Source organism: Streptococcus sp. CF8_St5-11, assembly GCF_024295625.1.
In the GTDB taxonomy this organism is placed as follows: domain Bacteria; phylum Bacillota; class Bacilli; order Lactobacillales; family Streptococcaceae; genus Streptococcus.
The window spans coordinates 692,056-749,726 of the sequence record NZ_JANCOJ010000001.1; the positions used below are offsets into that span (position 1 = coordinate 692,056).

Consider the following 57,671-nt stretch of genomic DNA (forward strand, 5'->3'; position numbering starts at 1 on the left):
ACCAAGGATTCTGATTGGCTTGCCGATACCGATACTTGAGCCAACAAGTCTGATTGGCTGGCAGAAACTGATTCTTGTACCAGCGACTCTGATTGACTGGCTGAAATCGACCCTTGAACTAGCGAATCGGATTGACTCGCTGAAACGGAGTCCTGAATCAACGATTCGGACTGACTAGTAGAAACGGAGTCCTGAATCAACGATTCGGACTGACTAGTAGAAACGGACGCTTGAACCAAAGACTCGGATTGACTAGTTGAGATCGACTCTTGGATTAGCGATTCTGATTCACTTGCTGAAACGGATGCTTGGGCCAAGGAGTCGGATTGAATTGCCGAAACGGATTCTTGTACTAACGAGTCTGATTGACTAGCTGAAATCGACTCTTGAACTAGCGATTCTGATTGGCTGGTCAATACAGATGCTTGAACCAACGAATCCGATTGGCTAGCAGATACTGAGGCTTGAACCTGCGACTCTGATTGACTGGCCGATACAGACTCCTGAACCAATGATTCCGATTCACTCGCAGAAACTGACTCTCGCACCAACGATTCTGATTGACTCAATGATGTTGATTGCAAATCAGTCGATACTTGCGATTCCGACTGACTCATTGAATCAGAACGAGAAAAGGACATAGATTCTGTAATTTGAGACTTAGATTCGATATCAGAAGTAGATTGCGATTGACTTTCGGAAACTGACTCTTGAACTAGCGAATCGGATTGACTCGCGGAAACTGATGCTTGAATCAGCGAGTCTGACTGACTGACAGATACGGATTCCTGAACCAATGACTCGGACTGACTTGCGGAAACCGACGCTTGAACCAAGGAATCAGATTGACTAGCTGATACGGATTCTTTGAGCAACGAATCGGATTGGCTAGCCGATACAGATGCCTGAACCAGCGAGTCTGATTGACTCGCAGAAACGGACGCTTGTACCAAGGATTCTGATTGGCTAGACGATATAGATGCCTGAACCAACGAGTCGGATTGACTCGCGGAAACTGATTCTTGAATCAGCGAGTCTGACTGACTGGCAGATACGGATTCCTGAACCAATGACTCGGACTGACTGGTTGAAACAGACGATTGAGCCAAAGAATCTGATTGGCTTGCTGAGATCGATTCTTGAGCCAATGAATTCGATTCACTTGCCGAAACTGACTCTTGAACTAGTGAATCTGATTGACTCGCAGAAACTGACGATTGAACCAACGAGTCTGATTGACTGACGGAGACTGAGGCTTTAACCAGTGACTCTGATTGGCTGGCGGAGACTGAGGCTCGAACCAAGGAATCTGATTGACTTGCTGATACCGATGCCTGAACCAAAGACTCTGATTCACTAGCGGAAACTGATTCTTGTACTAACGAGTCTGACTGACTTGCAGAAACTGATTCTTGAACCTGCGAATCGGATTGGCTCGCAGAAACGGACTCTCGAATCAACGAGGCTGATTGACTGACGGAGACTGAGGCTTTAACCAGTGACTCTGATTGGCTGGCTGAAACCGAATCTTGAACTTGCGACTCGGATTGACTCGTAGAAACTGATGCTTGTACCAACGAGGCTGATTGGCTAGCCGATACGGATTCCTGAACCAATGACTCTGACTGACTCAACGAAACGGATTCTGACAGCTTTTTGCTCATCGAAATAGATTGTGACAAGGAAATCAGTTGAGAAACCACTTCCTCCGATCCAACCGCCGATGTTGACTGCGATTGAGACACAGAAATTGATCTAGATGCTAAATTAGATAAGGATACCGACTGACTCAACGAAACAGATTTCGAGGCTTTTTCAGACTCACTCTTAGATGCTGATGCTGCTTTTGATTGTGAGTCTGATTGACTGGCGGATACAGATTCTTTAATCAGCGACTCTGAATGGCTGGCCGATACAGATGCCTGAACCAGCGAGTCTGATTGACTGGCGGATACAGATTCTTTAATCAAGGACTCTGACTGACTTGCGGAAACCGATTCCTGAAGCAACGATTCAGACTGACTGGCAGATACGGATTCTTGAACCAAGGAATCGGATTGACTAGCTGATACAGATTCTTGAATCAAGGAATCGGATTGACTAGCAGAAACGGACGATTGAACCAACGACTCCGACTGGCTGGCTGAAACTGATGCCTGAACCAACGAGTCTGATTGACTGACGGATACTGATTCTTTAACCAGCGACTCTGATTGACTAGCTGAGACTGATGCCTGAATCAATGACTCTGACCGACTTGCAGAAATCGAGGCTTGAACCAAGGATTCTGATTGACTTGCTGAAACCGAGGCTTGAACCAAGGATTCTGATTGACTTGCGGATACAGATTCTTTAATCAAGGACTCGGACTGGCTGGCCGATACAGATGCTTGAACCTGCGAGTCTGACTGACTGGCTGAAACGGATTCCTGAACCAACGACTCTGATTGACTGGCGGAAACCGACTCTTGAACTAGCGACTCCGATTGACTTGCTGAAACCGACTCTTGAACTAGCGACTCCGATTGACTTGCTGAAACGGAGGCTTGAACCAAGGAATCCGATTGACTCGCTGAAACTGACTCTTGAATCAACGACTCTGACTGACTTGTGGAGATCGATTCTTGAACCAACGAGTTGGATTCACTTGTCGAGACAGATTGTGACAAGGAAATCGAATCTGAAACTAGGGATGCCGACGTTGAAGTCGAGAAACTTTGAGACTGTGATGCAGATTCTGACGACGTCATTTTCCGATAATAATAGTTCACGCTCGTCAGTGGATTTGAAACCACCATTTTTTGAATGGTTTGTTTAAAGTTAGAAAAGCCTTCTGCTCCTTGAGGTGTCGCATCTTTCCCAACAATCATAGTCTGATTGTTACCGAGAAAAGCTGATTTTGGAAGCTCTGTGAATGGTTTTGGAACCGTGTATTCTTTCCCTGTATTTTCATCAGTATAGGTGACAGTTTCCTTAGCCGAAAACCATCCGGTAATCTCTAACTCAAAATGACGATCATCCACCCGTTTTGGCGTAACATTCAAGAAATAATCTTTGTTCTTACTTTCAACTTTATTCGTTCCACCTAAATCAGAAAGGGCATCTGAAACATCTTGTTTAAACTCTTTTTCATAAACAAGGGTATACTTATCAAATACCGCCTCATTCCCGACATCGAGATTCGAAACGTTATAGACTTTGGAAGGATCCAGAACGTAGTAACGAAGGATGTAGTCACCGTTTTGACTGGTTGTAACAACTTCACTTCTTATAAAATGCTCACGCGCATTTCCATATAATTCCACTCGGCGTGTGCCAACCGTACTATTGTCAAAGATCCCAGTTGTTGCTTTTTGAGCCGAGTTCACTACCGGAACCTTGACATATCCTGCAATATCACGAGCATTGGAGGCCGTATAATGCTGACCTTCAATCCCGTATTGGGTATACTCTGCTAAGACTTCTTCCTTCCCAGTTGGCGTGTATTCTCCATCGACCCATTTGCCTGCTGGATCTACCACTTTGTAGAAAGTCGACTGGTGCCCCCACATAGATGGAACCTTGATTTCAGCTCTCGAAGTCAATAGTTCCCCTTGTTTCGAAGGGTTCATTACATCATATACATCACGTACAAGGAAACTTGTCTCAGGACTAGCGTAGGTACCTAGATAAACATTCCCAGGTTTCCCATCATCAGCCTTACTATAGGCAAACATATTCCCCAAAGGAGCTTTCTTAATCAACACTTCGTTAGGTAGTTGGAACTGCGTGCCCCCAATGACATTTGCAGAGAAGGTTTGAGAGAAAATCTCAGAACCATCTGATTTTTTTACAATACGGAAATATACATCATTTCCCACATGGGTATTCGGATCGGTATCGGTACGATTGACAGACAAGGTCGCATAATAGCCGAGTGATTCTCCTGTTTTATTAACAAAATCCCAAATCCCAAAGGTATAGCGAGTCGCATCCGTATCCTTCTTATAAGCAGCAATTTCTTCAGGTGTTTGGTTAACATAGCGCTTATCGATATGAGGATCTTTGGCAACATCTGTAGCTGTTAGAGGGGCATCTTCAACACTAGCACCGTTGCGATCATCCATGTTTGGTGTAATCTCTAGATCTTTGCTACTACTCTTAGCCACCTCAGCAATGGGAGCCAACTGAGCAGAGATCGCAGGTTTCCCATCTACATTTGTATTTCCCACAAAACCTGCAGCTGTCAAGGTCGTCATCATCTCATCGACAGCTTTCTCCAAGCGATCGCGCTGGTCAGCATAAGCTTGAGCGCTGGCATTGGTGTGGATCAAGTTATTGCTTGCAGTCACTTCGGCCTGCACTTTGTTAATGACCGCTTGAACCACTGCTCGGCGATCGGTGTCCGTCATTTTAGATGCGTAATTCCCTGCAATTTCTTGAAGCAATTCAGCTTCAGAGGTATTTTGCTCCAAAACAGTGGCTTCTTCTAAACTAGTCGGCTCCTCAACAACCACCTCTGACTCTAAAGCTTGAGCAGACTCGCTAACTGCCGTTGATAATGCAGTTGATCCAACTTCGCTCAAGGACAAAGAAGCGGATTCACTGATTGAAGCAGATGCACTCACAGATGTAGAAAGGCTGGTTGATCCTGAAACAGAGCTGGATTCTGAAGACTGGGTAGAGGTATTTCCTAAGACCACACTATCTACTTCTGCCAAGGTCTCCTGTTTTGTCTCGGAAACCGTTGGTGCAAGTGATGTTGCATCCTCCGCCTTAGCAGTCGTAGCAAGTACAGCACCACCAAATACAGTCCCTACCGTAATCAAACCTTTTAAGAAGGCTTGGTTATGCTTTTGACTTTCTATTTGATCTTGCTGTACGTTGGCAATGATGGTCTCCTCCACTTGCCCACGCACCACGCGAAAGAGGCCTAGAGCAGCCGTTGATGCCCGAAGCCAATTTTTTCCTGATTTAATTAATTTGAAGCGTACGACACGATCTGTTTCACGAAAGTTTCCTTTTGAACGCTTAAATTGCATGATATTCCCCTTACATTGTAGTCATTATTAATTATACAGGAATACTACGTAGATTCAAGTAATTTGCTACAAAAAACTTCTATATTATTGTTTAATTTTCAAATTTTTTTGTAACACATTAAAAATACTTCATTCTACTAGTAAAAAAGTGAATCTCCTATGAGATTCACTCGAAAAAAATGATATTTCCAACTAGATCAGTTACCCTTCTTTTTACGTCGGGTAAGTCCAGCAATTCCAGCTAACCCTGTAACTAGCCCAAGAAGAGCTGATGTTACAGATCCTGATTCGCCAGTATTCGGAAGCACCACAGATTGGCTGTGTTTTTGTGATCCACTTGCTGATTCTGATGCAGACAATGACTCTGAATGAGAAATTAATTGGCTCATTGAGTTAGAGTATGAACCGCTAGCTGATGTTACAGATCCTGATTCGCCAGTATTCGGAAGCACCACAGATTGGCTGTGTTTTTGTGATCCACTTGCTGATTCTGATGCAGACAATGACTCTGAATGAGAAATTAATTGGCTCATTGAGTTAGAGTATGAACCGCTAGCAGATGTTGCTCCTGATTGTGATTGACTCACTGAAACTGAAGTACTTACTGATGTTGAAGTTGATTCAGGGACAGAGGTACTCAATGATGCTGACTCAGATGCAGAGACTGATGTCGAAACTGAAAGCGAGGTAGAGACTGACTGGCTTTCTGATACTGAACTGCTCAACGATGCTGACAATGATTCGGAGGTCGAGATTGATTCAGATGTTGAGACTGATTCTGAGGTAGACGCTGACACAGACGTTGATACTGATTCCGACGCTGATACTGACTCTGAGGTTGAAACTGACTCAGATGTAGATGCCGACTCTGAAGTAGAAACTGATTCAGACGTTGAAACTGACTCTGACGTTGATGCTGATTCTGATTTTGACGCTGACTCGGACGCAGAGGCTGATTCTGAGGTTGAGACTGATTCGGACGTCGAAACAGATCCTGAGGTTGAAATCGACTCTGATGCAGACACTGATTCGGAGGCTGATTCTGATGTTGAAACTGACTCAGACGCCGATACTGATTCAGATGTTGAAACTGACTCTGAGGCTGACAATGATTCGGATGTTGATTCAGACTCGGATGTCGAAACTGATTCTGAAGTTGAAACCGACTCAGACGTCGATGCCGACTCGGATGCCGAGACTGATTCAGAGGTTGATGCTGATTCAGATACAGAAACCGATTCGGACGTAGACAATGATTCAGACGTTGATGCTGACTCAGATACTGACGCTGACTCAGATGTAGATGCCGACTCATATGTAGATACTGACTCTGATGTCGAGACTGACTCGGAAATCGACACCGATTCAGAGGTAGACACTGATTCTGATGCAGATATCGATTCAGAGGTTGAGACTGATTCTGATGTAGATACAAACTCAGACGTCGATACCGATTCAGAGGCTGAAACTGACTCAGTGGTTGACGCTGACTCAGATGCAGATGCTGATTCTGATGTTGATGCTGACTCGGATGTTGATGCCGATTCAGAGGTTGAGACCGACTCGGATGCAGAAACTGATTCGGATGTTGACACCGATTCAGATGTTGAAACTGACTCTGACGCGGACAATGACTCGGATGTCGATACTGATTCTGATGTCGACGCTGACTCAGATGCAGACACTGATTCAGATGTTGAAACTGATTCAGATATTAATACTGACTCGGATGTTGAAACTGATTCGGACGTCGATACTGACTCAGACGCCGATACCGATTCAGAGGTTGAGACTGATTCAGAAGCAGATGCTGATTCTGACGTCGAAACTGATTCGGATGATGACAATGATTTGGAAGTAGACACTAATTCAGACGCAGAAGCTGATTCGGATGTTGATACTGATTCAGACGCTGATACCGACTCAGACGTTGAGACTGATTCGGATGCCGATACTGACTCGGACGCTGAGACCGATTCAGAAGTTGACGCTGACTCAGACGTTGAAACTGATTCTGATGTAGACGCAGATTCGGACGTTGAAACTGAATCAGACGCTGAGACTGATTCAGAGGTTGATGCTGACTCAGATGTAGATACTGATTCAGAGGCTGATGCTGACTCAGACGCTGACAATGACTCTGATGCAGACACTGATTCGGATGTCGATGCTGATTCAGATGCAGACACTGATTCAGATGTAGATACAGATTCTGAGGCTGATACTGATTCAGAAATAGACACCGATTCAGATACAGAAACCGATTCGGACGTTGACACTGATTCAGACGCTGAGACCGACTCAGACGTTGAGACTGATTCGGACGTTGACACTGATTCAGATACAGAAACCGATTCGAACGCAGATACTGATTCAGAGACTGAAACTGACTCAGACGCAGAAGCTGATTCAGATGCAGAGGCTGACGCTGATTCAGATGTAGAAACCGACTCAGACGTCGATACCGATTCAGAGACTGAAACTGACTCTGATGTCGAGACTGATTCGGACATTGACACTGATTCCGACTCTGAAACTGACTCAGACGCTGACGCTGACTCAGACGTTGAAATCGACTCGGATGTAGATGCCGACTCGGATGTCGAAACTGACACTGAAGTAGAGACTGATTCCGATGTTGACGCTGACTCAGACGCTGACAATGACTCAGATGTCGAGATTGATTCAGACGTTGATACTGACTCGGATGTTGAGACTGACTCAGACACTGAGACTGACTCTGATATTGATGCCGATTCTGATGTTGAGACTGATTCGGACGTAGAGACGGACTCAGACATCGATACTGACTCTGACTCTGATTCAGACGCAGACTCTGATTCAGACGTTGAGACTGTTTCGGATACTGACTCGGATACCGATTCAGATGCAGATTCTGATTCGGATGCAGACACTGACTCTGATGTTGAGACTGATTCAGAAATGAATGCCGATTCGGATAGCGATACCGATTCTGACACTCGTTCACTCTCCGAAACTGAGGTAGAGACTGTTACAGACTCACTAGTGCTGGCTGATACCGAAGCTGATACAAGAGTACTCTTTGAAGCAAGCTCTAATGCACGAACAGATTCGAATCGACTTGTCGAAATAGACTCTGAATTCGATACAGATTGACTATATTCTGTTGAGTCCATCGTTACCGCAACCAAATTACTTGCATCCGAATAAACCGGATGATCACCGTAGAAGATGAGAGCTTTTGCATTCACTCCACCTGACTGCAAGGGCACTGTAGGCACTACCATCACCTGACCAGAAGCATCGGCTACTGCTCTTCCAACTTCTTCGTCATTGTTATACAAAACGACTGTCGACCCAGGATTGGCACCTGTCACTGTTACAGGTGTCTGGGTATTCGCTTTCTCCAATAGTCGCGTCGTAACTGTAGGTACTGGAAGGTGCTTGACAGGGACAGTCACATCATTTGAAGTGTTATCTTTATAAGTAATAGTCACTACACCTGACGCTGAGACAGAATACTCCTTGAAGTCCTTCGAGCTCACAATTTGGGGATTAGAGGTCTTGAACGCTTCCCAGATCCTATCTTTCTCAACCTCTACTAGATTGCTAGTATCGTTGACATAGAGCTCGGTCGCTACATCTCTAATCGGGTTACGAATGCCGTCATTTTGGGGTAAAACTTTAATTCGGAAAGAGCGATCAATAAACTGATTGTTCGAATTGGTAAAACGAACTGTAATCGTATAAGTCTTTCCGGGTTCTACGACCTCATTTCCTCCAACTTTCCCTTCGATCAACATAGGTGCGAACGGAGATTTCAGAGTCGCATTGGGAACTAAAACGCCTTCAACGCGCTCACTATTTGGAGCATATCCCATATAGGTCAAGATGACCCCACCACTTCGCTCTCTTACAATGTACTGTAGCTTAACAGGGTCTGAATTGTAAGCTGTAATCAAATAATTATTCGCAGGTCCACTCATGAAAAACGGCGCACGAAAACGATTCTCTGCATCTAACGAATCGCCCGTGCGCGGATCTCGTTGACCCGAAGTAGCACGGAGCACCGCATTGGCTAAGCGATTCCGAGCACTCTTTGCTTGGCTTTCAACAGCTTCAATTTGAATCGCTGGATTGGACAAACCGCTTCGAATCGCTTCTAAAGACAAATCTCCACTCTCAATCGCAGCTTCCGTTCCAGGTATCTCCAAAGCCTGCGCACGATAGGTGTATAAATCCAAAGCCAAAGCTTGCAGACGTTTTACGTCTTCCTCTGAGCGAGTGGTTTGATTCTTGTTTACTTTCTCACTGATTTCAGGATCCTGTTCAGAAGCTAACAGACTGTCTACATGACTAACTGAACCACTTGTAACATAGGATTCGCTCAAAGAAACCGACTGTGATAAAGAACTGCTTTTTGAAACAGACTGACGACCTGACTCCGTATGTGATAGGGATTCACTGACAGACCGGTTCATTGATCCAGAATCTGTAGCAGATGTCGTCCCCAAAACAAAACTGTCCTGACCAACCACACCTGTTGTTGGAATGATTTCAGATTCGAGAAACGAACTCACCTCATTTTCCTCTGCCAACACAGGTGTAGCAATTGTAGTTGCTCCAGCAAGAGCCCCCAACACAAGGATCCCTTTAGAAATCGGAGCAGGAACTGGATCAGCAAAAGTTTCGAAAGGTCTCACGATTTTATCAGTCGCATCACCACGAGAGATACGAAAAAACCCTAGTTGCGAGATAGATGCCCGCATCCAAGTTTTTCCTGACTTGATTAATTTAAATCGTGTGATTCGTTCCGTTTCACGAAACTCACCCTTCGAACGTTTAAAAAACATTTCCTCTCCTCAAAAATAAGATATCGAGTTATTATACACTAATTTTCCCCAAAAAGTAACTAATTAAGACTAGTTTTTAACATAAAATACAGCACACAAAAAGAGAACCCGGAGGTTCTCTTTTTGGATCCTTTTTCATTTCCCACATACCTGAAATGACCGAATCAAATTAGGACAGAAGATTATTTTTCATCTTCTTTTTTGCGGCTTCCAAGTGCTGCAACCCCTGCAACCCCTGCAACTGCTCCAAGAAGAGCTGAAGCTACAGATCCTGTTTCACCAGTATTTGGAAGTTGTTCAAGAGCTGGAGCTGGTTTAGCTGGTTGCTCAGGAACTGGGTTCACTGGTGTATTAGGTGTTGGATCTACCGGAGTATTTGGTGTTGGAGTTGGTGGCACTGGAGTATTTGGTGTTGGAGTTGGTGGCACTGGAGTGTTTGGTGTTGGAGTTGGTGGCACTGGAGTGTTTGGTGTTGGAACGTTTGGAGTCTTCACAAGTTTGTAAACATAAGTAACGTTCTTATCACCTTCGATAACTTTACCAGTTGTTGGGTCAGTTGTTGTTAAGTGACCTTCACCGTCAACGTTACCTACTGGGTAGTTACCTTGTGGTACCAATTCATAGACTTTACCATCTGCAGTTGTGATTGTCTTAGGACGGTTATCCACAACTGTATCGTAGTCTTTACCTACTGGTTGGTCTTTTTCATCCACTACTGAAGTCTTGATAGTGTTACCATTTTCATCTACATAGTGAACGTATACATTACCCTTAGGTTGTACAGGTTCTTCGACAAGTTTGTAGATGTAAGTAACGTCTTTACGTCCTTCAACCACTTTACCAGTTGTTGGGTCTGTTGATTCAAGGTGACCTTGAGTATCTACTTTACCAACTGTGTAGTTTCCGACTGGTACGATTTCGTAAGTTTTACCTTCGAATCTAATGTACTGTGGACGGTTGTCTTCAACAGTGTTGTAGTCTTTACCTACTGGTTGGTCTAACTCATCTGTTACTGATTCTTTAATGGTGTTACCTTCAGTATCTTTGTAGTGTACGTATACGCTACCCTTAGGTTGAGTTGGTTCTTCCTTCACTTCTTTGTAAACGTAAGTGATGATTGAACGTGGTTTATCAACTTTACCTTTAATTGGATCAGATGATTCTAAGTGTCCATCGCCATCAACTTTACCTACTGGGTAGTCACCTTTCGGTACGATCTTGTAAGTCTTACCGTCTGGAGTCTTGATAGTATTAGGTTTTTCACCTTCCTCAGTTGTGTTATATGGTGTGTCATATGGTGAGTTTGGTGTGTCTTGACGAGGTTTTTGAATTTCTTTACCATTTTCGTCTACGTAAGTGATGATGACGTCACCTTCTTTAGGTTTCGTTGGATCTTCTTTCAATTTGTAGACGTAAGTGACGTTCGTATCATCTTCAGCAACTTTACCAGTTGTAGCATCTGATGACTTAAGGTGACCTTGTTCGTCGACTTGACCTACTGGGTAGTTACCAGCTGGTACCAATTCGTATGTCTTACCTTGGAACTCGATCGTGCTTGGACGGTTGTCTACTACTGTATCGTAGTCCTTATCAACTGGTTGATCTTTTTCGTCAGTTACTGATTCTTTGATCTTGTTACCATTGACGTCAACATAGTGAACGTATACGTTACCCTTCACTTCTTCATAAACGTAAGTGATAGTTGATTTAGGTTTATCAACTTTACCTTTAATTGGATCAGATGATTCCAAGTGTCCATCGCCATCAACTTTACCTACTGGGTAATCACCTTTTGGTACGATCTTGTATGTCTTACCATCTGGAGTCTTGATTGTGTTAGGTTTTTCACCTTCCTCAGTTGTGTTATATGGAGTATCATATGGTGAGTTTGGTGTATCTTGACGAGGATCTTTAATCACTTTACCTTTTGTATCTACATAAGTGATGATTACTTCACCTTGTTTAGGTGTTTCACTTTCAGAATTTGATGAAGAGTTAGATGCTGATTGTGATACAGATGTAGAAAGTGATGTTGAAGCCGATGTACTCAATGATGCTGATTGGCTCGCAGATACTGATGCTGATTCAGATGCTGATGTGCTCAATGACGCTGATTGGCTTGCTGATACTGATGCTGATTCAGACGCTGATGTGCTCAATGACGCTGATTGACTAGCTGATACAGAAGCTGATGCTGAAGCCGATGTGCTCAATGATGCTGATTGGCTTGCTGATACTGATGCTGACTCAGACGCTGATGTACTCAATGATGCTGATTGGCTTGCTGATACAGAAGCTGATGCTGATGCCGATGTGCTCAATGATGCTGATTGACTTGCTGATACGCTTGCTGACTCAGATGCTGATGCGCTCAATGACGCTGATACTGATTCAGATGCTGATGCAGATTCAGATGCTGACACTGAAGCCGATGTGCTCAATGACGCTGATTGGCTTGCTGATACAGAAGCTGATGCTGATGCCGATGTGCTCAATGATGCTGATTGGCTCGCAGATACTGATGCTGATTCAGAAGCTGATGTGCTCAATGACGCTGATTGGCTTGCTGATACTGATGCTGATGCTGAAGCCGATGTGCTCAATGACGCTGATTGGCTTGCTGATACGCTTGCTGACTCAGATGCTGATGCGCTCAATGATGCTGACGCTGACTCAGATGCTGAAACAGATTCAGACGTTGATGTTGATGCTGATTCTGATGCTGACTCAGACGCTGATGTTGATTCAGAAACTGATTGGCTTGTTGAAGCTGATTGTGATTCTGAAATAGATTGCGATGCAGATTCAGATGCAGAAGCTGATTCGCTCAATGATGCTGATTGGCTCGCAGATACTGATGCTGATGCTGACGCTGATGTGCTCAATGATGCTGATTGGCTCGCAGATACTGATGCTGATTCAGATGCCGATGTGCTCAATGATGCTGATTGACTTGCTGATACAGAAGCTGATGCTGATGCCGATGTGCTCAATGATGCTGATTGACTAGCTGATACAGAAGCTGATGCTGAAGCCGATGTGCTCAATGAGGCTGATTGACTTGCTGATACGCTTGCTGATGCTGAAGCCGATGTGCTCAATGAGGCTGATTGGCTTGCTGAAGTTGATGCTGATGCTGAAGCCGATGTACTCAATGAGGCTGATTGACTTGCTGATACGCTTGCTGATTCTTGCGCTGATGTGCTCAACGATGCTGACTCAGATGCCGATACTGACGCTGATTCTGATGCTGATTGGCTTGCTGATTCTTGCGCCGACGTGCTCAACGACGATGACTCAGATGCTGATACCGATGCTGATTCCTGTACTGATTCAGACAATGATGTAGAAGCTTGTTCTGATACAGACTGTGAGTTAGATACAACTTCTGATAATGATTGTGAAGCTGAAGCTGATTCTGATGCTGAATTTGAACCTGAATCTGATTGTGATTCCACTTTCAACTTATAGATATAAGTAACATTCTTCTCACCTGAAGCCACTTTACCAGTTGTATCATCATCACCTGTCCAGTGACCTTGGCTGTCAACTTGACCTACTGGGTAATTACCAGCTTCTACAAGTTCGTAAGTTTTACCTTCAAATTTAATTTCTTTAGGACGATTATCTACTACAGTATCATAATCCTTCTCAAGTGGTTGATCTTGCTCATCAATAACAGATCCCATGATCGTATTTCCGTTAATATCTTTATAATGAACGAAGACACTTCCAACTTCTTCATAAACGTAAGTAATGGTAGATTTTGGTTTGTCAACTTTACCAGTAATAGGATCTGAAGATTTCAAATGACCATTTTCATCAACACCTCCTACTGGGTAATCACCTTTAGGTACAATCTTATATGTCTTACCATCAGTAGTCTTGATGATATTTGGTTTTTCACCTTTTTCTGTTGTATCATATGGTGTATCATATGGTGATTTAGGTGTATCTTGACGAGATTTTTGGATTTCGTTACCTTTCGTATCTACATAAGTGATAACAACTTCACCTTCTTTTGGTGTTTCTTTCAATTTGTAGATATAGGTTACATTCTGATCTTGTTTAGCAACTGAACCTTTAATTGGGTCTGAAGTTGTAAGGTGACCATCTGAGTCAACTTGACCAACAGTATATGTACCTGCCGGTACCAACTCGTAAGTTTTACCATTGTACTCAATTGTATCTGGACGGTTATCTACTACTGTGTCATATGCTTTGTTGATAGGTTGTTTATCTTCATCTGTTACTGAAGCTTTAATCGTTGTTCCTTCAGTATCTTTATAGTGAACGTAAACACTTCCTTTTTCGTCTGACTTAACAAAGTAATAATTTACATCAGTCGATGGTTTAATCGCAGTTGGAATTGAGTAGTTGTTAGAGAATGATACATACCCCTTCAAATTAGAATATGCTTTACCATTTGGTGCTGTAGGATCATTCGAAACAGATCCTTCTGCTTGAATTTCTGGATTTTTACCAGCAATGACATTAAATTGATTATTAGCTGATGATGCTGCTGTAAGAGAACGATCAGGTGCTCCTTTAAATGGACGTGGATAAGTATGCATTGTTCCATCCATTTGTTTATAGGTATCTGTCTCTGTAGTAGAGAACCAACCTGAGATAATTAATGCACGACTTCCAGCAGTTTCATTAACTTCAATATAGTAGTCACCATTTTTGCTGTTTACTCTTGTAACTTTTGTTTCGTCAGCTTCCCAAATTGAGTTAGCTTTATTTACTTTACTTGTATAAACAAGTGTGTACTTAGATACATCTTCAGTACCAATATCTGATGCTGTAAAATTGTTAACTTGTGATGGGTCAAGAGCGTAGAATTTTGTAACAGTTGAACCTTCCGTATCAACGATTTCAGAAATACGTTTCACGTAGTAGTGGTTTGCTCCACCTTGAAGTTCGACCAATTTTTGGCCAACAACACCTTTACCAAGGACACCCGATGTTTTTTGAGTTGTGTCTGTTGTTGCTGGAACTTGTTCATACCCCTCAATATTACGGTTTCCTGAAGCTGTGAATTTTTGACCAGCAAGACCTGTTTGCGTATAGCTTGCAAGATCTGTTTCATTTCCAGTTGGTGTATAAGTTTGTCCTTTTGTGTACTTGCTGCTATCAACAAGTTTATAGTGTGTTGTTTGATCAGCTTTTGCATAAGGAACAGAAGTTTGAATGTTCGGCTTATCTTCACCCTGGTTACCAGGATAGTTGATATCACGAATTTGCAGAGTTTCATATACATGCTGAGGGTTAACCAATGAGAAGGTCACATTCCCTGGATCTGTTCCGTTAGAAGCCGCATAGGTTAAGGTATTTGTTACATCAGAATTGTTGTTTGTGATGTAGCTTGGAAGAGAGATATTGCTTTCTCCAGCATGAATAGTACGAGTGTAAGCTTCTGTACCATCAGACTTCTTCACAATACGCAAGTAAACATCTGGGTTAGCTGAGAGACTACCAGTGATGGCTGAACGGTCTACTGAAAGAGTAGCGTAGTAATCAAAGTTTGTTTTGGCACCAGTTGAATGGTCTGTCTTAAGGAATTGCCATACACCAAAAGTCAAACGTTCAGCATTTGGATCCAAAGCATAACCAGCTTCGTTGAATTCAGGATCTTCAATCGTTGCACCATTTGCATTTGTAATAACTGGTGTAGTATTTACGCTACCAGTAGTGCTTGTTGAGATTGGAGCCAACTGAGCTGAAATTGCTGGAGCACCGTTTACTGTTGTGTTTCCAGTAAATCCTGCTGCAGTCAAGGTTGCCATCATGTCATCTACTGACTTGCTCAAACGTTCGCGTTGGTCTGCGTATGATTGAGCGGATGCATTAGCATTGATCAAGCTGTTGCTTGCTGTCAATTCTGTTTGAACTTTAGCGATGGCAGCATTAAGTGCTGCTTTCTTTTCTGGAGCTGAAACAGTTGCTGAGTAGTCTCCTGCAATCTTGTTCAACAATGCTGCTTCTGAAGTGTTTTGTTCCAAAACAACTTTATCTTCAGATTTCGCTACTGTTGTAGTAGCTTCTACACTTGCTTCAGAGCCAGCTGCTACAGTTGATTCGCTTGAAGCTGCTGAAAGTTCTGCTGAACCTTGTTCGCTCAATGAAGCTGAGTGAGATACAGATACGCTTGTAGAGGTTGAAGCACTTGCAGATGCAGAAGCGCTAGCTGATTCTGTTGTTGACTCAGTTGTTGATTCAGACTGAGATTCAGTTGTTGAAGTTGTACCAAGTACTGTACTTCCTTGTTCTACAAGAGCCTCACTTGAAAGCTCAGATGCAGTCGCAACATCTGATCCTGTCTCATCTGCTTTTGCAGTGTTCGCTACTGTAGCTGCACCAAGAACAGCACCAGCTGCTACGATCCCTTTGAGCAAGCCACGGCTTGTCATTTCTTTCACTGATACTGCGTCTTCACGCACTTCAGCTACAACAGTCTCTTCGACTTGACCACGAATGACTTTCAAAAGACCAAAGTTAGAAGTCGCAGCACGCAACCAGTTTTTACCTGATTTGATCAATTTGAAACGGGTCACACGATCCGTTTCACGGAATTCACCGTTCGAACGTTTAAAAAACATTTCTGTCTCCTTATTACATTTTTTATTTCCCTAACATTATAGACTAATCTGTCGATTTTTGGAAGCAATTATCCTTAATTATTGCTATTTTTTTATAATTTTTGTTTTAGATAGTAATAAAATCGTTTTCAGTAGGATCAATTTGTCAAACCGGGGCAATTTTTTGAAAAAATCCTATAATACTTTTACTTTAGAGGTGAAACAAAAAGCCCCTTTTAATAGGGACTTTTCTGATAATTATCTGATTTTTTCCAACATATTTTCAATATGCTGAATAGATTTTTCACGTCCAAGCAAGTAGATAGTATCTGGCAATTCAGGACCATGCATTTCACCTGAAACGGCAATACGGATTGGCATGAAGAGATTTTTCCCTTTGATACCAGTTTCCTTTTGGACCGCTTTGATTTGTGGGAAGATATTTTCTACCACAAACTCATCGTCTGACATGGCTTCGAGTTTGGCCTTAAAGGCTTCAAGTACAGTCGGAACCGTTTCACCAGCCATGACTTCTCGCTCAGCGTCTGTCAATTCTGGGAAGTCTGAGAAGAAAAGGTCTGTCAATGGAACGATTTCGTCCACTGACTTCATTTGTGGCTTGTAGAGTTCTACAAACTTCTCAGCCTTGTCTGTCAAACGACCTGCTTCTTCGAGGAATGGCTTGGCCATTTCAAAGATAGTCGCAAGATCCGCATTCTTGATATACTCATTGCTCATCCAGTCCATTTTCTTCTGGTCGAAAGCAGCTGGAGACTTGCTGAGACGATGTTCATCAAAGAGCTTGATGAGTTCTTCGCGAGAGAAGATTTCGTCTTCCCCACCAGGGTTCCAACCAAGAAGAGCGATGAAGTTAAAGACTGCTTCTGGAAGGTAGCCCTTCTTACGGTAATCTTCGATAAATTGAAGGGTGTTGGTGTCCCGTTTAGACAACTTCTTACCTGTTTCAGAGTTGATGATCAAAGTCATGTGTCCAAACTCAGGTGCTTCCCATCCAAGAGCTTCATAGACCATGAGCTGTTTTGGGGTGTTGGCAATGTGGTCGTCTCCACGGATGACGTGAGAGATTTGCATGTCGTGGTCATCGATCACAACGGCAAAGTTGTAAGTTGGGTAGCCATCTTTCTTCTGGATGACCCAATCCCCACCGATATTGCCACCTTCAAACTCGATATCGCCTTTGACCATATCATGCCATTTGTAGATACCTGACTCATTGACTGCCAAGCGAACCGTTGGAATCACACCAGCTGCTTCACGTTCTGCGATATAAGCTGCTTTTTCTTCTTCGCTCATGCCAAGGTATTCATTGATATAGCGAGGTGTTTCACCTGCTGCTTCTTGGCGTTCACGTTCCGCTGCCAACTCTTCTTCTGTAACGTAAGATTTATAGGCTTTTCCTTCAGCCAAGAGTTGGTCGATGTATTTTTGATAAAGTGGTAGCCGTTCTGATTGGCGGTAGTTTTCGTGCGTCTCAGGGCTTTCATCCCAGTCCATGCCCAACCAACGAAGGTTTTCAAGCTGGGAACGTTCCCCGTCTTCAACGTGACGTTTGCGGTCCGTATCTTCGATACGGATGATAAAGGTTCCACCATGATGGCGCGCATACAAGTAGTTAAACAATGCTGTACGAGCATTTCCGATGTGTAGTAGTCCAGTTGGACTTGGTGCATAACGCACACGAATATCTTTTGCCATATTTCTCTCCTCTTATCTTGTTCGCTATTTCTAGCTCATTTTTCAATCATTCCTATTATACCACAAAGAAAGCAGGACTGAAATGAATAAGTGGCCTTTCTAGCTTTTCTTCCTATATATAAGAAAAGAGAGTGGGACAGAAATCGGTCATTCGTTAGAATTCGATTTCGTCGTCCCACCTCCGCACAGTTGAGTAGGGCTGTAAAAGTTGATGAAATCAGCGTACTAGAGCCCACTCAACCACTGCGTCTTGCTCGACAATCCAAAAACAATTAAGAGGCTAGGACTTTTGTCCCAGCCTCCATATGATGATTGTTTCAATCTTAATAAATGAACACACCCTAAATGCTATGTGAAAAAGATAAAGTCTCTTGTGAGCATCGCTCCCTGCGACAATTTCCTTTTTTCACTTTGCATTTTACGCCCTTTGTATCTTAACTTAGTCTTTCTTCTAATTCAAAGTCAATTGGTAGGGTTTGTAAAAAGTGCTCCAGCTCACGTTCCCAGTAGAACCATTCGTGCTTGCCTGGGCTGTGGGTATAGGTGACATCCAAGCCTAACTTTTCTAGTTCCTTGACTTCAAAATTATTGGCTTCATAAAGGAAATCCTGCTCCCCACACCAGATCCAGAGCTTGGTCTTCTTATCTGAAAACTTCTTGGCAGCAGTCTCTAGCGAATAGGGACTGGTCGTCCAATCCTCAATCTCTCCAAAAATTCCCTTCCAAAAAGCTGGTTGTTCCAAGTCATTGTTTTCAAAGTCTCTATCGTGAAAACTAAGTGCTCCAGAGAAACTAGCCGCATGAGAGAAACGATTTGTCTTGAGGGCCAAGAGCATCGATCCATAGCCGCCCATGGATAAGCCAGCAATAAAGGTTTTCTCCCGTTTCTTAGTCATATTCGGGAAGAAGCGAGAAAGAGTCTCTGGCAATTCTTTCGCAATGGCCGTGTAGTAGTTGTAGCCATACTGGGTATCTGTGTAAAAGCCATTATTGGTGTTGGGTAGGACCACGATCAGATTGGTATTGCGCAGGATGCGCTCCACATTGGTCCGCTTCAACCAGGAGTGGTGGTTGCCATTCATCCCGTGTAAGAGATAGAGAACCGGAATATCCGTATCCGCTGGATCTTCCACGCGCGATGCATCGGGATAAAGGACGGACACGCCCCACTCCATCTTCAAGGCTTCTGAATAATACTCAATCTGCATAACTGCCATTTGATTTCCTCTTTCTACTGTTAAAAACACTCGGCAAGCCTCTGGCTGCCAAGCGTTTCCATTTCTTCTATTATTTCACTTCCATCACGACTGGTAGGATGGCTGGACGACGTTTGGTTTGTTCAAACAAGAACTTAGACAAGTTGTCGCGTACCAAACCTTTCAATTCCCCCCAGTCAAAGCTGTCTTGTGCCAAATAGTCTTCAACACTTTGGTTGACCAATTCGCAACTTTCACGAAGAATATCCCGACTCTTCTTGACATAGACAAAACCACGGGTGTGCACGCGCGCTTTGGAAATAATTTTCTTCTCTTTGCGATTCACCGTGAGCGCCACGATAAAGATCCCGTCTTCTGACAAGACCTTACGGTCACGAAGGACGATATTGCCCACATCACCAATGGCATTCCCATCGATCATGACATCTCCAGCTGAGACGCTACCGGCAGGGACGAAGTCCCCCTTTTCGTACTCCATCACAGTGCCGCGTTTTGGAATAAAGATATTTTCAGGCAAGATACCGACTTCCATCGCTACTCGTGCATGGGCATCCAATTCGCGGTATTCCCCTTGGATCGGGAAGAGGTATTTAGGACGAAGAAGGTTGATCATCAACTGCAAGTCCCGTGCGTTTCCGTGACCAGACACGCGCAAGCTTGACGTGATCAATTTAACAATGCCACCTGCTTGGTAGATCATGTTTTCCACACGAGCCACCACAGCTTCTTTAGCAATCGATGGTGTTGTGACGACGTAGACCAAGTCCCCATCTTTGATTTCCACATAACGGTGACGGCCAATAGACATCTTGCGCAAACCGTTGATCGGCTCACCCATCCGGCCTGTTTCCAAAATAATCAATTCATGATCCTCGAAACGGCTCATTTCTTTTGGCTTGATCAAGAGTTTTTCGTTGGCAAGAGACAATTTGTTCAAGCGAATAGCTGTGCGGACGATGTTTTCCACATCAAACCCTGTCAAGACCACTCGACGGCCAGTCTCAGCCGCAGCATCAAAGACCTGCTGGATCCGAGAAAGGTTGCTGGCTACCGCCGCTACGATGACACGACCATCCCAGTCTGCAATCGTATCTAAGATGGCATCGCCTACTTCTTGCTCACTGGCAACTTGAATATTACTATCCGCATTAGCCGAATCACTCAAGAGGGCAAGGACACCTTCGCGTCCAATCTCAGCTAGGCGAGCAAAGTCTGTTGCGTACGACTCGCTGGCAGTTTGGTCAAATTTAAAGTCTCCTGTGTAGACGATATTGCCCTCAGGAGTGCCAATCACAATCCCGATACTTTCAGGGATGGAGTGGGTTGTTTGAAAGAAAGAGACGACAGCATCACCAAAATCAATCTCAGAATTCTGATCGATGACATGAAAGTCGTTGAATTTCTTCACACTGTCATTGCTTTTTACAAAGAGTTTAGCTAACTCAATGGTCAACTCGGTCCCGAATACAGGGACTTTCGCTTCCGCCAAAAGATAAGGCAAGGCCCCAATCGCATCTGCGTGACCATGGGTCAAGAAAACACCCGCAATGCGGTCCTTGTTTTCAAATAGATAATCCATGTTGGGGATAACGACATCCACCCCAAGTTGCTCATTTTCTGGATACTTCAAACCTGCATCCAAGACAAAAATTGAATCGTTCACTTCGGCAACGTAGAGATTTTTCCCATTTTCTCGAACACCGCCAAGAGTGACTAATTTAATACTACTCACTGTTGTCTCCTTTAGTGTGATTGTTTTAATACTTACGGTCCTTGGTCGCCCAAGTCGAATTACAGCTTTGCAAATACTTGCATATCCACTCTATTATACAATTTTTTTCTCTTTTTTTCAAAAAGCTTTCCACAGCAAAAAAGTCCTCTCATCTGAAGTAGATGAGAGGGCTTCTAGGCGCCTATTTTTAGGGGGAAAAGACCCTAAAGATGGTAATCTCCCCGTTTATTTTCAATGATCCGCATGGCTGCCTTGATCACATGAAACTTGCTTAACAATTCCTCTAGGCGCTTACTATTTCGTTCGCTCAATTGGCCGTTCTTGACTGCTTGGGACAGGCGATAAAAGTCATCCAAGTCCTCCCCAATGTTTTCAAACAGCTCTCTAGCTTCCTTGAGTCGGTAGCGATTGACTAGGTGGTTTACATCTTCTTTAAAGGAAGCGACATTGCTTTCGTGAATGTCCGTATAAGCTTCCTCTTCTTCCTTAGACTCTTGGTAATTAACCGCCTTAAAGCAAGTGATGAACTCCCGACTTTTGATATTGCAGACAAAGATGACGCCATCACTTGCTACATAGGCTTCTGTGTTGGCGGGTTGATCCACATTACTATCATAAGGAGAGAGGGAGGAGAGGTGTTGGTTGATCCACTTATTCAAGTGCTGATCATCTACGCCAAAGCGCTCAAAAGCTCTTTGCCGAAAATGGTCACGACAACTATATTCTTGCGCATACGACAATCCCATACTCTCACCTCCTCCTGAGTATTTTATAAAAATGGCCTCCAGTCTTACGGGACTAGAGGCCTGGTCTGCTTCACTGACTTGGTGCAATTAACCTTTTGGCTAACAAAACAATGTTTATGATGTTGATTTCATTTAATAGTATTTGTGTAAAATACCAGAGGTTTTCTTTGCTATCCCAAATCCAAATGATTAGTTTTCGACTGGACGCATCGAAGTTTGAAAACCTTTACAAAAAGCTTCTACCTACTATTTCCACGTTTTCTTATGTCTCCGGACAAACTAAGCAGGTTTGCCCGACCGTCCAACCGATCCGACACACACGACATGACTGCTCTTTTACGATAAGAGCATGAACAGATATCAGCAAAACAGGCCTAAAACGAAGTAACCTAAATTTTAACTCGATAAGGCATTGGTATCAATCCCTTCTTCATCTTTCTAACTATATTATACCCACCTACCTGAGTAATTGCAAGCGATTTCAGCTGAAACTAGTTCCTATTTTTATGCAATTTTATAGATGATTTAAGGAAAAGAAAAAGTTAGAGAGCAAGTCTCTAACTAAACATGCAGACAAACTACTTCTACATCAAACAACCTAAGTGATACTAAAAAATTAAAATCAATCGATTCTATTAGGCTCATACAAACATACTCTATAACTTTCCGCCGTGAGAAACGTTTCCAAAATGAGTTTGTATCTTGGTGAAGCGCCTAGGCAAGACACAGTAGCTGATTGAACTCTTCTCTCGCTTGATCAGCTCGGAAGAATTCTAATCAGCCTTGTGGGGGTAGGACGACGAAGCGCCATAAAGAATATCGCTTCTGTCCTACTCCCATTTTACGGGCTTTGTATCTTATTCTTTCTCAAATAATTGATAGTAGTCTGCGATGGTCATTTGGGCTTTTTCTTCTTGGTTGAGATCTTGAACGATGTGTCCGTCTTTCATCACAATCAAGCGATTTCCATATTTCAAAGCATCTTCCATATGGTGGGTGATCATAAGAGCAGTGAGGGCGTCTTGTTTCACAAACTGATCCGTCAAGGTCATGAGGGCCTGACTGGTTTTTGGATCCAAGGCTGCAGTGTGTTCATCTAGTAATAAGAGTTCTGGACGTTTCAGTGTCGCCATCAACAGACTCAAGGCTTGACGTTGCCCCCCTGATAGAAACTCAACTGCTGTGTCGATATGATTTTCTAAGCCATTACCGATCTTAGCAAGGACTGTTTGAAACTCTTCTTTATAGCTGGCCAAGTGACGCGGGATCAAGCCACGTTTTTCTCCACGAAACTTCGCTACCAAGAGATTTTCTGCCACTGTCATGCGAGGCGCTGTGCCCATTTTAGGATCTTGAAAGACACGAGATAGGTACTTGGCTCTCTTCTCAGGAGAATAGTTGGTTACATCTTCCCCCAAAATATAAATCTTCCCACTGCTCACCGGAAGCGTCCCAGCAATGGTATTAAAGAGGGTTGATTTTCCAGCTCCATTGCCCCCCAAAATCGTGATAAAATCATGCTCTCGAATTTCCAAGGAGACATCATCCAGAATGACTTTTTCTTCGTTCATCCCATTGCTCACGGCTTTGGTTACATTTTTTAATTCTACAATTGCTGTCATTTACTGAGTTTCGCTCCTTTCATGATTTTTCCCTTAAAGGTTGGAATCATCAGGCAGATAGCCAAGATCAAGGCACTGAAGATTCGAATATAGCTGGTATTGATGCCAAGCGCAATCACGGCCCAAATCAAAAATTGGTAGGCGATCGATCCGATCGCAATACTGAGCAAGCGCTCTGTCAAGGTGACATTTGAAAAGAGCACCTCTCCAATAATGAGGCTGGCAAGCCCGATAACGATAACACCAATTCCACGTGAAGCATCCGCATAGCCTTCTTGTTGGGCCATCAGTGCACCAGAAAGAGCAATAATCCCATTTGAAATGACCAAGCCCATCAATTCCATCCGGTCAGTGTTGATCCCAAAGCTCTTGGCCATATCTGGATTGTCCCCTGTCGCAATATAGGCTTGACCCAAGCGTGTGTCCAAGAAGAAGATCAAACCAAGGATCACAAGCGTTACGAAAATCAAGCCAATCAGGATCTCATTGAACCCACTGGCAAAAGGAAGAAATTCCTGAATTTTTTTATAGCCCAGAAGTCCCAAATTAGCCCGCTGCATGACAAATAGAATGACCGAGTTACAAGACGTCATCACAAGGATCCCTGATAAGAGTGTCGGGATTCTCCCTTTTGTGTAGAGAAGACCCGTCGCAAGTCCCGCCAAACACCCTGCACCAATAGCAGCTAGTGTTGCAAGGAGTGGATTGACCCCTTTGGTAATCAAGGTCACCGCCACCGCTCCTCCAAGCGGGAAGGACCCTTCTGTCGTCATATCTGGAAAATCTAGAATTCGGAACGTCATAAAGATTCCTAACCCTAAAATGGCCCAAATCAAACCTTGTGAAACAATTGAATTAATCATAGTTTCTCCCTTCGATAATAGTAGTTTAATTGTATCACAAATATGGAGGAGAACCTATAGGAAATTGTCATCAATTCCCTTTTCATGCATTATAAAAAAACCAAAAGGTTGTGCCTTCTGGTTTTTAATCGTGATATTTTTTTAAAGGATTAAAAGAAAATCTTAGTCTTCTTTTTTCTTTCGAGCAAGACCCAAACCTGTTGCGATCACACCAAGTAAGCCAAGGCTGGTAAGAGCGGTTGCTGATTCTGTACCTGTGTGTGGCAATACTTCTTTCACCTTCACAACATCTGAGACCAAATTTTCTTCAACTTTTTGCTCTACCATTGGCGCAGGCGTATGGTAGCCAATAGTTGGTTTAGGCTCTGGCTTAGGTGCTGGTTGTGGTTTTGGCTGTGGTTTTGGCTGTGGTTCTGGCTGTGGTTCCGGTTGTGGCTCCGGTTGTGGTTCTGGCTGTGGTTCCGGTTGTGGTTCTGGCTGCGGCTCTTCTTTTGTAACAAGAATATTATTTTTATGCCATTCTACAGTCGGTTTTACAGTTTCTTTTAGCACCGGATCCTTTTCCAATTCAGGAGCTGTTGGCTTCACTGGTTGTTCAGGAACTTTTGGTTCTACCTTGTAAAGTGGACAAGCCGGCGGAACAGGAACTTCCTTTTCAGCTGGAACATCTTTGATTTCAGGTTTTTCAGGGGCTGTTGGAGCAGTTGGAGCGGTTGGTTTCACCGGCTCTTCTCCTGGATCTTGTGGAAAGGCAACATTTGAATTGATTGAGAACCAATAGAGGGTTGCTTCATCCGTAGCATTCGCTCCCTTAGCAGTGAACTCAAGATGGCCGTCTTTCAAGACAACTGCACCACCACCATAGTAGAGATACGGACTTTTTGGATCATCCCATCCCTTAGTTGAACTTGAAGGATCCGCATTAAAAGTTGCACCTTCGTTCATGTACTGGTTTTGTTCCTTGGCAAATACTTCTTTTGTAGTTGGATCTTGGTCAACACTAGAATTTGGCAATTTAATAAATTCTTTATTTCCAATATTTACAGACTCTACGTGAGGTGTATTTTGGTGCTTCATCCGTGGGGTATAGGTCAAAATTCCTGATCCCGCATCAACTGAATAAGTACCGACAATATCAGAATTATCCCCAAATTGATAGTCTTCTGTTCCGATAGAATGACCATTTCCTCCACCAGAAGCATTGACCGTCGTCACATCAAGGACAGTTTCTTCACTGACTGAGAAGCCATTCCCATCCCAAGTTGCTTTTTGACCAACGATCTTCAATGGATTATCAGCATCATTAAAGACTTGAGCGCTACCGAAGTTTGCATAGCCACGCTTCACAGCGACATCTGCTCCATCAAGACTAGGGTTACTACCATCTGAATAAGGATCCCAAGTTCCACGAACAGTGTTTCCATTGATATCTTTAGCTTCTACAAGAAGGGCACGAGGTTTGTCATTTTCAACATAAGAAGCTCCATTCCAGTGGTTTAAGGAATTCAAAGCCAAAATGGCATTATGGTTAGCTAAATTAATCAATTGATCATTTTCATCATAAAATTCAACATCAACACCAACTGTGACGGGTTGGTCTGTGTCAGTTGAGCTTCCGATCGTCATTGTTACCGCTGGATCATTGTAAATTTGAACGATTCCTCGACCGTCATTAGATGGCAAGCTTTTCACTTCATACTTGTAGACCACTTTAGCGATACGCTTGATATCACGACCTTCTTTGATATTAGCCTGGCGAAGACCCTTGTAAGTGACATCGAACTTGTCTCCAACTTTAACGACTGCCCACTCGATTTCATTATCTGCATATGGGTTCGTTGTTGTCAAATCGGAATCTTGTAGGTTCTTGGTTTCATACATCTTGGTAGCTTTACCGTCCCCATACAAGCGAGATTGACCTTCTTTTGTCAAATACGTAGTAAGACCTGTTGTTTGGTGGTAAAGCGTCGTTGTTTCCCCATCTGCCAACTCTTCTGGAAGTAAGGTCAAATCTTGTTTGTACTTCTCAGGGTTTCCACCACGCTCTTTAACCATCTTATTGAAGGCATCTTTAGCATCATCGTATTGCGCTTTTTTCTTCTTGTATAGTTCATTATCAATCAAGTAAGCTGCTTGCGCTTCATCATAGAGGCGCTTTTTCTCCTTGTAGTCGGCTAATTTGATATCGTAAGCCTTTTGGGCCAAATTGTTTTCTGTCTCAACGGCTTGTTTGGCTTTAACAGACTCAATATAAGCTTTAAAAGCAGTTTGGTATTCTTCAAAGGCTTTTTCATAAGCCGCTTTTGCAGCCTGATTATCTGCTAGGGCTGCAGCATTTTCAGCCACTGCTTTTTCGTAAGCAACTTGCTCTTTGTTATAGGTTTCAACTTCCTTGTCATAAGCTACCTGAGCCGCTGCATTTTTCGCATCTACAACTGCTTTTTCCTTCTCATAAGTTGCTTGATTCGCTGCAACTTCTGCCTTATAGTCTGCTACGGTCTTATCCATAGCAATGGCTTGCTTCGCATAATCTTGCTCAGCAGTTTTTTCATCTGCTTGGGTCTTTGCTTCTGTTTCTGTAACTTCAAGTCCAGTAGTTACCGCATCGGTTTTCGCAGTCTCTAAATAATCTGGTACAGCAACTTCTTTAGTCTCAGTTGTCGATCTTGTTGGAGTAGCCGTTGTTGAAGTGACTGTTGTAGTAGCTGAAACAACTTCATCTGCAGAAACAGATGCAGCACCTGCTACTGCAAGAACCGTAGCGACTGCTACAGAACCAAAAGCGACAGACGTTTTACGCAAGGCATATTTGGTAGTCTTGCTATCTTTAATTAGTGACATATAATTCCTTCTAACCTCTTTTTCAAATTTCTCCTTACAAAAATCAACACTTTAAATATTAATGTCGATTTTTGTAAGGAGATATTAACACTTGCCCCCTTATGTGTCAATATTATTTTTTGATTTTTTTCACATCTCCATTCAAATTTTGCTTCTTTTTTGATAAAACTCCTTGTTTATAAAAGCTTTCTTTTTAGTTTTCTTCTATATATGTCAAACGTTTGACATCTGATTTTTGCCGGTTCATTTTTCTAAAAAAAATTTTTTAACTTTATTTACAGAAATAAAAATAGAATAAACTGCAGAAATTCTTTTACTAATGGGCCTTACAGCTTATGCAAACGTTTTTCCTTGTTTTGTTTTTTATCACTAATTTGTACTATTTTTAAAATGCGGGGAAATTTTGTGTCAAACGTTTTTTGGTTTTTCATTTTTATGAATCAAAAACCCCTATTTAAGGCCATTTTCTAACACTTCCATGAAAATTTTCAAACAGACTTTCGTTCTTAAATTGACACTATCTAGTGAAATGTCGTATACTTATTGGCATCGATAGAACAATTTACTTTAAACTGTTCAACGAACTATACAAACAGTATGTGGGAGAAAAAAATGAATCAACAAAAAAATAGTGTCTCTGAAAAAGGGCACGGCTATTTTCGCAAGCGCAACAAGGCATTAGTCTCTATGATTACCCTTTTTGGAGCCTTGATGTTAAGCTCTGTTGCCATGGCTGACGAGGTCAACACCAATCCGACTTCTGAGATCCCATCAACCGCTCAACCAGTAGCAACCAATAGCAGTACTCCTACCACTACTAGTGAGGAAGTTGCTACAACTGAAGTTCCATCTTCTTCATCGGAATCAACACCAACTGTAACTGCCACTCAATCGGTCAGTGCAGCTCCAGCAACTACTTATAATACTCCAAAAATCACCAACGACGTCACCTTTGATAAAGCGACTTATAAAAGTGGGGAAGACGTCCGCATCTCTATCAACAACCCTGAAGTGGTTTCATCTGATGTCACTGTCTCTCATTTAGATCAGGTCATTTATGAAAAGAAAAACGTTGAAGGCGGCGAACTGACAATTCCAAGTACGGTCTTTTCACCTAATGCTGGATTTATCGTTGATGTCCTTGGTAAGAAAGCAGATGGCTCCCAAGCATTTCATAAGGCAGCGGGTCTTGCTGTTGAAGATGACTGGACGATCTACCCACGTTATGGCGTGGTTGCCGGCTCAAAAGACAATCACAACTCCATCACCAATGATCAGGTAGACGGCTACAAGAATAGTATTGACCAATTGGCCAATATGCATATCAACAACTACTTCTTCTACGACGTTTACAATACACCTGCCAACCCATTCCCGGCAAATGTTGAACGTTTCACTCAAGATTGGGCGACTTTCTTGATTCCAAATAGCGAAACAGATCCTGACAAACGCAAGTCCTACTTACCTGTCATCGATACAGAAGCAGTCAAAGAGCTGGTGGATCATGTCCATACGACTGGTGCCAAAGCCATGCTCTATAACATGATTTATGCGGTTTCCCTCGAAGAAGGGGTTCCAAATGAAGTGAAAAGTGCCATTGTTCGCAATCTACAAGACCATTTCAACTTTGGTAAAAAGGGGGATGTCACAGCGACCGATATCCAACAATTTCTTGATCCAGGCGATCCAAATTGGCAAAAATTTATCATTGAAGTCATGACCAAAGCCATGAAAGAAGGCGGCTTTGATGGATGGCAAGGGGATACCATGGGCTCTAACTGGGTGGAAAAAGTCAGTGAACCTGGAAAAGGCTTCTCTTTGAGCGAACACTATCCAGAACTAGCCACAGCTGCGACAGAGGCCCTCAAAAAAGAAGGCTATGACTTCATGATCAACGATATCTCTACTGGAGATGCTGATCGACTAGGAAAAACCAATGTCTCTGCACCTTATGCGGAAGTTTGGGGCGATAGCATTGCCTATGACTCTACCTACCAAGCCTTGACGCGCCTTACCGAACGGATGCGTGATTTATACAAGGGGAAATCTCCTATCATCGCAGCCTATACCCATCGTGGTAAAAATGCATCAGCCCTCAGCAAAGACAACGAATTGCTGACAGATGCTATTATCGCAGCGAGCGGTGGCTACCATATGACGACTGCAGCCCTCAATACTTCTCAAGATGCTAAAGGTTTTGGGGTGATCCAAGCAGAATGGTATCTCAATCAAAACCTACCAGTCAATGCCGACTTTGCCAATGCAGAATTCAACTACCAAGAATTCATCGTTGCTTATCAAGAACTTCTCCGCGGGCGCGACACCTTGGCACATGATACTCATCGGATTGTAGACAATACAAATGTACTGGTAAACGGCAACTTCATCGGATCCAACCTGGATAATGCTGACGGGGTTCAACCTGGAACCGTTTATACCATTACAAAAGAAACCAAGACAGGTGATCGGATTGCTCACTTGATTAATTTGGTCGGCATTACAGAAAATAAATGGAACAGCGCTGTGAATACAACCGAAAAATTGACCAATATTCAAGCTTTTGTTCCACTCGGAAAAATCACAAAAGATCAGGCTGAACACGCCAGCATTTACTGGGCAACACCTGATGCTGTTGAAGGAAAATACAACATCAACCTTCGGGAAACAAGCGCAAATGTTTATTATGACGGAGGGGCTGGCCAATGGATGGCTGCTATCGATGTTCCTAGTCTAGATGTATGGGATATGCTCTATGTCAAACTCAATGAAGCCGCTCATGTTCTTTATCAAGATAAAAACGGAGTTGAGCTCGAACGTTCCAGTGACTTGGTTGGTCATACAGGTGAAAAGATCAACTACTCTACAAAAGAAACCATTGCCAACTATTTGAAGAAAGGCTATGAACTAGTAGAGAATGGCTTCGATGCAGACGGACAACCAAACTTTGACCGCGACGCTACCAACACCAATGAAGATGGGGTTCAAGAGTTTATTGTCCGCTTGGCACCAAAAATTGTGGAATTTTCTGCAACACAGCCCATCCAAGCAGGTCAAGTTGTTCCAGGAGATAGCGAGGGGCGTGTCTATCCAACTCCTCTAGCTCCAGCTGGTCAAACAACGGCTGATCTGAATCATTTATCTGAAACAGTGATCCGTACAGTGACCTATGTAACAGAGGATCAGGATGGATCTAACCGCCAGCCTGCAGGAATGGCTGATCAAACTGACAGCCTTCATTTCACTCGCAAGGGAACCATCAATTTGGTGACAGGCAAGACAAGTCTTGAAGACTGGACAGCGCAAGACGGCACAAGCTTTGTAGCTCTTGAAAATCCCGTCAAAAAAGACTATGTTGTCGTAGCAGAAGAATCAACTGATGCCATCACTTCTGATCTGACAAAAGCAGGAGAACATACTGGCATTCATGCTGATGCAGCAGACATCACAGATACGGTCATCTATCGCCCAGTCGGGGCTTATAAGATCAGCTATGCTACTGGTAAAGAACCAGCCCATGCTCAAAAAGAGATCCCTTATCTAAATGATCCCACAAATCCAACCGCCATCGCGTCTCCTACTGCTATCCTTCCTTACGTGGAGGGATTAGAGCCAAAAGATGCTCGTGGACAAGTCTTAAACCTTGTGGATCCTATTGACGAAACCAAAGGCTATCTTCTTCCAAGCCCTGAGTCTCCAACAGTTGATACTGCTATTTCCTACACTATCACCAAAGGATCGGTCAGAGTACGATTCCTCACTGAGGGAGGCGATACTGATCTGCAAGAGGCGCAAAACCTCGCTACAGAGGCAGATTTCGGCACCAAGTACACCAGTGAGGCCCCAACAGAAATCACAAAAGATGGTCGTATCTACCATCTAGTTGGACACCGTGCTGATTCTGCTGATCCAAGTGGCACAGTCACTAAGGGAATGAAAACCGTCATCTATGATTACAAGTTAGCTACGGGAACGGTCATCGCGCGATTTGTCATCCAAGATACTAACACTGAATTGCAACCAGAGCTTGCTGTTGCAACAAATGTGGACAATGGAACCCATTACGTCGCTAGCGCACCAGATGAAATCTCCTACGACGGCCACATCTATGAACGGATCGGTGCAGCTGAACAAACTGGGAACGTAGAAGTGGGAACAACCATCTTGATCTTTGCCTACAAGGTCAAAGAAATCCCTACTCCACAACCATCCCCAGAAACAGAAAAAGAAGAAACAGTCAGCCCTCTTCCTTCCGTGACAAAAGCAAACACGACTGATGCTCATGAAGAAAAGGGATCAGCACTTCTCTCTAACAAAGAAGAGGAGAAACCTCTTGAAACAACAAGCCAAAAAGAGGAACTCCCTGAAGTTGTTCCTAACACCCCTCAAGAAGGAACTCATCTACCTGCAACAGGTGAAGAAACCTCTCAGCTAGCCCTACTTGGACTTGGCCTCTTAGCAGGTCTGTCCAGTCTTATCCCTTACAAAAAGAAACAAGAGTAGATCCCAAACACAAAGAAACTTCCTATGGAATTCTGTTCCAAGGAAGTTTTTTTATATTTATACAACTCATTCAGAGTCTAGATCCCTTTTATGAGGGTGACTGACGACAATAAGGGTGTGAAGTACTACCACTCCAAACCCTACTGTATTCCAATTCAAAGTGGATTCATTCCCCTTGTTGCCGGCAGTTTGAAAGATCAAATTGCTTTACTAGTATACTGTTTTCTCTACTTCAAGTCAATGAAATTTTACTGAAACTAGTAACCGAATGAAATGAATATATAGAATTTTACTGAAACTTTTTCATCACATTTATGCATGTTTTTCTAAGTTTCCAATACCAAACAAAGAGGCCTTGCTCTTTCGAGCAAAGCCTCTTCCTGTTGGATCTAAAATTGTCACCTCATCAACAAGTTTGCTGATGTCACCTCAATTTTAGTCTTCGCGTTTTTTGCGTTTTGCAAGTCCCGCAAGGCCAACCATACCAAGTGCAGCACCTAACAATGCAGCAGATGCTGATTGTTCTTCACCAGTTTCAGGAAGTGCTGGAGCTGGAGGAGTTGTAGGTGTTGGTGGCGTTGGTGGTGTTGGCGGTGTTGTTGGTGGTGTTGGTGGTGTTGGTGGTGTTGGTGGCGTTGTCGGCGGTGTTGTCGGTGGTGTATTCGGTGGTGTTGTTGGTGGTGTATTTGGCGGTGTTGTTGGCGGTGTTGTTGGCGGAATAACAGTGTTGTTAAACTCTGTATCTTCTGGCAACTGAGTAATAGCCGTCAATACTTTACCGTCTTTGTTAATCATAATACCCACAGTGGCAACCATCTTATCGTATTCGATGCTAGAATCTGTGCCACGGATTTCTTCTACATGGTAGAGATGAGTTCCTTCTTCACCACGTTTGAATTCAAGATTTGAGAAGGTGATCTTACCAGCCGCATCATTGGTTACGGTTTCGATCACATTTCCTTTTTCGTCCTTAAGAACGAAGCTGAATTCACCAGCCTTCAATGCACGACCTTCCAATTTCTTAGTGAATTGGAATTGAACCTTAACTGGAATGTTGACTACACGTTTTTCAGTTGGTTTTTCTGGTTTTTCTACAGTCTTCTTAGTTGGATCGTATTGGTGTACGATTTGTGAAGCTGTATTTTCAATGTCCACACCATCTTGAGCAGATTGTTTAATTTCTGCAGGAATTTCAAACTTGTAGTAACGTCCAAAGGCCAACTTAGTTGTGTCGATAACTTGTGTATTTTCTGCATCGCCAAGTGACTTAGTCAAGTCTGCTTTAGATGTTGCAGTAATCACACCGTTTTCAACCTTGATATCAAACTTAGCTGTTACATCTTCTCCTGTTACAGAGTCGTATGCCTTAATATCAGCTCCGTTGACAGTCAAGTTTGCACTGTCATATTTATCTGTAACACCAACAGATTGAATATTGTGTGCTTCAGTGAATTTAGTTGTATCCAACCATACTTGGTAGTATACTTTATCACCTTTCTTGAGTGTCTTCGTATTGATATTTTGAGCTTCGTTGTTATCAGTCTTATCAACGTAAGGATTTGCATTTGTGTCCGCAACTTTATTCTTCAACTCGTCATCATCGTCGAGAAGTTTCACACCTGTAAGATCGAATTTAGATTCGTTCAAGATGTATTTCTCTGGGTTGAATTCTGGAGTTTCAGGTGGGCGAACAGTGTTATTGAATTCTTTGTCTGATGGATCCGTTACCTTAGTAAGGAGAGCTTTCGCTGTTCCATCATGAGAAACTTCAACTGTTACAACTGCTTTCATCGTGTCATAAGTAACGGTTGTATCAGTTCCTTTGACTTCTTCTACAGTGTAGTTGTAAGTTCCTTCTTGACCTTTCTTGAATTCAAGAGCTGAGAACTTAACGTTACCAGATGCATCGTTCTTAACTGTTTCAACAACTTTACCTGTTGAATCTTTAAGTACAAAGCTGAATTCGTTAGCTTTAAGCTCACGGCCTTCCAAACGTTTCGTGAAGTTGAATTCTACTGAAACAGGGATGTTTACAACACGTTTTTCAGTTGGTTTGTTTGGTTTCTTCACTGTCTTGCTTGTTGGATCGTATTGGTGAACGATTTGAGCCGCAGTGTTTTCAATATCCGCACCACCTTTAACAGTATCTTTCACTGTTGCTGGGATGTCGAACTTGTAGTAACGTCCAAACGCAAACTTAGTTGTGTCGATCACTGGAGTATTTTCTGCGTCTCCAAGTGACTTAGTCAAGTCCGCTTTAGAAGTTGCAGAGATCACACCGTTTTCAACCTTGATATCAAATTTAGCAGTCACATCTTCGCCTGTTACAGAGTCGTAAGCTTTGACGTTTGCAACATTGATGTCAAGCTTGTCTTCTTCGTAGTCATCAGTAACACCAACAGATTGGATGTTGTGCGCTTCAGTGAACTTAGTTGTATCCAACCATACTTGGTAAACAACCTTATCGCCACGTTTCACTGTCTTAGTATTGATGTTAGCTGCTTCATTATTGTCAGCCTTATCAGCGTAAGGATTTGCGTTTGTTTCCGCAACCTTGTCTGCCAATTCTTTATCATCATCAAGAAGTGATTTACCAGTAAGGTCGAATTTCTCATCGTTCAAGATGTATTTCTCTGGGTTGAACTCTGGAGTTTCTGGAGGAGTCACCTTGTTGTTAAATTCTTTATCCGCAATGTCGCCTACAGTCGCGATCAGAACTTTAGCTTTTCCGTCGTGTGAAACTGTGACTGTTACATTCGCTTTCATTGTGTCGTATGTAACGGTTGCGTCTGTTCCTTTAACTTCTTCTACTGTGTAGTTGTGAACGCCTTCTTGACCTTTCTTGAATTCAAGTTTAGAGAACTTAACGTTACCTGAGGCATCGTTCTTAACAGTTTCAAGAGTCTTACCTTCTGAATCTTTAAGCACGAAGCTGAATTCATTGGCTTTAAGCTCACGGCCTTCCATACGTTTAGTAAAGTTGAATTCCACTTCAACTGGCACGCTGTTGACACGTTTTTCAGTTGGTTTGTTTGGTTTTTCAACTTTCTTAGTAGTTGGGTTGTAGTAGTTTACAACTTGAGCCGCAGTGTTTTCGATGTCTACTCCACCTTTAACGTCAGCTTTCACTGTAGCTGGGATATCAAACTTGTAGTAACGTCCGAATTCGAATTTAGTTGTGTCGATGACTTGTGTGTTTTCCGCATCGCCAAGTGACTTAGTAAAGCCATCTTTAAGGGTTGCAGTGATCACACCGTTGTTCACAGTGATATCGAATTTATCTGTTACTTCTGCACCTGTTACTGAATCGTAAGCTTTGATCTTAGTAGAATCAAGTTCCAACTTAGTTTCATCGTAGTCATCTGAGATTCCTACTGATTGGATGTTGTCCTTGTTAGCTGTGTCGAATTTAGTTGTATCCAACCATACTTGGTAAACCAACTTGTCGCCACGTTTCACAGTCTTGGTATTCAAGTTTTGTTTTTCGTTGTTTGATGCATCGTCCGCATATGGGTTCGCATTGGTATCTGCGTACTTGTCTGCCAACTCTTTGTCATCATCAACGAGCTTGTCACCTGTGATATCGAATTTCTCTTCAGAAACAACGTATTTCTCTGGTTGGAACTTAGGTTCTTCTGGAGGAGTTACACGGTTGTTAAATTCTTTATCCGCAATGTCGCCTACAGTCGCGATCAGAACTTTAGCAGTACCATCGTGTTTAACTGTAACTGTTACATTCGCTTTCATTGTGTCGTATGTAACGGTTGCGTCGCTTCCTTTAACTTCTTCTACTGTGTAGTTGTGAACGCCTTCTTGACCTTTCTTGAATTCAAGTTTAGAGAACTTAACGTTACCAGAAGCATCATTGCTTACAGTTTCAAGAGTCTTACCTGTTGAATCTTTAAGCACGAAGCTGAATTCGTTAGCTTTAAGCTCACGGCCTTCCAAGCGTTTCGTGAAGTTGAATTCTACTTCAACTGGAACGTTGTTTACACGTTTTTCAGTTGGTTTGCTTGGTTTTTCAACTTTCTTAGTTGTTGGGTTGTAGTAGTTAACTACTTGAGCCGCAGTATTTTCAATATCTACACCGCCAGGAATGTCTGCGTTCACAGTTGCTGGAATGTCAAATTTATAGTAGCGTCCAAACTCGAACTTAGTAGTGTCGATGATTTGAGTGTTTTCAGCATCACCAAGTGACTTAGTGAAGCCATCTTTGAGGTTAGCTGTGATTACACCGTTAGCGATTGAGATGTCAAACTTAGATGTAACATCCGCACCTGATACTGAATCGTATGCCTTGATGTCTGAAGCATTCACAGTCAACTTAGTTTCATCGAAGTCATCTGTGATACCAACTGTTTGGATGTTATCCTTGTTAGCTGCATCAAATTGAGTCGTGTCAAGCCATACTTGGTAATAAAGTTTTTGGCCACGTTTCACAGTCTTGGTGTTCAAGTTTTCTGCTTCGTTGTTTGATGCATCGTCCGCATATGGGTTAGCGTTTGTATCCGCAACCTTGTTAGCCAATTCTTTGTCATCATCAACGAGTTTCGTACCTGTTACATCAAATTTCGCTTTAGAAACAACATATTTTTCAGGGTTGAACTTAGGTTCTTCTGGAGGAGTGACACGGTTGTTAAATTCTTTATCCGCAATGTCGCCTACAGTTGCGATCAGAACTTTAGCTGTTCCGTCGTGTTTCACTGTAACTGTTACATTCGCTTTCATTGTGTCGTATGTAACGGTTGCGTCTGTTCCTTTAACTTCTTCTACTGTGTAGTTGTGAACACCTTCGTCACCCTTCTTGAATTCAAGAGCTTTGAACTTAACGTTACCAGATGCATCATTGCTTACAGTCTCAACTTCTTTACCAGTTGAATCTTTAAGCACGAAGCTGAATTCATTAGTTTTAAGCTCACGGCCTTCCAAACGTTTCGTGAAGTTGAATCCTACTTCAACTGGAACGTTGTTAACACGTTTTTCAGTTGGTTTGTTTGGTTTTTCAACTGTCTTGCTTACTGGGTTGTAGTAGTTAACTACTTGAGCCGCAGTATTTTCGATGTCTGCACCACCAGGAACATCGTTCTTAACAGTTGCTGGAATATCAAACTTGTAGTAACGTCCGAATTCGAATTTAGTTGTATCAATGATTTGAGTGTTTTCCGCATCGCCAAGTGACTTAGTGAAGCCATCTTTAAGAGTTGCAGTCATCACACCGTTGTTCACAGTGATATCGAATTTATTTGTAACATCAGCTCCAGTTACTGAATCGTAAGCTTTGATTGCTGAACCATCTACATCAACCTTAGTTTCGTCAAAGTCATCTGTAATTCCTACAGTTTGAACGTTGTCTTTGTTAGCTGCGTCGAATTTAGTTGTATCCAACCATACTTGGTAGTAGATCTTTTCGCCGCGTTTAACAGACTTAGTATTGATGTTTTCTGCTTCGTTGTTGTCTGTTTTGTCTACATATGGATCGGTATTTGTTTCACCATATTTATCAGTCAACTCGGCATCATCATCAAGAAGCTTGTTATCAGTGATAGAGAATTTCGCTGTATTCAATACGTATTTCTCTGGTTGGAACTTAGGTTCTTCTGGAGGAGTCACACGGTTGTTAAATTCTTTATCCGCAATGTCGCCTACAGTTGCGATAAGTACTTTAGCTGTACCATCGTGTTTCACTGTGACTGTTACATTCGCTTTCATTGTGTCGTATGTAACGGTTGCGTCGCTTCCTTTAACTTCTTCTACTGTGTAGTTGTGAACACCTTCGTCACCCTTCTTGAATTCAAGAGCTTTGAACTTAACGTTACCAGAAGCATCATTGCTTACAGTCTCAACTTCTTTACCAGTTGAATCTTTAAGAACGAAGCTGAATTCATTGGCTTTAAGTTCACGGCCTTCCAAACGTTTAGTGAAGTTGAATTCCACTTCAACTGGAACGTTGTTTACACGTTTTTCAGTTGGTTTGCTTGGTTTTTCAACTTTCTTAGTTGTTGGGTTGTAGTAGTTAACTACTTGAGCCGCAGTATTTTCAATATCTACACCACCAGGTACATCAGCTTTCACTTTTGTTGGGATGTCGAACTTGTAGTAACGGCCGAATTCGAATTTAGTTGTGTCGATCACTTGTGTGTTTTCTGCGTCGCCAAGTGACTTAGTGAAGCCATCTTTAAGGGTTGCAGTAATCACACCGTTGTTCACAGCGATATCGAATTTATCTGTTACTTCTGCGCCTGTTACTGAATCGTAAGCTTTGATCTTAGTAGAATCAAGTTCCAACTTCGCTTCATCGTAGTCATCTGAGATTCCTACTGATTGGATGTTGTCCTTGTTAGATGCGTCGAATTTAGTTGTATCCAACCATACTTGGTAAACCAACTTGTCGCCACGTTTAACAGTCTTCGTATTCAAGTTTTGTTTTTCGTTGTTTGATGCATCGTCCGCATATGGGTTCGCATTTGTATCTGCGTACTTGTCTGCCAATTCTTTGTCATCATCAACGAGCTTGTCGCCTGTGATATCGAATTTTTCTTCAGAAACAACGTATTTCTCTGGTTGGAACTTAGGTTCTTCTGGAGGACGAACAGTATTGTTGAACTCTTTATCAGCAGGATCTGTCACGTTTGTGATCAAGGCTTTCGCTGTACCATCATGACGAACTTCAACTGTAACGACAGCTTTCATTGTATCGTATGTAACGGTTGCGTCTGTTCCTTTAACTTCTTCTACTGTGTACTTGTAGGTACCTTCTTGACCCTTCTTGTATTTAAGGGCAGTGACAGTTTCACCAGCTTTATTAGTGTAATCTACTGGAGCAAACTTGATCTTACCAGCTGCATCGTTGGTTGCAGTTGCAATCACAACATTGTCGCTGTCTTTCAACTCGAATGTGAATTCGCCAGCTTTCAGATCACGGCCTTCCAATTTCTTAGTGAAGTTGAATTCTACTGAGATTGGAACACTGTTGACACGTTTTTCAGTTGGTTTGTTTGGTTTTTCAACAGTCTTGCTTACTGGGTTGTAGTAGTTAACAACTTGTGCTGCCTTGTTTTCGATATCTGCACCAGCTACGACATCGTCTTTCACTGTTGCTGGGATATCAAATTTATAGTAGCGTCCAAATTCAAACTTAGTCGTATCAATGATTTGAGTATTTTCAGCATCGCCAAGTGACTTAGTGAAGCCATCCTTAAGGTTAGCTGTCAGAACACCATTGTTATCAGAGATATCAAATTTAGTCGTAACATCCGCACCAGTAACTGAATCGTAAACCTTGATATCTGAAGCATTAACAGTCAATTTATCCTTGTCGTAGTTATCTGTGATTCCTACTGTTTGGATATTGTCTTTGTTGTTTGCGTCAAATTTAGTTGTATCCAACCATACTTGGTAGTAAAGTTTTTGACCACGTTCAACTGGTTTCGTATTCAAGTTTTCATCTTCGTTGTTGGCAGTTGTATCGACATATGGGTTTGTATTTGTTTCACCATATTTATCTGTCAATTCAGAATCGTCATCAACGAGCTTAGTACCTGTGATATCGAATTTCGCTTTAGAAACAACGTATTTCTCTGGTTGGAACTTAGGTTCTGTTGGTGGAGTGACACGGTTGTTGAACTCTTTATCAGCAGGTTCTGTCACATTTGTGATCAAGGCTTTGGCTGTACCGTCATGAGAAACAGTAACGGTTACAACTGCAGACATTTCATCATAAGTGACAGTTGAGTCTGTACCCTTAACCTCTGTTACAGTGTAAGTGTAAGTACCTTCTTGACCCTTCTGGTATTTAAGGGCAGTGACAGTTTTACCAGCTTTGTTTGTGTAATCAACTGGAGTGAACTTGAAGTTACCAGCTGCATCGTTGGTTGCAGTCGCAATCACAACATTGTCGCTGTCTTTCAACTCGAATGTGAATTCGTTAGCTTTAAGAGCACGACCTTCCAATTTCTTAGTGAAGTTAAATTCTACTGAGATTGGAACATTGTTGACACGTTTTTCAGTTGGTTTTTCAGGTTTTTCAACTTTCTTAGTAGTTGGGTTGTAATAGTTTACAACTTGAGCTGCAGTATTTTCGATATCTGCACCAGCTACGACATCGTCTTTCACTGTTGTTGGAATATCGAACTTGTAGTAACGTCCGAATTCGAATTTAGTTGTGTCGATAACTTGTGTGTTTTCTGCATCGCCAAGTGACTTCGTGAAGCCAGCTTTCAAGTTAGCAGTGATCACACCGTTGTTGACAGCGATATCGAATTTATCTGTTACTTCTGCACCTGTTACAGAGTCGTAAGCTTTAATATCAGCTGCATTAAGATTTAATTTAGCTTCATCATAGTTATCTGAAATACCTACTGTTTGGATGTTGTCCTTGTTAGCTGCGTCAAATTTAGTTGTATCCAACCATACTTGGTAAACCAATTTAGAACCACGTTCAACAGTCTTAGTATTCAAGTTTTCTGCTTCATTGTTTGATGCATCGTCCGCATATGGGTTCGCATTTGTATCTGCGTACTTGTCTGCCAACTCTCTATCATCGTCAACAAGCTTGTCACCAGTGATATCGTATTTCTCTTTAGAAACAACGTATTTCTCTGGTTGGAACTTAGGTTCTTCTGGAGGTGTTACACGGTTGTTAAATTCTTTATCAGCAGCATCCGTTACGTTGGCAACGATTGCTTTCGCTGTACCATCGTGTGAAACAACCACTTTAACAGTAGCAACCATTGTGTCGTATTTGACAGTTGCATCTGTACCAGGAGTTTCTTCTACTGTGTAGTTGTATGTCTTACCAAGATCATCACGACCGAACTCAAGAGTCTTGAAGACAATCTTACCAGCAGCGTCATTCTTCACGCGTTCAACTTCAACGCCGTCTTTCTTCAATACGAATTCGAATTCCTTGGCTTGAAGTTCACGACCTTCCAAACGTTTCGTGAAGTTCATTTCCACTGGAACTGGAACGCTGTTGACACGTTTTTGTGTTGGTTTTTCAGGTTTTTCAACTGTTTTGCTTACTGGGTTGTAAACGTGAACTGTTTGGTTGGCTGTATTTTCAATATCAGCACCAGCTTTAACAGATTCTTTAACAGTTGCTGGAATATCAAATTTATAGTAACGTCCAAATTCGAACTTAGTTGTATCGATAACAGGAGCATTGACTTTATCTTTGATAAATTCATCTTTAGAAGTTGCAGTGATTGTACCATTTTCAACTTTGATGTCGAATTTATTGGTTACTTCTGCACCAGTTACTGAATCATATGCTTTGATGTCCGCTGCATTGACGTCCAATTTATCAGCGTCGTATGTATCAGATACACCAACGTATTGGATGTTGTTTGCTTCAGTGAATTTAGTAGTATCAAGCCATACTTGGTAAACCAATTTAGAACCACGTTTAACTGTCTTCGTATTCAAGTTTTCTGGTTCGTTGTTGTTTGTCTTGTCTACATATGGATCTGCATTTGTTTCAGTGTATTCATTTGTCAACTCATCGTCGTCATCCATCAACTTGTTACCAGTGATGTCATATTTCTCTTTAGAAACAACAAATTTTTCTGGTTGGAATTCTGGAGTTTCTGGAGGAGTGACTTTGTTGTTGAATTCTTTATCTGCGGTACCATTAGTAGCGTTACCGTCAGCATCAACCCCACCTTTTGATGTTACGTTTGTAACTGTAGTCAATGAATGACCGTTCTTCGCAACTTCAACTGTCACTGTAGCTTTCATTTGGTCGTAAGTCATTCCGAATTCTTTGTTTTCAGGAATCACTTCTTCTACAGTATAAGTGTGTGTACCAACTTTCGTATTGTCGAATGACAATTCTGAGAATGTAACATTACCGTCAGCATCATTTTTCACTGTTTCAACTTTGTTACCAGCAGCATCTTTCAATACGAAGCTGAATTCGCCTGCAGCCAATTTACGGCCAGCCAACTTCTTAGTGAAGTCAAATTTCGTTACAACTGGAGAAACCACATAGTTGTTAAACTCAGTGTCTTCTGGCATTGTAACAGCTGCGCTCAAGATACCTGTAGCTGCATTTTTGGTTACATTAACAGTTACGACTGCATTCATTGAATCGTAGTCGATGTTTGTATCTGCGCCAGCTACTTCACGTACAGTGTAAGTGTGTTCACCTACAGCGTTGTATTCAATCGCATCAAATGTGATAGATCCATCTGCTGCATTTTTCTTGGTTTGGATCACATTGCCATTTTCAAGCAATTCGAATGTGAAGGCATCCTTTGTAAGCTCTTTCCCTTCAAGACGTTTAGTGAACTTGAATTGAGCTTGAGCTGCAGCAGGTGTGAAGGTGTTGTTGAACTCTGTATCTGCAGGAAGTGTGTTTGTTGCTTTAAGAACATGACCTTCCTTAGTAACAGTGATTGTTACTTCAGCTTTCATTGGGTCGTAAGTCATGCCAGTTTCTTTATTTTCTGGGATAACTTCTTCTACAGTGTACTTGTGAGTACCAACTTGAGTATTATCAAAGGTCAAATCATCAAAGGCTACAACACCTTGTTTAGTATTGGTCTTGGTTTGAAGAGTCTTACCATTTGAATCTTTCAATACAAAGCTGAATTCGCCTTCTTTCAACTCACGGCCTGCAAGGGCTTTGCTGAAGTCGAAACGAGTCTTAACTGGAGCTACTGCAAAGTTGTTAAACTCTGTATCTTCAGGCATTGTAACCTTAGCAGTCAAGACACCAGATGCAGCATCTTTCGTAACGTTAACTTTTACGACTGCATTCATATCATCGTAGTCGATGTTTGTATCTGTTCCAGCTACTTCACGTACAGTATAAGTGTGAGAACCTTCTTTATCGTAAGAAATCGCGTCGAATTGGATGGTTCCATCAGCCGCATTTTTCTTCGTTTGGATGACATTACCATTTTCAACCAATTCAAATGTGAAGGCATCCTTCGTGAGCTCTTTCCCTTCCAATTTCTTAGTGAACTTGAATTGAGCTTGTGTAGCAACAGGTGTGAAGGTATTGTTGAACTCTGTATCTGCAGGAAGTGTGTTTGTTGCTTTAAGAACATGACCTTGCTTAGTAACAGTAATGGTCACTTCAGCTTTCATTGTGTCGTAAGTCATACCAGTTTCTTTATTTTCTGGGATAACTTCTTCTACAGTATATTTGTGTGTACCAACTTGTGTGTTATCAAAAGTCAAATCATCAAAGGCTACAACACCTGCCTTAGTATTTGTCTTGGTTTGAATGACCTTACCATCTGAATCTTTCAATACAAAGCTAAATTCACCGGCTTTCAACTCACGACCTGCAAGAGCCTTGCTGAAGTCAAACTTAGTCTTAACTGGAGCTACAACGTAGTTGTTGAAGACTTTATCATCTGCACTTGAAGCAAATCCGCCAGTACCGCTGTATTTAACGGAACCTTGCAAATCACCTTTAGAGTTCTCAGTTACAGTAACAGTCATCTTAACTGTCATACCATCGTAATCGACGTTTGTATCTGCCCCTTTAACCTCAGTGATTGTGTAAATGTAAGTACCAACTTTATTGAAGCTTAATTTACTAAATGAAGCTTTACCGTTTTTGTTAGTTACAGTTTCTTCATATGAAGGAAGTGATTTGTTTTCATTGACTTCTTTAATCTTGAAGCTAAATTCACCATCAACAAGCACACGTCCTTCCAATTGTTTTTCAACTTCTGGAGTGACTGTTACTGGTTCTTGCTTCACGTAGTAGTAAACAGGTTGTTTATACGGCGTCAAAGAGTTAAGCAAGTCAACGTTGGTACCGATACCAGTTACTCCTCGAATCAATTGTTCGTTTGGAGAAAGGTGACCAATGTTATCTCCCAAGAATGGAACAAAGACAGTCTTGTACGGTGTATATCCAGCAGCTTTTTGGAAGTCAAATGGAACTTCCTTACCATTTGCATAGGTTACACCTTTGCTATCTGTGAAAGGAATGGTGTTTAGTGGTGTTTTCTTAACAGCTAGTTCTTGTTTGTTATAATCACCTGGTTTAATCGGTTTGGTTTCTGCTAGCAACATGTAGCCATCAGTGCTCAAGCTACCATCAGAACGTTTGCTTTGTTGTTTTGGATCTAGAAGATAAACGCGAACAACTACAGATCCGTCTTCCCCTACGATTTCTTTAATCCGTTTAATTCCTGCACGCTCAGCGTCCATGAATTTAGTTCCAACTTTGTAAGGGCGACTTACATAACCTGATTTATCATTTGCATCAGCTGCTTGATACAATTTGTAACCATCAAATTGACGCTCTCCAGATGCTGTGAAGTTTTGCCCTTCCATAGCTTTAAGAGTGTATGAAGCTAAATCAACTTCATTGCCATTTTCTTTATAATCTTGAACAGTTACATCCGTTTTATTCGCGTTAAATGTTGGATTATTTTTATCAACTACTTTATAGTAAGTTGTTTTATTAACTGATGCTGGAATCTTGGCATTGGTATCCGTAATCGTACGACCGTTATAAGCTGGTTCTACAACGTTGATAATATCTGTTGATGTACGAGCAGCATAAACAGCATCGTATAATTTTTGTTCGTCAGGTGTAAGTTGATGTCCTGGAGCTACTAAAGCTTGGATGCTTGCTCCAACTTCATAACCATATTGAATAAATGGTTGGTCCGTTTTACCAGGACCAGTTCCTGTACCTGGATCGTAATCAACTTGCCAAGTTAATTCACTTTTAGATGCAGCTGTAGTTGTTGTGAATTTTTGAATACCGCTAGAAGCTGTGATGGTTCTAGTTTCTACTACATTACCTGTAGTTTTATCGATTAATTCAACAGTTGTATCTGTAGAAGCATCAAATCTCTTGTATGCTCGAGTATAGTAGTTTGTATTGTAGCGTTCATTAAAGCGAGTGAGGTCTACGATGCTATAAGTATAGACATCGCCTTCTTTAGCAGCGTATCCTGATGGTACTGTTTGTGAACGAACACTTGCACCATTTGGATCCGTCATCTCAGGTGTAGCAACTTCACCGTCTTTTAGGAAAGTTGCTACAGCAACCGGCTCGTTATTGTGGTCTGTAGCGGCACGACGATTACGACGACGGCTACTTACTGCTAAAGCTCCTGCATTTGTACGTTCTGTAGCAGCGTTTGCTACAGCCGCAGCAGCATCTGTACTTGTTGCTCTATCTGCTTGAGCAGCTGGTTCTGTACCAGTGATTGAAGCTGCTGGATTAACAGTAGCTGAAAAAGTAGTTGGTGCTGCTGGTGTAGCCGCTTCTTCTCTTGCAGCTGCTCTCTCTGAGCTTTCACCTGCTGCAGCACGAGTTGCAGTTGGTGCTGCTGGTGTAGCCGCTGTTGTAGGAGCTGGTTTAGAGCTGGTTTCTACCTTTTTCGCTGTTGGTAGAGCGATTTCTGGCAATGAACCAACGTTTAGTGGTTTTGAAGCTTCTTCAGTTTTTTTAGTTTCAGCTGGCGCTACCTGTTTTTCTGTAGCAGCTGGTGTTGCAGCTGCCTCAGTTTTTTCAGTCGCTGAAGCCGGTGTTTCTGAAGTTGCAGCAACAGTTCCAGAAAGGTCAATTTTTGGAACTGATCCCCCTTCCCCGTATGCCTTAGAAGCAGCTGGTGCTTCTGCTTGACTTGACTCTGTTGTAGCAGGTTGTGCTGCTTCTGAAGCTGCTGTCCCCGCAGATTCAGAGGCTGCTTCATCCGCTGACGCGGATTGAGCTCCTGCAGCAAAGAGCGCTGTTCCTAAGAGAACAGAACAAACCCCAATGCTATATTTTCGTAAAGAAAAGCGTTGGCGTCTATTGAAAATATCCTTCATTTATAGGATCTCCTTTTTCATATTTCATGATTCCATGATACAAATAAAATTGTAACATTCTTGACATCAAGAGTCAATCTGTTGAAATTTAATTGTAATATTCTTGTTAAAATGTTATATTATACCACATATTTTTTAATATTTTGTGCCAAATTGTCACATTTTTTCCTATTTGGTTCAATTTTTTTACGCCAATAAAAAAGAGTTCAAGAAAACAAAGTCGTTTTGTTTTCTTGAACCCTTCTATTTTATTTCACTTCGGAGATCAATCCGGTATCCACATCATACACAGCTCCTGAAATCACTACATCCTCTGGAATCAAAGGGGAAGCTTTTAAAAGCTCCATATCTTCACGGACACTCTCTTCAATGTCTTGAAAGGGGAGGAAGTCGCGCTCTCCCACATCTACTCCCAGTTCTTTCTTTAGATGTTGCCGGAAAGCTTCGTTTTCAAAGGTTTGTGCGCCACAGTCTGTATGGTGCAAGACGACGATTTCGCGGGTTCCCATCTGTTGCTGGGAAATAACCAAGGAGCGGATCATATCATCTGTCACGCGCCCTCCAGCATTCCGCAAAATATGGGCATCTCCAAGAGCCAGGCCCAGTGCTGGTGCCACGTGAAGGCGGGAATCCATACAGGTCACGATGGCGACTTGTGTTTTGGGCTTAATCGGAAGACGGAGGTCTCCATGCAACGCCACATAAGCTTGGTTGGCTGTTAAAAAATTATCAAAATAAGACATGGTCTCTCCTTTGTTCCTTTGAAATTCAAATCATCTATTATTTTACCACATCTCACTATTTCTGTCAGAGAGGATCTCCCGTCATCTGTCACATCTGAAAAAAAGAGAGTGGGACAGAAATCGGTCATTCGTTAGAATTCGATTTCGACGTCCCACCTCCGCACAGTTGAGTAGGGCTGTAAAAGCTGATGAAATCAGCGTAGTAGAGTCCACTCAACCACTGCGTCTTGCTCGACAATCCAAAAACAATTAAGAGGCTAGGACTTTTGTCCCAGCCTCTTTTCTTCTATTAAAATACTTTCTTCAAGACTTCAGCTAGTGTACTCACACCGACCACTTGGATACCTGATGGTGTCGTGATCCCCGTCAGAGAATTTTTAGGCACATAAATCTTGGTGAAACCGAGCTTAGCAGCTTCATTGATCCGTTGTTCGATCCGATTGACTCGGCGGACTTCTCCGGTCAAGCCCAACTCTCCAACGAAACATTCTTGCGGGTTGGTTGGCTTGTCCTTGTAGCTTGAAGCAATGGCTACAGCTACGGCTAGGTCGATAGCTGGCTCATCCAACTTGACACCACCTGCAGACTTGAGGTAAGCATCCTGATTTTGAAGGAGCAAACCCGCTCGTTTTTCTAGCACTGCCATGATGAGACTAGCTCGGTTAAAATCAAGCCCTGTTGTCGTCCGCTTGGCATTTCCAAATACAGTCGGTGTCACCAAGGCCTGAACTTCCGCCAAGATTGGTCTGCTGCCTTCCATGGTGACGACAATGGCAGAGCCAGTCGCCCCATCCAAGCGTTCTTCCAGAAAGACCTGACTGGGATTGAGGACCTCAACCAGTCCACCTGATTGCATCTCGAAGATCCCTATCTCATTGGTGGAGCCAAAGCGGTTTTTGACCGCTCTCAAGATCCGGAAGGTATGGTGGCGCTCGCCCTCAAAGTAGAGCACCGTATCCACCATGTGCTCCAACATCCGAGGGCCCGCCAAGGTCCCTTCCTTGGTCACATGCCCTACGATAAAGATGGCAATGTTATTAGTCTTAGCCAGCTGCATAAGTTCAGCTGTCACCTCACGCACCTGAGAAACAGACCCCTGCACCCCTGAAATCTCAGGAGACATAATGGTCTGGATCGAGTCAATGATAAGGAAGTTGGGCTGGATGCGTTCCACCTCTGCTCGCACGCTTTGCATATTGGTCTCAGCATAGAGATAAAACTCACTGTCGATATCCCCCAAGCGCTCTGCCCGAAGTTTGATCTGCTGGGCTGATTCCTCTCCACTAACATAGAGTACCGTTCCCACTTGAGACAACTGGGTCGACACTTGGAGGAGCAGGGTTGATTTCCCGATCCCTGGATCCCCACCGATGAGGACTAGACTTCCTGGCACCACTCCTCCTCCAAGCACACGGTTGAATTCCTCCATCTCCGTCTTGGTCCGGTGAACATTGATAGAGGTCACGTCCGCCAATTTCATGGGTTTGGTCTTTTCACCTGTCAAGGATACCCGTGCATTCTTGACCTCTGCAACCTCGACCTCCTCAACAAAAGAAGACCAAGACCCACAGTTAGGACAGCGTCCTAGGTATTTGGGTGAATTGTAGGCACAATTTTGACAAATAAATGTCGTTTTTTTCTTTGCGATGATAAACCTCTTTCTAAATCTCTATCTCACACTCAATCACTTGGCAAAAATCAATGGTTTCATTCGGTACAAATTGACACATGAGCATGCGATGGGTAACCACTACAAGCTTTTGATAGTCTCGGTACTTGGCCAAACTTTCAATAAAGCGAGCTCTCATATCCTCAGCAGTTTCATATTGAATTGGGCTATCCGGAAGGAGCTTCCCATTATTTTCTAGAAACAGAGTCCGAGCTGTTTCAAAATTCTTTCTTCCACTTTCGTAGACCTGCCATTCGTGCAATAAGGGTTCCACTTTCAAAGGTAGGCCCGTAGCACAAGCCAGATAAGAAGCCGTTTCTAAAGCTCGCGTTACTGCTGAAGCTACTAGCAGATCAGCTGATTGGAACAAGGGGTTTTGGCAAAGGTCCTGAGCCTGTTTCCTTCCCTTCTCAGATAAGGGAGCTAAATCCATTCCAAATCCGGAATAAGCACGCTCCTCTAATACACGATAATCTGGCTCCCCGTGACGGACAAAGATAATCTTCATATTAAGATCCCCATAAAACTATCCAATCTTGATTCCGCAATCTTGCCACTGCTTCAGTGTTTTAGAGAATTTCTTCTGGTTGGCAACTCCGACAGCAGACAAATCGACAGAAACCTGATAATTCTCCTTAACAGCTGCCAAAATGGAAGCCTTGACACATCCATTGCCATCTACCCCTATAAACTCTATGCTTTTAGCACCGTTTCCCTCTAAAAAATCTTTTAAATCTGGATTAGTAAAGCAAGAAGCCCGACGCTTCTCAAAAATACGAGAAGATACAACCAGCAAGCCGGTCGCAAATTTCTTCTTTCTATCTTTTCTCTCCCAGAAAAAACGATTGAGAATATAGATAACTCGGTCGCTAGGATAGGTAGCAATTTTGTCATTTACAGCTGCAGTCAGTTCTTCATGATATGCTTTTCCTACAGCAACATAATCTGACTGCATGTCTACAACTAATAAATAGTCTGCCATTTTATTCCTCTATTTCCCTGTTGACCCAAATCCACCGGTCCGCACGCCGTCTGCTTCATCCCCATCTGCAATCAAGAATGGAGCAAAGACAGCCTGAACCACACGTTCACCGACTTCAAGGATGACTTCTTGGTCCGTAATATTTTTCATCTGAGCAAAGATATGGCCTTCATTTCCTGGATTGCCGTAGTAGTCTCCATCGATAACCCCAACAGAGTTGATCAAGACCAATCCCTTCTTGCGAGGATTAGACGAGCGGTCATAGAGATAGAGCACCTCAGTCGGTTGCATATAGGCCTTGACCCCAGTTGGGACGAGGACGATCTCTCCTGGTGCAATCACTGTGCGCTCTGCCACCTTTAAGTCGTAACCAGCTGCGTGTGCTGTCTCCCGTTTTGGCAACAAGTCCTGATTGGTATAGCTTGATACAAGTTCAAATCCACGAATTTTTGTCATCATGATTCCTCTTTCATTCTAAATAGTTTCTATCTCTTCTATTATACCATCACTTTGCCCTAGCGTCTCTCCTATACTACTATTCGTATTTTTTGAGTAAAAACCTCCTTTTTCACCTTCATTATTTGTAAATTGTATGATACTTTCATGGTTGTTTTCTAAAAGAAAGTGAAAGTTAATGAAACGGCTTAAAAGCCCATAATTCCTGCCTAATTTTACCAATTTTAGCTTGAAGCCAATCATTATTTTTGCTATAATTCCCTGTGTAGGGAATAATTTTAAAAGTAAAATATTTCACCCTATAAAATTATTTAATGGAGGTCGTGTCTCAGCACTCAATTCTAATTACCAACAGATAGGATTTGAAAGATCCATATCGTTAAAAGTAATCAGGTATTGATGATTAGGCACTAATTTTTTTATGAAAAGGGAAGATAAGATGAAGAATAGGAATATCAAAATTTTCTCATTTGTCCTTTGTTTAGTGGCGACACTTTTCGCTTTAGGATGGAATCGGATTTCAGCTGAAACTCCTGAGGTTTCAGTATCAGGGAAATTTGTGGATACAATCCAAAATGTTAAAGTATCAAATAATGAAGGCGGAGTTCTCGACTGGGACTTGAAACAGTGGGCAACCTTCCGAATTAACGCTGATTACGATTTGTCTGGAAAGAATGTTAAAGCAGGGGATTCAACTGTAGTTACAGTTCCAGATGCTTTGATGATTACTTCAAGTTCGTTTCAAATTCTTGATATAAATACGAAGGAAGTTATAGCAGATGCTAAAGTAAACCCAGATAATAAATCCATTACAATTACCTATACAGATTATGTTGAAAAACATTCAGATACAAGCGGATCATTCTTCTTTTACGCTCGTATCGATTTCAAAAAACACCCACAAAAAGGTGAGGTTCCAATAGAAATCACCATTAATAGGGAGACAAAAATTGCTGGTAAAGTTTCATTTACTGGTGTCGGCGACGGAAATCCTTTTCTTCTATCAAAGACTAGTTGGGTAAACGAAGGGGACAAAAAGGAAATCCAATACACGATTTCTGTCAATCGTACAAAACAAAATATTAAGAATGTTACAATCGAAGATCACTTGCAATTTACGAATGCTTCTTACGAAAAAGATAGCATTAAAATTATTAAAGGTAAATTCTCTTATGATACTGGCGAATGGGTATTCTCTGATAGAGTTGATGTAACAGACCAACATAAGATTACCATTAGCGAAGATGGTCGATCATTTGTTATCGATTTAGGTGATGTTACTGAAAATGACCAATATCGTATTGATTATAAAGTTCGTTTAAATTATGACCCTGCCGACGGAGAGGTCTTGAAAAATGAAGCAACTCTCAAAGGTCTAGGTATTGAAACCAAAAATGTAACGAATGCTGCTGCCGTTCAAATTGCTGGTGGTGCTGGTGTTGGTTATGTTTACTCAATCAATATTCATAAAGTCGATGATGCTAACCAACCACTTAAAGGTGCTAAGTTTAGAGTTGTTCGTCAAGCTAATAATCAAGTTATCGGTGAGTTTGAATCAGACGAAAATGGTAATATTGCCGTTGGTAAACTGTTAAAAGATAAATATATCTTAACTGAAATTGAAGCCCCTTCAGGTCATATCATTAAAGAAGCTGATACTGTAGTTAATGTTGAAGATTTTGGTGCTGATCATTCAGTAACGAAAACGATTGTGAATCCGAAGGAAGAAACAACGACTACAACGACTACAACGACTACAACAACTACGACTACTACGTCTACAACGACTCAAGAGCCAACAACCACTACGACGACAACTCAAGAGCCGACGACGACTACGACAACAACTGAGGAACCTACACCTACTACCACTACAACAACTCCAGAGTCAACAACAACTTCAACGACAACTGAAGAACCTACAACTACAACAACGACGACTCAAGAGCCTACAACTACAACAACGACGACAGAAGGTCCAAAACCTACGCCGACAACCACTACAACTACAACGACGACTACAACTACGTCTGAAAAACCAGTGCCTACAACGACCACTACGACAACAACGCCAGAGGGGCCAACAACGAATACGACCAAACCTGGCAACCCAGGTGATTCTGGCACGACAACTTCAAACGGAGGTCGCAAGACATTCCTGCCAAAAACAGGTGAAGCAGTCGCTACTGGTGTCATCTTGATCGGTGTTGCTATCCTATCAGGAGCCGTCATCTTGAAACGCAAGATTTCTAATAACTAATCGTTCGCATGTGCGGATCATATAAAAAAGAGGCTGGGACAAAAGTCCTAGCCTCTTAATTGTTTTTCGATTGTCGAGCAAGACGCAGTGGTTGAGTGGGCTCTACTACGCTGATTTCATCAGCTTTACAGCCCTACTCAACTGTGCGGAGGTGGGACGACGAAATCGAATTCTAACGAATTACCGATTTCTGTCCCACTCTCTTTTTGTGTGGATAACTGTTTTTGATTTTCTTAAATCCTATTGTCCTTCATCACTTCTACTTCTTCTCATTTGAATGACTAAGTAAGCAACGGAAACAATGGATAGCAAGGCACCTAGGATCACTCCTTTTTGTCTAAAGACGAATTCAACCTTATGATTTCCCTTTGAGATTGGGAACGATAAGAATGCATTCCATGCTTTTTCGGTTTTGACAAACTTCCCATCCACTTTCACTTTCCAGCCATCGCTGTATGGAATGGAAGTCATCATATAGTTACTATCATCTGTGATAGACACATCACCAACAATATGGGTATTTGAAAACTTGGTTACTTGTAAACCTTGTTTCTTCCGGTTTTCTAATACCTGTTGAATCTGATCAACGTCGGCACGATAAACACCTGCATTGCTCATATCAATGTGATCTGTTCTAAATCTAAATTCAATAACGGTTTCTTGGTTTTCAGTTTGATCTGTCAACTGCCAAATTTGTCTCTGCGTAAAAATTTTAGCATTGAGCAACCATTTATTATTGAGTAAAACCGAGTAATCTTGGTTTTGGATCAAAGATACAGGAGTAAAGAAATAATAGGTGTAATTGGTACGTGGAGTGACCTTATAACGAATAATGGCATCTTTTGACGAATCCGCTCTCTTATAGATGGCTTCTCCCGTTTCCTTATTAACCTTTTCTTCGATCACATTTTCTGTCTCGATCGAGCTGAACGCCAAGGGTTTAAAGTACTCAACGGTATCATTATTGGCCTTTTGATGCCCCTCCATGGAATTCAAAATAATATTCTGGTTAGCAAAGGCATTATTGGCACCAAATTGAATATTCCTTACCAGACTGTTCGTCCCGTATGCAAGTGGGAAGGAATTTGGATTCTTATAGACGACATAACGATTGTCCTCATAAACCTTGTCTGTGAAATAGCGATGCAGATCAAAGCGGTCTGTAAATCGATAAAAGTACATCTTATCTGGATGGGCTTCAATCTCTTTAGGATCAAAGTCCTTAGCACTCATAAAGTAACGAACACCATATAAAGCATCTGTCAAAGGTGTTCCGTTTGAATATTGGGTCGCCGCATTGACGCCAAGATCTCCCATGAAAGCAAACTGATCCATGGTGCTACGTTCCAAACTTGAGCTAAAGGTACTTAGACCCGGATAGGACACCAAGGAAGGAACCGTTCTGGAATAGGCAAAATCTGTGGCAATCCGATAGAATTTTTGATCTGCATTTTCTTGGATACTGTCTGTCACGCGCTTGACCGAAACAGTCGCATCTGCAAACTTGTGCACATCATCATACCCAAATGTTACTTGGGACAAGTACGCATTATAGCCAAACTCAAAGATTGTCAGCACTGATACGACAATCATGGATAAGCGTGAGATCTTAAAGTTTAGGATAAAGAGAATGCTCAGGTAGAGCATCGCTGTAATCCCCACTTGCGACAAGAGATAGCCTGTCTTTAATAAGACAGCAGCTAGCACTAAGATGACCGCTGCTAGAGCCATTCGAATCATTTTTTCCAATTGGCTCTTCTGAGATTTTTCCCAATACGCATAGAAGATGAAGCAGGTCACCGCTGCTATTCCCAGAACACTTAGAATAGAGAACTTAGAGAGGAAACGACTGATCGCTTGCGGTTGAGTCTTTGAGATAAAACTATACTGATGGAAATAGAGATAAACTACCGACAAGAGCAAGCCCAAGCCGATGATACAGTTGGTTCGTTTGGAAATAACGATCTTCTGCTTCATCGCTTGATAAGCTAGGACTAGCATAAAGAATGAAAACAGCCAAGAAAAACGGAAGAAGAAACCGGCTGGGTTTTGTCCCATATGCCATATCTTACTGACAAATTCATTGACAAAGGAAATCAGGAAAATGAGGGTAACAATCCCTGCAGCCCATTTTTTGGCTTTTCCAACTTTTTGCGATAGGAAATAAAAGATAAATCCAAGAAAGCCAAGCGCTCCAATATAAATATTGGGAAGGTTGGGACCCGCTGACCATCCTGATGTTGTATCAAAGCCACCAACAACCAACTTAGAAAGAATATCCAAAGGGTTAATTTGGAAGGCAAATGAGAAGGTCATGCCTCCACCAACTTGCCCCTTACTTTCAATCAGGTTGAAAAATACAGGCAAGAGCAAGACTGAGGCTGTCGCAATCCCAATAATCGAATAGATCACTGCTTGCAACAAAGGGATACTAAAGTTTTTAATCTTTGCCTTTAGATCACCTTCAATCAGCAATCTTGGCGATACATAGTAGCAGGCGTACAGAGCGATGAAAATGGAGATCATATAGCCCATGTAAAACTGAAGCAAGACCGTCAATCCTAAAGCAAAAGCATAGCGATAAGGAGATTTCCCATCTAATAGTTCTTCCAAATACACAATCACAATTGGCAGCATGATCATGGCATCATAGAAGATGACGTTCATCTGATAGGAAACCAACATCCCTGACAAGGCATAGGCCGTCGAGAATAATGGAACCAACCATTTTCTAGATTCTAATCCTTTGTAGCGCTTGATTAAAAGGAAAGCAAAGGATAGACCGATTGCCCCGTAGCGGAGCCAAATGGTTAAAAATACTGCTGCCCCAAAATATTTGAGGGGAGCTAGAATGTAGATGATGTTGAAGGGACTCATTAAATAGTAGCCGAGCACACCGATCATATCTCCACCAAGAGACTTGGTGAAAGAATAACTCAAACTAGATAGATCCCCCGTCAAGATGGCATTTTTTAGCAAGCCAAAGAAACTGATATATTGCTGTCCAAAGTCAACAGCCATCAGACTCTTGCTTCCAAAAGGATACATCCCTATAAAAGCCCACACAATGAGCATGATGGTCATTGGGAGCAGGGCACTTGCAGCATAGAGAATTTTCTTTGGATGTTTTTTCCAAAACTCTTGCCAACGCATGAACCAGATTAACATGTTTTCTCCTATCTTCTTTAGCCGATATGATTTTTCTTCGCTTGTTCGATATTGGTCTCTTCAATGATGAAATGAGGACGACGCTTCACTTCATAATAGATCTTGCCAATATACTCTCCAAGAATTCCGATGAAGATGAGTTGCACTCCGCTAAATAATATAATAGCCGCAATCGTTGTGAAATAACCACTCACATAATTCCCAGCAGCGAAGATATATTTCATCAACTCAAAAACTAGATATAAAAGAGCCAGCCCTAAACAGATGAAACCGAATTGAATACAAACACGGAGAGGACGATCATTAAAAGAAATAATTCCTTGAATCGCATAATTCAAAGATTTCTTAAAACCAAATTTGCTCTTTCCAGCCTTACGGGTTTCATTCTTATAAGGAATTACTTTCTCTTTAAAACCAATCCATTCATACAAACCTTTATTAAAGCGATTATACTCTGGCATTGACACAAAGGCTTCCATGGCTTTTCGGCTAAGCAGTCTTAATTCAGATTTCCCGTCTGTTAGGTGCACATCCATGGAGCGATTTGACAAGAAGTAAAACAAGCGTGCAAAGGAACTTCCTACAAAAGATTCTCCTTCACGAGTTCGTTGGCCACTAACAATATCATAGCCCTCATTATAAGCTTCTAAGAATGAGGGAATCAAGTATGGTGGATGCTGGAGATCCCCGTCCATGACCATCACCGCATCCCCACTGGCATATTTAAAACCAGCCAAGATACCACTCTCTCGTCCAAAATTTCGACTGAAACGGATATATTTGATGCGGTCGTTTTCTCTTGCAAATTCTTCAATTAACTCAAAGGTCTTGTCACTACTTCCATCATCGATGTAGAGGATTTCATAATCAGAGAGCTCTTTCCCTAACATTTGCTCAAGCTGATTAGAAATTTCACGATGGGTTTGAGGAAGTACCAGCTCCTCATTCAAGAGGGTTATTAAGATTGATAATTTCATCCCTTTTTCTCCATAATACATTCCCAAAAAAGAGAGAGCTCATGCTCTCCCCTTATATAGAAACTCATTGCTTATTTAATAGACAATTTTCGTTTCAATACGACTGCACCTGCTAACACAAAGGCTCCTGAGAATACAAATCCAGTTGCTGCAACTTCACCTGTATTAGGAAGAAGCGCTTTACGCCCTCCTCCATTGTTTCCACCTTTTGGTCCTGGTTGTCCAGTCGTGGTCGTCGTTGTTGATTCTTCATTTCCTGGAGTCACCGGTTTCTCTGGAGTTGTCGTTGTTGTTGTCGTTGGCGTTGGTTCTGCAGTAGTCGTTGTTGTTGTCGTTGGCTCTGCAGTTGTTGTGGTTGAAGTAGTCGTCGGCTCTTCTGTTGTCGTAGTTGTAGTAGTCGTCGGCTCTTCTGTTGTCGTAGTTGAAGTAGTCGTCGGCTCTTCTGTTGTTGTGGTTGTAGTAGTCGTCGGCTCTTCTGTTGTCGTAGTTGAAGTAGTCGTCGGCTCTTCTGTTGTCGTGGTTGTAGTAGTCGTCGGCTCTTCTGTTGTCGTAGTTGTAGTAGTCGTCGGCTCTTCTGTTGTCGTAGTTGTAGTAGTCGTCGGCTCTGCAGTAGTCGTTGTGGTTGTCGTTGGCTCTGCAGTAGTCGTTGTGGTTGTCGTTGGCTCTGCAGTAGTCGTCGTTGTGGTTGTCGTTGGCTCTGCAGTAGTCGTCGTTGTTGTTGTTGGCTCTGCAGTAGTTGTTGTCGTTGTCGTTGGTTCTGCAGTAGTCGTGGTGGTGGTTGTTGGTTCTGCAGTAGTTGTTGTGGTTGTTGTAGTCGTGGTGGTTGTTGTAGTTGTTGTAGTTGTAGTTGTTTTTTGGTCTACAATATTCTTAGCTACAGGAGATTTTGGTGTTTTGAATTCACCAGCTTCAACTACAGTATCAGCTGCCAACTCATAACCTTCTGGAGCTTTAACTTCTTTAATGATGTATTTGTCACGCAAGATGTTCTTAACAGTGAATTCACCATTAGCATCTGACTCAAACTCACCAATGATATCTTGGTTAGTTGCACGGATAACTTGGAATTTCGCACCTTTAAGTGGAGCACCGTTTTCGTCTACTTTTTTCACTTGAATGCTAAATTCGTAACCGACACCTTCACCACCAGCGATTTGGATGTTTACTTTACTATTTGAAGGGTACTCCTCTTTGTTATCACCTGCGATAGTCGCTGTATTCTTAATTTGTTCGCCGTCAACAGTTTCATAGTTAGCAACTGCTTCATATTCTACTGCAAAGTGATCGTTAACAGAAATATTACCAAAATCAATAGAGAATGACTTATCTGTTGCGTTTACAGTATAGTTAGCCGTAACGTCTTGTTTATTGTTAAGAGTCCATTTTCCATTAGCGTATTCCCAAGTACCTTTGAAGATTTTGAAACTATCCTTTTTGTAGGTAACCCCTGCTGATGTTATTGAATCTGAAAGGACTGCATTGTTGATTGCTTCGTTAGTTCTGTTTACAGAGATACGGAATCCAAGGTTTTTGTGATCTCCATTATCCCAACCAGATTTGATGATTGTGTAACGTTTACCTTCACCAACTGTTGTACTTGTTACTTTACCGTTGAATTTTACATTACCGTTAACAGAAACCTTAACAGGAACTTCACCATCATTTGGGAATTTATCTTTGTTAACACCAGCGTAGAAGAAGAATGAACCTGAAACGTCATTTTTCGTTTGAGCGAAATCTGTGAATGTCAAGACAATCTTACCAGTTTTTGCATCAACTTTTGCATCGGCAATCTTTTTACCAGTGATTGTATCGTTGATTTCAAAATCCTGAGACTTGATATCGATTGGTCCATCGATAGTGACTTCAGTTGTATCCCCTGCTTTAACATTTTTTCCTTCTAAAGCAAATTTTGCATTCAGACGGAAAGTGTCATAACGACCTAGACCGG

23 protein-coding genes and 1 pseudogene (2 of these 24 only partly in view) are annotated in these 57,671 nt (G+C 42.2%); 4 read left to right on the forward strand and 20 right to left on the reverse strand.

What is annotated here, in order from left to right; translation table 11 throughout:
• Both NMM13_RS03230 and NMM13_RS10115 read right to left on the reverse strand, forming a co-directional pair.
• Positions 1-5,021 carry the 5' portion of an accessory Sec-dependent serine-rich glycoprotein adhesin gene (locus tag NMM13_RS03230; RefSeq protein ID WP_254727598.1) on the reverse strand. The gene continues 955 nt to the left of window position 1, outside the view, so 5,021 of the gene's 5,976 nt are visible here — the first part of the coding sequence; it begins with the start codon at positions 5,019-5,021; its stop codon lies off the left edge, out of view.
• A 197-nt stretch (positions 5,022-5,218) separates the two neighbouring features.
• Entirely contained in the window at positions 5,219-5,608 is a 390-nt protein-coding gene (locus tag NMM13_RS10115; protein ID WP_254727635.1) for an LPXTG cell wall anchor domain-containing protein, read from the reverse strand.
• Between the two features lie 458 nt (positions 5,609-6,066).
• On the opposite strand from NMM13_RS10115, the gene NMM13_RS03240 reads away from it, so the two are divergent.
• Entirely contained in the window at positions 6,067-6,270 is a 204-nt protein-coding gene (locus NMM13_RS03240) for a hypothetical protein (RefSeq protein ID WP_254734690.1), read from the forward strand.
• Positions 6,271-6,497: 227 nt separating this feature from the next.
• Complete coding sequence (locus tag NMM13_RS10085; RefSeq protein ID WP_302850475.1) at positions 6,498-8,159, forward strand: hypothetical protein; 1,662 nt, start codon at positions 6,498-6,500, stop codon at positions 8,157-8,159.
• Between the two features lie 317 nt (positions 8,160-8,476).
• Here NMM13_RS10085 and NMM13_RS10120 read toward each other — a convergent pair.
• From NMM13_RS10120 to NMM13_RS03290, 9 genes and pseudogenes are all read right to left on the reverse strand, one after another.
• Positions 8,477-9,856 (reverse strand): annotated as a pseudogene (locus NMM13_RS10120) (KxYKxGKxW signal peptide domain-containing protein); the annotation flags it as partial.
• A 182-nt stretch (positions 9,857-10,038) separates the two neighbouring features.
• Positions 10,039-16,458 carry an accessory Sec-dependent serine-rich glycoprotein adhesin gene (locus tag NMM13_RS03255; protein WP_302850456.1) on the reverse strand — a complete coding sequence of 2,140 codons (6,420 nt, stop codon included), beginning with the start codon at positions 16,456-16,458 and terminating at the stop codon, positions 10,039-10,041.
• A gap of 237 nt (positions 16,459-16,695) precedes the next feature.
• Positions 16,696-18,153, reverse strand: a complete 1,458-nt coding sequence (gltX, locus tag NMM13_RS03260) for a glutamate--tRNA ligase (protein WP_254728739.1) — start codon at positions 18,151-18,153, stop codon at positions 16,696-16,698.
• A gap of 434 nt (positions 18,154-18,587) precedes the next feature.
• The gene (locus tag NMM13_RS03265) at positions 18,588-19,370 is read right to left on the reverse strand and encodes an alpha/beta hydrolase family protein (RefSeq protein WP_049482651.1); all 783 of its coding nucleotides are present in this window, start codon (positions 19,368-19,370) and stop codon (positions 18,588-18,590) included.
• A gap of 70 nt (positions 19,371-19,440) precedes the next feature.
• Positions 19,441-21,102 (reverse strand): ribonuclease J, encoded by a 1,662-nt coding sequence (locus NMM13_RS03270; protein ID WP_003008950.1) that lies wholly within the window; start codon positions 21,100-21,102, stop codon positions 19,441-19,443.
• Between the two features lie 203 nt (positions 21,103-21,305).
• A complete protein-coding gene (locus NMM13_RS03275; protein ID WP_254728741.1) occupies positions 21,306-21,848 on the reverse strand; it encodes a hypothetical protein in 543 nt (180 codons plus the stop codon).
• A gap of 857 nt (positions 21,849-22,705) precedes the next feature.
• Positions 22,706-23,470 carry an ABC transporter ATP-binding protein gene (locus tag NMM13_RS03280; protein ID WP_070586758.1) on the reverse strand — a complete coding sequence of 255 codons (765 nt, stop codon included), beginning with the start codon at positions 23,468-23,470 and terminating at the stop codon, positions 22,706-22,708.
• Positions 23,467-24,333, reverse strand: coding sequence for an ABC transporter permease (locus NMM13_RS03285; protein WP_003008955.1), 867 nt, complete (start codon positions 24,331-24,333; stop codon positions 23,467-23,469). Before NMM13_RS03285 ends, NMM13_RS03280 begins: the two co-directional genes overlap by 4 nt.
• 162 nt (positions 24,334-24,495) lie before the next feature.
• Complete coding sequence (locus NMM13_RS03290; RefSeq protein ID WP_223325829.1) at positions 24,496-27,174, reverse strand: GbpC/Spa domain-containing protein; 2,679 nt, start codon at positions 27,172-27,174, stop codon at positions 24,496-24,498.
• A gap of 612 nt (positions 27,175-27,786) precedes the next feature.
• On the opposite strand from NMM13_RS03290, the gene NMM13_RS03295 reads away from it, so the two are divergent.
• A complete protein-coding gene (locus NMM13_RS03295; RefSeq protein ID WP_254728743.1) occupies positions 27,787-31,674 on the forward strand; it encodes a glycoside hydrolase family 66 protein in 3,888 nt (1,295 codons plus the stop codon).
• Positions 31,675-32,109: 435 nt separating this feature from the next.
• Here NMM13_RS03295 and NMM13_RS03300 read toward each other — a convergent pair whose 3' ends face one another.
• The 6 genes from NMM13_RS03300 to NMM13_RS03325 form a co-directional block, all read right to left on the reverse strand.
• A complete protein-coding gene (locus NMM13_RS03300) occupies positions 32,110-45,465 on the reverse strand; it encodes an SspB-related isopeptide-forming adhesin (RefSeq protein WP_254728745.1) in 13,356 nt (4,451 codons plus the stop codon).
• A 248-nt stretch (positions 45,466-45,713) separates the two neighbouring features.
• Positions 45,714-46,208: a carbonic anhydrase gene (locus tag NMM13_RS03305; RefSeq protein ID WP_049491763.1), complete on the reverse strand. Its 495-nt coding sequence runs from the start codon at positions 46,206-46,208 to the stop codon at positions 45,714-45,716.
• Between the two features lie 289 nt (positions 46,209-46,497).
• Complete coding sequence (gene radA / locus NMM13_RS03310) at positions 46,498-47,859, reverse strand: DNA repair protein RadA (protein ID WP_368077071.1); 1,362 nt, start codon at positions 47,857-47,859, stop codon at positions 46,498-46,500.
• 10 nt (positions 47,860-47,869) lie between these two features.
• Complete coding sequence (locus NMM13_RS03315; protein ID WP_254728747.1) at positions 47,870-48,385, reverse strand: histidine phosphatase family protein; 516 nt, start codon at positions 48,383-48,385, stop codon at positions 47,870-47,872.
• An 18-nt stretch (positions 48,386-48,403) separates the two neighbouring features.
• On the reverse strand, positions 48,404-48,859 hold the full coding sequence (locus NMM13_RS03320; RefSeq protein ID WP_048716617.1) for an isochorismatase family protein: 456 nt from the start codon (positions 48,857-48,859) through the stop codon (positions 48,404-48,406).
• 9 nt (positions 48,860-48,868) lie between these two features.
• A complete protein-coding gene (locus NMM13_RS03325; RefSeq protein ID WP_048716720.1) occupies positions 48,869-49,315 on the reverse strand; it encodes a dUTP diphosphatase in 447 nt (148 codons plus the stop codon).
• A 439-nt stretch (positions 49,316-49,754) separates the two neighbouring features.
• Between NMM13_RS03325 and NMM13_RS03330 the strand changes: the two genes are divergently transcribed.
• Positions 49,755-51,575, forward strand: a complete 1,821-nt coding sequence (locus NMM13_RS03330) for an LPXTG cell wall anchor domain-containing protein (protein ID WP_254728749.1) — start codon at positions 49,755-49,757, stop codon at positions 51,573-51,575.
• 240 nt (positions 51,576-51,815) lie between these two features.
• Here the strand turns inward: NMM13_RS03330 and NMM13_RS03335 are convergent, their stop codons facing one another.
• The 3 genes from NMM13_RS03335 to NMM13_RS03345 all read right to left on the reverse strand — a co-directional run.
• A complete protein-coding gene (locus tag NMM13_RS03335) occupies positions 51,816-54,743 on the reverse strand; it encodes a YfhO family protein (protein ID WP_254728751.1) in 2,928 nt (975 codons plus the stop codon).
• A gap of 17 nt (positions 54,744-54,760) precedes the next feature.
• Positions 54,761-55,720, reverse strand: coding sequence for a glycosyltransferase family 2 protein (locus tag NMM13_RS03340; protein WP_254728753.1), 960 nt, complete (start codon positions 55,718-55,720; stop codon positions 54,761-54,763).
• A gap of 71 nt (positions 55,721-55,791) precedes the next feature.
• Positions 55,792-57,671, reverse strand: the 3' portion of a protein-coding gene (locus NMM13_RS03345; protein ID WP_254734692.1) for an Ig-like domain-containing protein. The gene runs 154 nt beyond the window's last position; the window shows 1,880 of its 2,034 coding nt (coding positions 155-2,034); its start codon lies beyond the right edge, outside the window; its stop codon occupies positions 55,792-55,794.

What these genes read in the sequence shown, in the direction of transcription:
- NMM13_RS03275 (WP_254728741.1), bottom strand. Translation starts at nt 21,848, where the DNA reads ATGGGATTGTCGTATGCGCAAGAATATAGTTGTCGTGACCATTTTCGG.
- NMM13_RS03285 (WP_003008955.1), bottom strand. Translation starts at nt 24,333, where the DNA reads ATGATTAATTCAATTGTTTCACAAGGTTTGATTTGGGCCATTTTAGGG.
- NMM13_RS03325 (WP_048716720.1), bottom strand. Translation starts at nt 49,315, where the DNA reads ATGACAAAAATTCGTGGATTTGAACTTGTATCAAGCTATACCAATCAG.
- NMM13_RS03255 (WP_302850456.1), bottom strand. Translation starts at nt 16,458, where the DNA reads ATGTTTTTTAAACGTTCGAACGGTGAATTCCGTGAAACGGATCGTGTG.
- NMM13_RS03290 (WP_223325829.1), bottom strand. Translation starts at nt 27,174, where the DNA reads ATGTCACTAATTAAAGATAGCAAGACTACCAAATATGCCTTGCGTAAA.
- NMM13_RS03305 (WP_049491763.1), bottom strand. Translation starts at nt 46,208, where the DNA reads ATGTCTTATTTTGATAATTTTTTAACAGCCAACCAAGCTTATGTGGCG.
- NMM13_RS03340 (WP_254728753.1), bottom strand. Translation starts at nt 55,720, where the DNA reads ATGAAATTATCAATCTTAATAACCCTCTTGAATGAGGAGCTGGTACTT.
- NMM13_RS03280 (WP_070586758.1), bottom strand. Translation starts at nt 23,470, where the DNA reads ATGACAGCAATTGTAGAATTAAAAAATGTAACCAAAGCCGTGAGCAAT.
- NMM13_RS03315 (WP_254728747.1), bottom strand. Translation starts at nt 48,385, where the DNA reads ATGAAGATTATCTTTGTCCGTCACGGGGAGCCAGATTATCGTGTATTA.
- NMM13_RS03330 (WP_254728749.1), top strand. Translation starts at nt 49,755, where the DNA reads ATGAAGAATAGGAATATCAAAATTTTCTCATTTGTCCTTTGTTTAGTG.
- NMM13_RS03320 (WP_048716617.1), bottom strand. Translation starts at nt 48,859, where the DNA reads ATGGCAGACTATTTATTAGTTGTAGACATGCAGTCAGATTATGTTGCT.
- gltX (WP_254728739.1), bottom strand. Translation starts at nt 18,153, where the DNA reads ATGGCAAAAGATATTCGTGTGCGTTATGCACCAAGTCCAACTGGACTA.
- NMM13_RS03295 (WP_254728743.1), top strand. Translation starts at nt 27,787, where the DNA reads ATGAATCAACAAAAAAATAGTGTCTCTGAAAAAGGGCACGGCTATTTT.
- NMM13_RS03335 (WP_254728751.1), bottom strand. Translation starts at nt 54,743, where the DNA reads ATGTTAATCTGGTTCATGCGTTGGCAAGAGTTTTGGAAAAAACATCCA.
- NMM13_RS03300 (WP_254728745.1), bottom strand. Translation starts at nt 45,465, where the DNA reads ATGAAGGATATTTTCAATAGACGCCAACGCTTTTCTTTACGAAAATAT.
- NMM13_RS03265 (WP_049482651.1), bottom strand. Translation starts at nt 19,370, where the DNA reads ATGGCAGTTATGCAGATTGAGTATTATTCAGAAGCCTTGAAGATGGAG.
- NMM13_RS03240 (WP_254734690.1), top strand. Translation starts at nt 6,067, where the DNA reads ATGTTGAAACTGACTCAGACGCCGATACTGATTCAGATGTTGAAACTG.